The following is a 57001-nucleotide window of genomic DNA, read 5'->3' on the forward strand; positions in this document are numbered from 1 at the left end:
AAGACGGAATATTCATAGCCGCGCCCGAAGAACTGGACGTCGACGCGCTTCGTCGTGTCTTCCTTGAAGATGGCGGCCAGCGTTTCCGGATCGCGGGTGAGCTTCATCGGATAATAATGCGGGCCGAAGGAGAAGCCGTTTTCAGTATCGATCAGATGCAATTTTTGCGGTGGGTGAAAGGTCGCCCGGGCATTTTGCAGGTTCGGATCGTTGATGGCGAAGAAGCCAGGGACCAGGGCAACGATATACATCATCACGGTGACGACGAGTGCCACCATGGCCAGCCGGTGTCGGCGGAAAGCCCACCAGATGAGCTGCCATTGCGATGCGACGGCGGCGCGATCCGGCTGTATATTTGTAACGGTAATGTCGGCCATATCGGCTCCTATTCCAACCGGATGCGGGGATCGACCAGCGCAAGCAGGATATCGCTGATCAGAGAGCCTATCAGCGTCAGCGCGCAGATGAGCAGAACGAAAGCGCCGGCCAGATACATGTCCTGGGCCATCAGCGCCTGCAGCAGCAAGGGTGCTGCCGTCGGCAGGTTGAGAACGATGGCGACGACGACCGAGCCGGAAATGAGGTTGGGCAGCAGCCAGGCAATCGTCGAGATGAACGGATTAAGCGCGATCATCATCGGGTATTTCATCAGCAGCCGGAACTCCGACAGACCTTTTGCCCGTGCTGTCGTCACGTAAGGCTTCGGCAGTTCATCGAGCATGTTGGCGCGCATGACGCGGATAAGGCTCGCTGTCGAGGAGACGGCAAGAATGATGACGGGAAGCCAGAGATGCGAGAAAAGATCGCCCATCTTGGCGAAGCTCCAGGCCGCGTTCTCGTATTCCGGCGAAAACAGGCCGCCGACATCCTGGCCGAACTCAACCGCCGCGACATACATGAGCACCAGCGCCAGCAGGAAGGACGGAACGGCCAGGCCGAAAAAGGTGAAGGCGGTGAAAAAATAGTCGCCGATCGAATATTTGCGCACGGCGGAATAGACGCCGATCGGCAAGGCGATCGCCCAGGTGGCGATCAAGGTCGACAAGGCCAGAACAAGCGTCAGGGCCATGCGCTCCCAGATCAGGTCCGAGACCGGCTGCTGCCACTCGAAGGAAATACCGAAATCGCCGCGCGAAAGGATGCCCCATATCCATTTGAAATATTGGACAAGCATCGGATCGCCGAGCCCGAAACGCTCACGCAATTGCGCGGCCGTGTTCTGATCGACGATCTCGTTGGAGGCTGCCAGCGTTGCGATATAGGTGGTGACATAGTCGCCCGGCGGCAGCTGGATCAAAACGAAAGCGAGAAAGCTGACGGCGAAAAGCGATGGAATCATCCATAGCAAGCGTTTGGCGATGAAGACCAGCATGAGGCGCCTCTTGCACTAACGTTGCCTACCGGCCTTGCCGGCCATCGGGGTCGGCAAGGGGGAAGGCGAACCGAGGAAAGCGCCGTACCGTCGGTACGGCGCTCAATCAAAATCAGCTCGTGAAGGTGAACTGCTGCGGCAGCGCCGGCCCCGGATTGGGCCAGGACCAGCTGTCCGGCTCCTTCTCGGGAACATTGCGCAGATTGTTGCGGATGATGCCGAAGCCGCCGACGGCCAAGCAAAGCCCGACGGTCTCGAACTCCTCCGCCGCGATATCGAAGATCTGCTTCATGATCGCACCGCGCTTGTCGAGGTCGGCCGTCGAACGTGCCTCGTCGAAGAGCTTCATCCGCTTCTTCTGGCTTTGCGGCGGTTCCTCGCCGCGTGCGCCATTGGAGGTGTACCAAAGCGTCCATGGAATGGCGTAACGCGAGCCTTGAGGATGGAAGGCGAAGAAATCGCGCGGATCGAGCATCGGATCGAGGCCGCCGGGGCCAGGCCATACCTGCGCGTCATGGGCATTGTCGTCGCCGCGGGTGTAATAAAGCGCCCGTTCGATCGTGTTGACCTTCATGTCGATGCCGATCTGCGCCCAATGCGTCTTGACCAGTTCGAGCGCGTCGACGAGGTCGGGATAGAGCGTCGGAATGACGTCGATCGAGAAGAACACCTTCTGGCCGTCGGGCCGGAGGCGGAAGCCGTCGCCGCCTTTCTTGTAGCCGGCCTCATCGAGCATCGCGCCCGCCTTGTCGGCGTCGAATTCGGTGAACTGGCGCGCATATTTCTCGTTATACCAGGGATGGGTCGGACGCGGCCCGGCCTGATAGGGTTCGCTCTGCCCGAAATAGACGATGTCGATGAGTTCCGGCCGATTGATGCCGATCGACAAGGCCTGACGGAACGACTTGTCCGCAAACATCTTGCGCATCGCCGGATCTTTGTGGGTGATGTTGAAGTAGATCTGGCACTGCTGCGAGGCCGAAGGCACGAGCGTCAGCAGGCGGTAATCGCCCTTTTCCATGTTCTTCGACAGCGTCGGCTTGTTGGCAAGGACGCTGATATGGCGTTCCTGGATGTCGATCTTACCCGAGATGACATTCAGCATCAGCGATTCGACATCCTGCGAGATGCCGAAATTGATTTCGTCGATATAGGGAAGCTGATTACCCTCGGTGTCGACCTGCCAAAAATAGGGGTTTCGGGTCATGACGACACGCGTCGCACCACCGGCATAGGGCTCCTTGACCACCCATGGATCGAGCGTCGGCTTGTCGACATTGCCCCAGCGTGACGGGATCTCGATGTCGCCGCAGCGGCTGCGGAACAGTTCCGTCCAACTGGTGACGCCGGCCTTCTTCGCATCGGCTTCGATGTTGGGGTTATATTTCGGCAGGAACTGGCTGCAGTAATGCTTCGGAAAGAGCGTCGGATGCTGACCGAGCGGCGTGGCGAGGTTTTCGAGGTAAAGGGCGTTGGCCGCCGCAAAGGTGAACTTCACGGTATAATCGTCGACCTTCTCGACGGTGACCGGCTTGCCGGCGACGGCAAGCTGCGCGGGTGTCGAGCTGTAGAGTTCGGTGTTCTTGACGCAGTCTTCGATCGCAAAAACCACGTCATCGGCCGTAAATGGATGGCCGTCCGACCAGCGTACGCCTTCGATCAGATGGAAGGTGAATTGCGTTGCGTCGTCGCTGACCTCCCAGCGCTCGGCAAGGTTCGGCTCCACGGCGGTAAATTCGAGGTTCCAGCGCACCAGGCTCTGGTTGCCGACCATGCGCAGGATGCCGTTGTGGTCGGACGAACCGCGAAGGCCTCGGCGCAGCGAACCGCCATAGGTGCCGACTTTTTCGAACGGCTTGACGACCATCGGCTTCTTCGGCAGCCGTTCGGCGACCGGCGGCAGTTTTCCGTCCTTCACAAGCTGCGCAAGCGCGGGCGCTTCGCCGCCTGCGGCGGCAGAGACGCGACCGGCGATAGACAAGGCTGCGACGCCCGCCATGCCACCAAGCACAGTGCGGCGGGTAACGCCGCGCGACAGAATTTCATTGGGCATCGAGTTCCTCCCTTTCTAAGCCGGCGCACCTTTTGAACCGGCTGATGCGGCAGGCTCCCGACCTGCCGCCCGCACCCTCCTCGGCGCTGGGACCGAACCATAGACACGTTCCCAAATGATTACAAGAGTTGACAGATAATTACAAATTTTGTAGCGATGCTGCAATGGAACCGGGTTTTCCCGTGCCGACAGCAAGGCAAAAGCGAATAAATGACAGAAATCTGTCAGAAGCTGTACACCTCCACACAGACGTCGGTCGGCAACTGCAAGAGCCCATAGCGTTCTGAGAAAAGGACGATAATGACATTCGCGGTCGATGCCGTTTCGAACAGGGGCGCAACGCGCTTCAGCGATATCATCTACGAGAAGATCGTAGGGATGATCGCCGACGGCAATTTTCCGGTGAACGAACGCCTGCCGTCGGAGACCAAGCTCGCCGCTGATTTCGGCGCGTCGAGACCGGTCGTTCGCGAAGCGCTCGAACGCCTGAGAGCTGACGGCCTGGTCGTTTCGCGCAAGGGCTCGGGCTCGTATGTCAGGCAGAGACCGGATTCGTCGATGCTGAAAATGGTGCCTGTGGGATCACTCGCCGATGTCCAGCGGTTCTTCGAGTTCCGCGCCGGCCTCGAGGCTGAGGCGGCCGAACTTGCCGCGCGAAACTGGCAGCCGGCTGACAAGGAAAGGATTACGGCGGCGCTTCTTTCGATCGAGCAATGTCTGCGCAACGGAGAGCTCGGCGCCGAGGAGGATCAGGTTCTGCATGATGCCATCGCCATGGCGACCGGCAACCAGTTCCACATTACCGTTCGCGAATGGTTCAGGCCGCATTTCGCCATCGGGCATTCCGTCACGCGAAGCCTGAGCCTGAAACGGACGCTGGAGCAGATTCGCAGCGTCCAGGACGAGCATGCGGTGATCGTCGAGGCGATCTTCGCACGGCGGGAAACCGAAGCGCACGATGCGATGAAGAAACACATACTGAACGCCCGCGCCCGCATGTTTCAGGGGGTTGAGCGATAATGGAAGGACGGATGATGAAACGGATCGCTGTGACGGGTGCTGCTGGCCGTGTCGGAACGCTGCTGCGCCCTCACCTTCGCGCGCATTTTGAGCACGTCCGCCTGATCGACTTGCAGGAACCGGCTGAACTGGGCGAAAACGAGACTTTCGTCAGGGCCGATCTTACCAAGCTCGACGAGGCCGGAGTTGCGCTGAAGGATATCGACGGCGTCGTTCATCTCGCCGGCATCGCCAGCGGCATCGACATGAACGCCATTCTGCATGCGAATGTGCTTGGAACCTACAATCTCTATGAAGCAGCGCGGATCAACGAGGTCCAGCGGGTCGTCTATGCTTCCAGCAACCATGCGACTGGCTTTTATCCGCGCGGCGAAGTCATATCGCCGCTCGACCCGATGCGCCCCGACAGCCCCTATGGGCTTTCCAAATGCTGGGGCGAACTGGTGGCGGGACTCTACTACGACACCTCGGGCATTCGCTCCCTTTCCATCCGTATCGGCAATGCCGGTACCTATCCCAATAGCGAGCGATCGGTCGCGATCTGGATCAGTGCGCGCGACCTGGCGCAGCTGGTGCGGATCGGACTCACCCATCCGTTGATCGCCGCGACGGTGGTTTACGGTGTTTCCGATACCGACGAGAAATGGTGGGACAACGATCTGGCGAGGAGGCTCGGCTACCAACCGGAAGACCGGCCGCGCGATCACGCCCGCATCGAACAGGGGGCCGAAGGGCCGGTCGCGCTGGCGTTCCAGGGTGGCGGATTCTGTGAGATCAACCACGACGGCACCATCCGCATGCGTGACGCCGAAGGTTTGGCCAAAAGCCTGGAGGCGGCCGAATGACGGCGCCTCGGATCATCCACCCGCAAGTCCGTTCCGTGATCGAGCAACCGCTGACGGTCGGTGAATCGCCGGTATGGGACGACGACACCGGCACGCTGTGGTTCGTCGACATTCTGGCGCCGGCCGTCGTGCGGCTCTCGGCTTCGGGAAAGATCGACCGCTTCGACATGCCGGCGGCGGTCGGCAGCCTCGGGCTTTGCCGCGATCGAAGGATCGTCGTCGGCCTCCAGACGGGCGTCCATCTCTTCGATCCGGCCTCCCGCGATATCGAATTCCTCTGCGACCCGGTCGGGCGCGAGATGATCGGCCGACTGAATGATGGAAAGATCGGCCCGGACGGACATTTCTGGGTCGGCTCGATCAGCGAAGCCAAGCCGCAGATCGAAGAGGCCGCTCTTTACCGCGTCGGCGCCGATGGCAGCACACGGACGGTTGCAACGGGACTGACGAGCTCCAATGGCCTCGCCTGGTCGCCGGACGGCCGGCAGATGTATCACTCCGACAGCCGCCAATGTTTCCTGCAGGCATTCGACTTCGATCCTGAGACGGGCAGCCTCGGTGAAGGACGTCGCCTGCGCGGCTTCACCGAAGAAGAGGGGCGGCCGGACGGGGCGACGACCGATCGCGATGGATTTTACTGGAGCGCCGGCGTCTCCGCCGGCCGCCTCAACCGGATATCGCGCGAAGGTGAAATCGTCGAGACCTACATTCTGCCGGTCCCGGCACCGACAATGCCGTGTTTTGGGGGGCCGGATCTCAGAACCCTATTCGTCACCAGCCTGTCGACGGACCGTACCGGCCGTTTCGAGGCGGGCACGGTCATCGCCTTCGAGGTGGATGCGGAGGGGCTGCCGCCCTTCCGCTTCGGATGACGATTATCTGGATGGAAAGCTAACGGGGAAAGAAAAATGAGCATCGCGATCATGCGCAAGGCGCTTACCGGCGTGTCGGGCGTTCCCGTCACGGCCTATGACGGTAAAGGCGAAGTCGAACCTCGGGTTACGGCCAAGGTCTATGCGCGGGTGGCGGCAGCGGGCATCCACAACATCGTCGCTGCCGGCAATACCGGCGAATTCTATGCCCTGACGCCGCAGGAAATCCGGATCGTCCACGAGGCGGCGGTCTCGGGCGTCGACGGCCGGGCGCCGGTGACGGCGGCCATCGGCCGGTCGCTGCGCGAGGCGATCGGCATGGCGAGGGATGCGGCGGCGATGGGCGCCTCCGCCGTCATGTCGCATCAGCCGGTCGATCCTTTCGCGGCACCTGCGGCCCAGATCGGTTACTTCTGCAATCTTGCCGACGCGTCCACCCTGCCGCTCGTCGCCTATGTCAGGGCCGAAGGTTTCGGTGTCGAGGATATCGTCCGCCTCGCCAACCACGGCAATATTGCCGGCATCAAATTCGCCACAACCGATCTGATGCTGCTGTCGCGGGCGATCCCCGCGGCCGATCCTAATGGCGCGCTGTTCGTCTGCGGCCTGGCGGAGAGCTGGGCGCCGACATTCACCGCAGCCGGCGCGCGCGGCTTCACTTCGGGCCTCGTCAATGTTGCGCCGCGGCTTTCGCTTGCCGTCCACGCCGCGCTCGAAAAAGGCGATTTTGCCGCGGCACGGGCGATCGTCAACACGCTCGAACCATTCGAGCGGATGCGGACGAAATTCCGCAACGGCGCCAACGTCACCGTCGTGAAAGAGGCCGTCACCTATTCCGGCCTCGATGTCGGCCCCGTACGCGTGCCGGGATTGCCGATGCTCGACCAGCAAGATCGCGAGGAACTTCATCGACTGCTTCGAGGTTGGGAGGCCGAGGGCAGCATTCAAACAGATCCGGAGCGGCAGCAATCTGCGAAGGCGGCCAGCTGAACTCAACACTATTTTCGCAAATAACAGGATTGGGAGGTCTAGAGATGCTGAAACAGCTACTGACAACGATCGCACTTACCGGCGCCCTGATGGGTGCGCAGCCTGCCTTGGCGGCGTCGCCGCCCAATATGCTGGTGATCGGCACCAACCTCACCGGTATCCGGACGCTCGATCCGGCCCAGAACAATGCCCGCACGGTTTCCGAACTGATCTCGAACCTCTACGACAATCTCGTGCAGCTGTCGCCAGATGACCTCAAGACGCTGAAGCCGATGCTTGCGACGAAATGGGAGGTCTCGGCGGACGGCAAGATCATCACGCTCACCTTGCGCGACGACGCCGTCTTCCAGAGCGGCAACAAGGTGACCGCCGAGGATGCCGCCTGGTCGATCCAGCGCGTCATCAAGATGGGTCAGGTCGGCTCGACCGATGTGGCGCTCTGGGGCTTCACGCCCGAAAACGTCGAAAAGCTCGTTCGGGCAAAGGATGACCATACGCTGGAGATCGAGCTGCCGCAGTCGGTGAATACCGACCTGGTGCTCTATTCGCTGGCCGGCTCGTCGATCGGCATCGTCGACAAGAAGACGGTGCTGTCGCATGAGGCGAACGGCGATTTCGGCGGCGCCTGGCTTTCGGCCAACTCCGCCGGCAGCGGTCCGTTCAGCCTGGCTCAGTGGCGGCCGAACGACGTGGCGATCTTCAACGCGCAGCCGAAATATTGGGGCGGCAAGCCGGCCATGGCCCGCGTCGTGGCCCGCCACATCCCTGAATCCGGCAATCTTCGGCTGCAGCTCGAAGCCGGCGACGTCGATGTCGGCCAGTATGTGGCGAGCGGCGATCTGGATGCGCTGTCCACCAACAAGGATATGGTCATCGACAATGTCCCGGGTCTCGGCTTCTACTACATCGCCCTCAACCAGAAAGACCCTGATCTGCAGAAGCCGAAGGTTCGCGAGGCCTTCCAGCACGCCTTCGACTGGAAGGCGATCTCGGGCAACATCATGCGCTACACGGGCTTTCCCTGGCAGTCGATGATCCCGCGCGGCATGATCGGCGCGCCCGATGAGGCTGCCGCCCGCTACGATTACGATCCCGCCAGGGCCAAGCAGCTGCTGGCGGAGGCCGGATATCCCAACGGCCTGAAGAAGGTGCTCAATCCCTCGGGAGCCCCGACCCTGCCCTTCGCAGAAGCGCTGCAGGCGAGTGCGCGCGCCGCCGGTTTCGATCTCGATCTCGTGCCCGGCGAATTCACGCCCGCCTTCCGCGAGCGCAAATTCGAAGTGCTGCTCGGCAATTCCGGCGCCCGCCTGCCCGATCCCTTCGCCGTCGCCACGCAATATGCCTTCAACCCAGACAATAGCGACGAGGCGCGCCTCGGCAGCTATTACCTCTGGCGCACGGGCATGAAGGTGGACGAGCTCAACACGCTCATCGACCAATCGATGCGGGAGCGGGACACGGAAAAGCGCACCGACATCTTCAAGAAGATGGACGGCATCTATTCCGGCATGGCTTCGCCGCTCGTCATCTTCTTCCAGCGAACCGACCCGTATGTCATGCGCGCCAACGTCAAGGGTTATCACGGCCATACGACCTGGTCGACGCGCTGGCATGACGTGACCAAGGAGTAGAGCGCGTGGCAAGCGCCGATCTGACATCGAAGCAGGAGAGCCGTCATTCCAGGGCGGGCGGGTTTGCCGATGCGGCCCCGCACCCCTTGACGAGCCTGCTGCGGCGCCTGGCAGGGCGCGTGGTGGCTGTCGTCACCACGCTGCTCGGCCTGCTTTTCCTAACCTTTTCGATGGGCCGTCTGCTGCCTGCCGATCCGGTACTGGCCATCACCGGGGCGGAGGTCAGCAAGGAGGTCTATGATCGGGTCTATAACGAGTTGGGACTTGGGCAGCCGATCTGGATGCAGTTCTTCTCCTATGTCGGGAAGGTCGCCACAGGCGATCTCGGCACGGCGGCGACGACGGGCCAGCCGATCCTCACCGATCTGATGACGATCTTTCCCGCCACGATCGAGCTTGCGATCATTGCTATGATCATCGGCGCCGTCATCGGCATTCCCTTGGGCGTCACGGCTGCCGTCAGGCGCGGAACGATCATCGATCATATCGCCCGGATCGTCGCGCTTGCCGGCCACTCCATCCCGATCTTCTGGACCGGGCTGATGGCGCTCTTCCTCTTCTATGCCAAGCTCAAGCTCGTCGGCGCATCCGGCCGGATCGACGTCTTCTACGAGGGCCTCGTCACGCCGATGACCGGCTTTCTGCTGATCGACGCGGCGATACAGGGCCAATGGGACGTTTTTCACAACGCGCTCGGCCACATCATCCTGCCGGCGGCGATCCTCGGTTATTACTCCGTCGCCTATATCAGCCGCATGTCGCGAAGCTTCATGCTGGAGCAACTGAGCCAGGAATATATCATCACCGCACGGGCCAAGGGGCTCGGCACCCGCAAGGTCGTCTGGCGCCATGCCTTCCGCAACATCCGCGTGCAGCTCCTGACCATCCTGGCATTAACCTTCGGCGGGCTGCTCGAAGGGGCGGTGCTGATCGAGACGGTTTTCGGCTGGCCGGGGCTCGGCCAATATCTCACCCGCGGGCTGCAGATGAACGACATGAACGTCGTCATGGGCTCGGTGCTGACGATCGGCGCCGTCTTCCTGACCATCAACATCCTGTCGGACGTCCTCTATCGCATTCTTGACCCGAGAACACGGTGACGCCATGACGATCTCCACCGAAGACGCAGACAGCGCCAATGCCGGCGGCCTCCGCAAATGGCTGCTGGCGCCGGAGCCTCAGGGCTGGTTTCAGTCATCGATGCAGCAGATCCATCAGGGTTGGCTGAAATTCAGCCTGCATCCGCTTGGTCTGGCAGGTCTCTTCGTCATCGTGCTGCTGATCGTCGTGGCGACGGCCGCGCCTCTGCTGACGAGCTACGATCCGATCGTGCAGGATATGGCCGGGCGGCTTGCGCCGCCGTCGGCAGCCCACCTACTCGGCACCGACAATTTCGGCCGCGACGTCTTTGCGCGGGTGATCTACGGCGCCCGCACGACGCTCAACATCATCATGCTGGTGACGATTATCGTCGCACCGCTCGGCCTCTTGATCGGCACCGTTTCGGGTTATTTCGGCGGCGTCGTCGATGAAATCCTGATGCGCGTCACCGATATCTTTCTCTCCTTTCCCGGCCTGGTGCTGGCGCTGGGTTTTGCCGCCGCCCTCGGCCCGGGCATCACCAACGCCATCATCGCCATTTCGCTGACGGCCTGGCCGCCGATCGCCCGGCTGGCGCGCGCCGAAACCCTCAGCCTGCGCAAGGCGGATTATATCGCCGCCGTGCGCCTGCAGGGCGCGACATCCCTTGCGATCATCACCCGCCATATCCTGCCGATGTGCATTCCCTCGGTGATCGTCCGCGTCACGCTAAACATGGCCGGCATCATCATCACCGCCGCCGGTCTCGGCTTCCTCGGCCTCGGCGCGCAGCCGCCCTGGCCGGAATGGGGCTCGATGGCCGCCAGCGGCCGCGAGTTCATGCTCGACAGTCCCTGGGTGATCGCCGCGCCCGGTATCGCCATCGCACTGGTCAGCCTCGCCTTCAATCTCGTCGGCGATGCGCTTCGCGACGTGCTCGACCCGAGAGGTTCGGAATGACAGAGCCCCTGATCGATATCCGCAACCTCGAAATTGCCTATGGCGGCGGCCACATGCGGGCGGTGCGCGGCGTGAGTTTCGCGCTCGGGCAGGAAAAACTCGGCATCGTCGGCGAATCCGGATCGGGAAAGTCGACCGTCGGTCGGGCGATCATGAAACTGCTGCCGCCGACCGCGGTGGTCAGCGCCGAGCGCATGGCTTTTCGCGACGTCGACCTGATCAAGGCGGACGAACGAAAGATGATGACGATCCGCGGGCGGCGGATCGGCCTGATCCTGCAGGATCCGAAATATTCGCTCAATCCGGTCATGCGCATCGGCGAACAGATCGCCGAGACCTATCGCTTCCATCATCCCAAGGTCAGCACCAAAAAGACCTACGCCCAAGCGCTCGGCATGCTCGAAGCCGTCCAGATCCGCGATCCCGAGCGCGTCGCCCGCCTTTATCCGCACGAAATATCGGGCGGCATGGGCCAGCGTGTGATGATCGCCATGATGCTCATTGCCGAACCGGAAGTGCTGATCGCCGACGAGCCGACTTCGGCGCTTGACGTCACGGTCAGGCTCGAGATCTTGGCCCTGCTCGACGAACTCGTCGCACGCCGCAATCTCGGCCTGATCTTCATCAGCCACGACCTCAACCTGATCCGGAATTTCTGCGATCGCGTGCTCATCATGTATGCCGGCCGCGTCGTGGAAGTGCTGGAGGCGCGCGATCTCGACAAAGCGAAACATCCCTATACGCAGGGGCTTCTGGCCTCCCTGCCGACGATAGAGAATCCGCCGGCCCGGCTGCCGATCCTGACGCGCGATCCCGCCTGGCTCAATGACCTGGCAGCGGAGGCGCCGCGATGATCCGGATCGACAATCTCACCATCCGTTTCGGACATGGCCAGCGCCCTGTCGTCAGAGACGTCAACCTCACCGTCGAAAGGGGGACGGCATTCGGCCTGGTCGGCGAGTCCGGCTGCGGCAAATCCACGGTTCTCCGGGCGCTCTCCGGCCTCAACGCCAATTATGACGGTCACATCGAACTCCAGGGCGAGGCGCTGCAGCGCCAGCGCAGCCGGCCGTTCTATCGGCGGGTGCAGATGGTGTTTCAGGATCCCTACGGATCGCTCCATCCGCGCAAGACCATCCGCTCACAATTGAAGGAGCCGCTGCGCAACCAGGGGCTCGACACCAATTCGGTCGACGTCAGCGCCGTGCTGAGATCGGTTGGCCTCGATCCGGCGCTAAGCTATAGGTTTCCGCATCAGCTCTCCGGCGGCCAGCGCCAGCGCGTGGCGATCGCCCGCGCCTTGATGCTGGACCCCGACGTCCTGCTGCTGGACGAGCCGACATCGGCGCTCGACGTCTCGGTGCAGGCCGAAATCCTCAATCTCCTGCAGGATCTGCGCAAAGAGCGCGGCCTCACCTATCTGCTCGTCAGCCACGATCTCGCCGTCGTTTCCCATATGTGCAGCCGCGTCGCCATCATGGAGGCGGGCGAGATCGTCGAACAGGTCGATATCGAGGCATTGCGAAGAGGCGCGGTCGAACACCCCTATTCGCAGCGCCTGCTGCGCGCGAGCCGGATGTACGGAAGGGCGTAGCCATCGATCGGCACGCCCCTGCGGCTCCTGGGGTCAGCGCAAGTGGGCGTCGATAGCGGAAACGATCTCCTCCCAATCAGCGGGATGAATTTCGTGGCCGCCACCTTCGAGCCGAACAAGCTTCGCGCCCCGGACGGTTTGTGCCAGCAGTTCGCCGTGTTCAACCGGATAAATCGGGTCGGCCGTTCCGTGGATGACAAGCAGGGGCGCTGCCAGTTCAGCCAATTTTCCTTTCAGCGCCTGGCCGCCCCTCAGCATGAAATGATTGGTGGCGCTGACGAAGTTTTTCGCCCGCCTAACATCCCGTTCAACGAAGTCGCGCGCCTGGCGTTCGTCATAAGGGTGCGCCACCCCGGCAATCATCTGGGTGTCCTTGACAAGGAATTCGATCACCTCGGCATTGTCTGTCCAGTCGACGGTCTCGCCCGTCGCGGCATGCGCCATGTAGGCGGCTGCGGTATGCGGTAGAGCGCTTGTATCAATACCGATCGGTGTGGTGGACATCAGCGTCAGCGTCTTGACGCGTTCGGGATGCGACAGCGCTCCGATCTGGGCGATCGTGCCGCCCAGCGACATGCCGATCAGATTGGCGCTGTCGATGCCGTAGCCATCGAGGATCCTGACGGCGTCCTCAGCCATGTCGTCCATAGTGTAAGGCGGCTCGCCTGGTTCATAGACCGTCGAACGGCCGGTGTCTCGATTGTCGTAACGGATGACATAATATTTCCGAGCGGCGAGCTTTTGGCAGAACTCGTCCGGCCACCACAGCATCGACGCCATCGCGCCCATGATCAACAGGACCGGCGCATGCGCCGGGTCGCCAAATGCCTGGGTGGCGATCTCGACATCGTCGAACTTGATAATGCGTTCAGTCACTTGGAGCATCCTTTATTTGTATCGGGTGAAGCGGCGAAGGTTTGGGTCCTGGTACCAGCAGGCATCCCGATGATGGGACTAAGGCAGGCGTGCCGCATCGGGCATTTTGCGTAGGACACGCTCAAACATACACGGGATGACTACGTCTCCATCTCTGCTAATCTCGAAGTCCACGTATCGGAGGACTTCGTGCAGACATCCCCCAGAAGGTCCCTGTTCTCAGGCCGCTCAGCAGAACTCGACGCGATGGATTCCGCATTCCGGGACGTCTCCGGCGGGCGGCAACGCTCCATTCTTCTCGGCGCGGAAGCAGGCGGCGGCAAGAGCCGGCTGGTAGAAGAATTTGCCTGCCGACTGTCGGGCCGGGCCCTCGTCTTGAAAGGCGGCTGCATCGAGCAGCGGGAATCGGCATTGCCCTATGCGCCGGTAACCGCTTTGCTGCATGAACTGGTTCAGCTGCGCGGCGCGACGGCTGTCAGATCGCTTGTCGGCGCCGAGGGTGCGCGCGAGCTGGCATGGCTTCTTCCTGAATTCGGCGAGACTTCTGAACGATTTGATGCGGGCATCGCAAGAGCGCGGCTGTTCGAGGCACTGAGAAGGTTGTTGGAGGAACTCGCCCAGGAGGTGCCGCTCGTCGTGGTCGTCGAGGACATCCACTGGGCCGACCAGGCCACATGCGATCTGCTTCGTTTCCTCACGGCGCGGCTGAAGACAATTCGGCTGATGCTGATCGTCACCTATCGACCCGAGGAGACCAGCGGCAGCAATGCACTGCGGACGACCATCGCGGACCTCTCGCTTTCCGAGGGTGCCGCGGTTTTGAAGCTACCCCGCCTGAAGCGCGCCGAAGTCGCCGCCCAGCTTGAGGGGCTTCTCGGTCGCCCACCGACACCTGCGATCATCAATGAGGTCCATGCGCGGTGCTGCGGGATCCCGCTTTTCACCGAGGCGCTCATCGATGCGAGCGGAGGTTTGCGTAACGATTTTCCTGGTTCGCTCAACGACTATCTGCTGAAAGCCGTCAGGGAGATGCCGGCGTCAACGGCCGAGCTCCTGAAGGTCATGGCGCTTGGCGGCCCGCATATCACGCATGCGCTTCTTCGCAGCGTGACTGAGAAGTCCGACCTTGAACTGGCAGACGTGCTGCGAGCGGCGATTTTGGCTGGGATCCTCGTGCCGGATGGCGAGGGATATGCATTCCGCCACGCGCTGATCCACGAAGCTGTGCGGGGTGACCTGATCGCCGGCGAAAGGATGGCCATCCATCGCGCCTATGCCGAAGTGCTCGAACGCGGCCCGGTTCCAAGCTACCGGATTTGGCATTCCGTTGCGCTCGCCCGCCACTGGCACGGCGCCGGCCAGGCCGAACCTTGCCTGCGCTGGGCCTGGCAATCTGCCGCTGAGGCCGCTGCCACCTTCGCCTATGCGGATCAGATGGAGATGCTGAAGCTCGTGCTGGCGGCCTGGCCCGACGTCGATCATGCGGCTGATCTGATCGGCGCGGCTCACTGCAGGGTGCTGGAACTCGCTGCCGATGCCGCCTGCTGGGCGGCGGAAGCGGAACAGGGACTGGCCTTTGTCGAACGCGCACTCGCCGAAGTGAATGCCGAGCGCGACGGCGAGCAACTGGCAGCCCTTCTTCTGCAGCGCGCGGTGATGCGTCAGCACACGCTGATCCCAGGCGAAATCGCCGATCTCGAACGAGCGCTTGAGCATGCGACCGATCCCACAAGACTGCGCGCGGACGGACTGGGGCAGTTTTCCCGGGCGCTGATATTGCGGGGTGAATACGATCGCGCCAGGCTCTTGGGCGACGAGCTGCAGCATCTGGCGGAGAGGCTCGATGACGAGGAATACCGCATCGAGGCACTGATCGTCGCGGCATCCGTGGACATGGCCTCGAACAGCTCCCGCATCGATGGCTTTTGGAGCGTGGTCAGGCGCGCCGGGCAAGCCTCGATCGGCCGTGTCGAGGTGCTGGCGGGCGCAGCCCTGCTGCAGGCCCTGCTTGAGACCGGAGGCTACGCGCAGATCATCGAAACCGGACCGGCGATCTTTGCGCGGACCGTCGAGTTCGGCCAGGCGCGGTATATCGGAGCAATCGTGGGCTCGCCCTTGTGTCGCGCCTTGCTCGCCGTCGGCCGCGTTTCCGAAGCCATCGAGACATGCGAACGGATGGCGGCATTGGATCCGCTGCCACTGGGGCTGGTTCATGTTTTCGAATGCCAGGCAGAGATCGCCCTGGTCTTGGGCGATCCGGATCGCCTTGCCGCGGCGGCAAACTCCTTGCGCGCTCTGCCGCCCGGCCCTCAGGTCGCTGGCCGCATAGCGGCCGATCTTTTGAGATTCGATATCGAAAGCCGCGCACTGGCAGGCGACATGGAACAGTCTGCCATTCTGATAAGATCGGCTTCGACCTATTTCGAGACGCAAGGCGGCGTCTCTTGGCCGCTCCTGGCCTCGGCCATACGTGTCGCCGTCGATACGAACCGGAAAGATGTGGCCCAGCAGCTTGCAGGCCTTGCCGCTCGGGCTCCGTGCCGCGACCTGGTGGAGGAAGCCGAGAGGCTCAATCTCTTGGCCGAGATGTCGCGCGCGACGGTTTCCGACCTTGATGCCTGGGAGGCAGTTGCCCAAAGCTGGGCCGATTTGAGCCAGCCCTTTCGGCAGGCATATGCCCTCATGCAGGCCGGGAGTGCTGCGGTTACTGCCGGCAAGCGCGCCAGGGGTGCGGGCCATTTCAGGCAAGGCGCGGATCTTGCCCATTCGATCGGCGCTCGCCTCCTCTGCAATCAGATCGAGACGCTGGCTGCAAAGGCCCGCATCGACCTGTGGGGCGGGAAAGAGGGCAGCCTGCCGAAGGCACCGCTTGGCCTGACGGATCGGGAATTCGAGGTGCTTCGGCTTGTCGCCGCCGGACAAAGCAATCGTCAGATCGCCGATAGTCTGTTCATTTCCGCGAAAACGGCGAGCGTCCACGTTTCCAACATCTTGAGCAAACTCGCCGTCCCTAGCCGCGGTGCCGCAGCCGCCATGGCCCATCGGCTCCGGATGGTTGATCCGGCATAGATGTCAGCTTTAGCACATGCCCGGCTAGACCCTCCTGATATTTGCTCACGGCATTCCATTTTTCATTGCCTAGGCATTTTGCCTGATGTGCATGCGCGGCCTTACGCCGAGCATGGTGATATGGCGCCCTCGAACGGCGCTCGGGTTTCCATCAACCGGAGGTCAAAATGTACGTCTCTTCCACCGCCCTGGCCGACATCCAACGCACGATCGATTCTTATGACGGTTGTGCCGATGAATATAGCCGCATCGTTGATCCCTTTCCCGCGGCCAGCCTGGAGGCGGCCTTGCGTCAGGTCGCCATTGCCGCCGGCCAAGGCGGCCGGGTCCTTGAGATCGGATCGGGGCCCGGGTGGGATGCGGATTTCCTGGAGACGCAGGGCGTTTCGGTGAGGCGAACGGATGCCACGCGGCGGTTTCTCGAGCTGCAGGCGGCGCGCGGCAAGGCAGGCGAGTTCCTCAACGTCATCACAGACGACCTCGGCGGCCCTTACGATGCGGTAATCGCTCTCTGTGTTCTCATCCACGTGCCTCGCGACCAGACCGGCCATGTCCTCGAAAAGATCGCCGCCGCGCTGCGCCCCGGCGGCGTCTTCCTGGTGACGATGCGGGATGGAGACGGCGAGACGAGCGGCGCCTACCATATGACCTATTGGCGCCAGGACGACTTCGCGCTGTGCATCAAGGCGGCCGGCCTGGATCTTGAATGGGGCGCCTACCGCATGGGCCGCAACAACGAAGCCTGGAACACCTTTTATGCACGGCGACCGGGATGACCGGCCGCATTTTCGTGCGGCTAGACGCCGAGACTAGCGCCGGCCGCGCCGGACATTTTATTTCCAGCTCGTGTAATCAGCCGCCGTGCAGCCAAACGGCGCACGATCCTGGCCAAACCGCTTCTTCAACTGCTCGCATCCCCAGGCGTTTACCGGCGCCGGCATGAGATTGTTGATGTCCATGCCAGGCGACTGGAATTGTGTCGGGGAACTGGTGACGTACCAAAGCCAAAAGCCGACCACACCGACGACGATCAGAAGCAGGGTGCCGAAGAAAAGCTGCAGCCGCTTCCGAATCGATACCTTCCTCTTGGGTTCTTCGATCAATACCGGTGCATTCCGATCGCCGTCCTGCTGGTCCACCAGGGGTGCGAGAGCCGCGACGCGCTCGGCCTCGGTAAGCTCAAGCCGCTGCAGACGATCGTCCAGAAGCACCGGCAGGGCCGTATTGCCGTGCCTGACGGCCATTCCAATCGCCTTGCCATTGGCTTCACCGACGATCAGCGGCTCCTGCCCGCTCTTCATGCGCGTGTAAGCCGATCGCCCGGTTTTGTCGGCGGCAATCTTGTCATTGTAGGTGATGGAAAGGATGCCGCGCTTGCGGTCGAATGCGCTGATCTCGACCGGGATAGGGATCAGCCTGGCAGGCCGGCGCAATTGTCCCTTGACCCGCCAGATGCGGATGCCGAGAAAAATCATACCCAGACTCATGCCGCCAAGCAGAACCACAAACGCGGCGAGCGTGATGATCCTGTTCCAGAGCATGTCCAGACCCAGGCTCAACGTCGCGAGTTCCGGATGATCGGCGGAAATCACAAGATCGGTTTCATAGTCGCCGGTATGAAAATCGACGAACATGATCTCGACCTCGGTGTCGTAGTTTCGTCCGCCGTAGCTGTAGACAAGGCGTGCCTCGCAGTCGGTGAAGACTGCCTTGCGGGTCGTGCATTTCCCGTTTTGCACATCGCCGTTCTCGAGCACCAAAGGGTTCTGGCTGATCTGGAAATCACGGATCACACCCGGCGCTTCCCAGATGAACAGAAAGATAGCCAATGCCAGGATAACCGGCGTTGACCAGAAGTAAGCGTTCGGCGTGGAGATGACGTCGCGCGCCAATGAAAGCGGGCGGCTGGGGAGAACAAGCGAAGACAATGGCGCGGACCCCTCAAGTGACAGCGCAGCGCGCCGGTAAAGCTTCAGACAGCGACCGATGAGGACGATAGTTGGCGTCATCCACACCGGCTTGCACAATCCCGTTGTGTGATACCGATCTACAACCTGTTGCAAGCGATCGGCAATCTCCTTCTACACGCGCGGGCGGCAATCCTGCATTGATTCCGTGGATAATGCGGGCGGCGCGAGACATGAATATCAGCGGGGTCTCCGGAGGCTGGATCGACACGAACAAAACAGTCGGATCGTCAGGCGATCGGTTGTCGGGAGCTGGATTGACCCTCGACGAAACTGTTGCCTCTTTGTCTTTAAAGTTGCGTCACCGCCATGAAGGTTGATAGAGGAGCAGCGGCGGTATAGTTTCGCTTTCGCAAATCGACGAATGACACAAGGAATAGTTATCTCATGCCGACAGGTACGGTTAAATTCTTCAATGACGACAAGGGCTTCGGCTTCATCACCCCCGAGGATGGCGGACAGGATGTGTTCGTGCACGTGTCTGCGCTGCAGCGCGGCGGTTCGCTCCGCGAAGGCGACAAGGTCAGCTTCGACGTTGGACAGGATCGCAAGACCGGAAAATCGAAGGCTGAGAACGTCTCAACCCTCTGATCGAAAGTCGAAGATTGCCCAACCCGCTTTGAGCGGGTTGGGCTCGCCGTCACGCCATAGGACGCGACGATAATCGGGGTCGTGTGTGTCGTATCCGGATACGGAACGGCAAGGGTGCCCACGCATGCATGTCAGACATATGCTAGGCTCTCTACGCCTCTGACAAAATGCTCTCGGCCGCTTTCTCGGCAATCATGATCACCGGCGAATTGGTGTTGCCCGAGACGATCGTCGGCATGATCGATGCATCGACGACCCGCAGCTTCGCCAGCCCATGCACCCGCAATTGCTGATTGACAACCGCCATCGTGTCGCTGCCCATCTTGCAGGTGCCGACCGGATGGAAGATCGTTGTGGCGATATCGCCGGCGCGCCGGATCAGTTCCTCGTCACTTTGATATTCCGTTCCCGGCAGTATCTCCTGCGGCCGGTACTTGGCGATGGCGCCGGCCCCCATCAGCCGGCGGGCATGCCGAATCGACTTCGTCGCCACAATCCGGTCGCCGACGGTCGAAAGATAATTCGGGCGGATATCCGGCGCCACGGAGAAGTCCGGGCCACCGATATGCACAGTGCCGCGGCTTTCCGGCCGCAGATTGCAGACGGAGACGGTGACGGCGGGATATTTGTGCAGCGGTTCGCCCAGCCGATCAGTGCTCAAGGGCTGCACATGATATTCGAGATCGGCGGTCGCAACGGCCGGATCGCTCCTGGCAAAGATACCGAGCTGGCTCGGCGCCATGGACAGCGGCCCTGAGCGGCGCAGCATATATTCAAGCCCCATGCCCACCCGGGTGAACAGGTTGTGATAGAGCTGGTTCAGCGTCTTTGCGCCTTCGATGCGGAAAACCGTGCGGATCTGCAGATGATCCTGCAGGTTTTCGCCGACACCGGGAAGCGCATGGGTGACATCAAGCCCGGCGGCGGACAGCACATCCGGTCGGCCAACCCCTGACAGTTCCAGGATCTTTGGCGAATTGATCGCACCGGCAGACAGAATGACCTCGCGGCCGGCGCGCGCCAGATGAGCCTGGCCGTTCCGCCGAAACCGCACGCCGGCCAGCATCCTGCCGTCAAATTCCAGCCGCTCAGTTTCGGCGCCCGTCAGCACCCGCAGATTGGCCCGCTTCATCGCCGGGCGCAGAAAGGCCTTGGTCGTGTTCCAGCGCAGGCCGCCGCGCTGATTGACCTCGAAATAGCCTGAACCTTCATTGTCGCCGTCGTTGAAATCGTCGGTTTTCGGAATGCCGAGTTCCTCAGCCGCATCGCGAAAGGCATCGAGGATCGGCCAGGAAAGCCGTTGCTTTTCCACCCGCCATTCGCCGCCTGCCCCGTGCATCCGCGACTTGCCACGGTAATTGTCCTCGGATCTCAGGAAATAGGGCAGCACGTCGTCCCAGCCCCAGCCGGAATTGCCCGCCTGCCGCCAGCCGTCGTAGTCGGCCGCCTGGCCGCGCATGTAGATCATACCGTTGATCGACGAGCAGCCGCCCAGGACTTTTCCGCGCGGATAGGGTAACGACCGACCGTTCAGTCCGGTTTCCTCAACCGTCTTCATCATCCAGTCGGTGCGGGGATTGCCCATGCAGTAGAGATAGCCGATCGGCACATGCACCCAATGATACCGGTCGCTGCCGCCGGCCTCGAGCAGCAGGACGCGGTTTTTCGGATCGGTCGACAAGCGGTTGGCGAGAACGCATCCCGCCGATCCCGCGCCGACGATGATGTAGTCGTAGCTTCCGGCATCAATGGCCGCATCGTTCACACGCACGTTCACGCCGCCACTCCCGCTGCCGCCGGCGGAGCCGCCGTCAGACGCCGCCAGAGCGGCGCCATCGCCTCGGCGATATCCTGATAGAGAGCGTAGCGGCGCGCATAATGTCCCTCCAGCGAGACATCCGGACGATAATGCCGCTCGGTCGTCACCATGGCCGCAGCTCCAGTGCCGAAGTCGGCGAAGATGCCGACGCCGGTTCCCGCCGCAATCGCCGCCCCCAGCGCACCGGTTTCCTGCGAGCGGGCAACGGTGACGGGAACACCGAGCACATCGGCAAAGATCTGCGGCCAGAACAGGCTGCGAGAGCCGCCGCCGGAGAGCACGGCTTCGTTGAAATCGGCGCCGGCCCTGCGGATCGTCTCGATGTGCTGGCGATGGCCGAAGGCGACGCCTTCGAGAAGCGCGCGCACGAGATGCCCCTTGCTGTGCCAACCCGCAAGTCCGTAGAAGCCGGCGCGCGCGTGGCCATCCTGCTGGGCGCCATAGAGATAGGGGTGATAGAGCGGGTCGTCTGCCGCGGGCGTGATCGCCGCGGCCAGCGCGCAGCAGTCATCGAAGGGTGAAACGCCTGGCCTATGTTCGCCTTCGAAAAACTCCCGCACCAGCCATTCGAGATTGGCAGCCGAGGTGGCGCTGTTTTCCATCGCCATGTAACGGGTGCGATCGAAGGTCGAGGACATGAAGACCGGGTCGGCGAGATCGGGACCGTCGATGACGACCTGGTTGATGCTCCAGCTGCCGGCAATGATCGAGGCGCTGCCGGTGCGCGAAACGCCCGAGCCGAGCGCCGAGGCAACGACGTCGAACAGCCCGCCGACCACCGGCGTACCGGCAGCGAGCCCGGTTTGCGTCGCCACGTCTTCCGTGACCACGCCGGCGATGTCGGCGCTTTCGATGAGCGGCGGCAGGAGGTCCATGCAATCGCCTAGTCCATAGGCCTCCATCAACGCCTTGTCGTAGCGGCGCGCGGCAAGATCGAGCAAACCCGCCCCCGACATGTCGGATACCTCGCTAACGCGGCGGCCGGTCAGGCGGTTGACGATAAAGTCCTTGGAGAAGAACACCGTGCCGATGCGCTTGAACAGATCGGGTCGATGACGCTTGAGCCAGGCAAGCAATGTCGGCGTCTGGGACGGCCACGGACGCTGGCGGGCAATCGGATAGGTTCGGTCGCCGACGCCGGCCTCCCGCCATTCATCGACCAGCCCGGCCGCCCGCGTGTCGAGCGACTGGATGGCGAGCAGCGGAGCGCCGTCGCGATCAAGCGCGTAGAGACCGTTGCCATGCCCGGCGCAGCCGATCGCGGCAATGTCCTCCGGGCGGATCCTTGCCTTTTCGATGCAGGCGCGGATGACCTGCCGTGCGTGCGTCCAGAGTTCGTCCAGCCCCCGCTCGACATGCCCCGGGCTCGGCATGCGGCTGTGCCCCTCTTCGGAAGCACCCGCGATCTCGTTGCCATGCCGGTCGAAAATCACCGCCTTGATGACGGTGTTTCCGGCGTCGAGCCCCAAAAGATGGTCTCCCATGCAGAACCCCTCCGAAGGTTCGAAATCGCAACTCAGCCCTGCCGATAGAGCGCAAAGGCCTGTTCGCCGCTCGCATCCTCGTGCACGATCGCCATCAGCCCTCGCACCACGGCACTCGGATTGGCGTGCTGATAGATGTTGCGCCCATAGACCATGCCCACCGCGCCCTGCCGCATCAAGGCTGCCGATTTGTCGAAGACGGCGCGAAGATCTTCCTTTCCGCCGCCGCGGACGAGAACCGGACACCGCGCCGCTTCCACCACTCTGTGGAAATCCTCGGCATGGGTGGTCGGATCGGCTTTGACGATATCCGCACCCATCTCACGGGCGAGCCGCGTCAACGTGACGATCTTGTCGGCATCGCCATCGACCATGTAGCCGCCCTTTTCGACCGGCTGCATCACCAGCGGCTCGATCATCAGCGGCATGCCATACTTGTCGCAGTCGGCCCGGACGCGGGAAATATTCTCGACGCACTGGCGGAACAGGTCCGGCTCGTCCGGCAGCATGAACAGGTTGACGACGACGCAGGCGGCATCCATCTCGATCGCGCCGATCAACGGCTCGGCCTTGTTCTGCAGCACCGCCCACATGTCGCGGTGGCGGATCCGGTTATAGGGATTGCCCATGTCGATGCGCATGACCAGCGCCGGCTTGTCCTTGCCAGGCAAGTCCTGCAGCAGGTCCGCCTGACCATAATTCATCTGGATCGCATCCGGGCCGGCGGAGACCAGGGCGCCGACGACGGCCTGAATATCCTCCAGCCCGTCGAGGAAGGACGGTTCGTTGCAGACGCCGTGATCGATCGCCACGTCGAGGCAGCGGCCGCCGCCGAACAGCCGGTTCATCCGGACTTTGCTGTTGTCTCGCATTCTGTGCTCCTTGGTTCGTTCCGTGCGCAAAGCATGTCTTCGTCGACGCCGTGGCGTTCGTTGAGAAGGGTGAGAAAACGCTCGCGCTCGCCGGCGCGACGCGCGAGCGTCCAGCGCTTTTCCTGCGTGAGCAGGTCGAGTGCGGCATCCGTCATGTCGAGCGAAAGCTCGCCCGAGACGGCAAGCGTCGTGCGCCGCAAAAGTAGATCGTCAAGATGTTCCACCGCCTCCTCGCGGATCAACAATTGCAATTCGCGCGTGGAGTAGCCGGCATGCGGTAGGGCTGCATCGTGGCCTGCCGCGATGAAAGCGGCCATCGCCTCGGCATCCGTACCATACCGGGCAAACAGCTCAGCCACGCGCCCGCCGGAAAGACCTTTGCCGGCCGCCGTCTGCGCCTGCCAGACGGGTATGTTGGCGGGAAATGCACGCCCGCCGCCAATCGGCCGATCGGTTGTCGCAAGCCGGCGCTTTCTGCCGAGCCTTACCAGCGCCAGGTCGGCCGCCAATTCGCCGAAGGAGCGGAATGTCGTCCACTTGCCGCCGATCATGCACAGCACGGGCGGACCGCCCTCGGACGGCTCCAGCACGGTGCAGAAATGATCGCGCGGGATGCGGCCGGTAAAACTGTCGGTGCTCGCCGGCAGCGGCCGCACGCCGGAAAACTGAAAAACGATCTGCTCCGGCCGGATGCTGATATCAGGCAGGACGAAGGCGAGCGATTGCAGGATATAGTCCCGCTCGTCCGCCTCGCAGCGCACCGTTTCCGGATCATCGACGCGGATATCGGTGGAACCGACCAGAACCTTGCCGAGATAGGGAAACAGGATGCATATCCGCCCGTCCTCGTTCTCGTAATATATCATGTGGTCGGCAAGCGCGTCGCGCAGCGCCGCATTGTCGATGATCAGATGCGAGCCCTTGGTGCCGCCGATCAGCGGTGACGGCCGGTCTTCTTCAGAAAACAGCGTTTGATTGGCGGCGTCGATCCAGCCGCCAGTGGCGTTGATGATCAGCGCCGGTTCGACCGCAACGGACGTGCCGCCTATCTGGTCCTCGACGCGATACTGACCATTTTCTGTTCGCCGCAGTTCAGCATAATTCAGCGCCATCGCCCCGGCCAAAAGACCATCCTGCAGAAGCTCGATGCCCAGCCGCTCCGGATGGCTGACCCAGGCGTCGAAATAGGTGGCGGAACTCTTGATCTCGGGATTGAGCGCCGGCCACTTGGCAAGCGTCGTGCGCCGGCCGCGAAACTGGTGGCGCGGCATCAGCGCGCGCTTGCGCGTCAGGAAGTCATAGATACTAAGACCCACTTTGATGGCGACGGCGCCGCGGCGACTCGGGCGGCGGCTGAGGCCGAGGAAGCGCACGATGCCATTGCCGAGACCGGAAAAGAGATCGAATACCGGCACCGTCGTCGGCAGCGGCGCGACATAATGCGGCGCGTTGCGCAGCAGCCGGTCGCGCTCGACCAGCGACTCCTGCACCAGCTTGAATTCGCCGTTTTCAAGATAGCGCAGCCCGCCATGCACCATGCGCGACAGCGCCGAACTGGCGCCGGAGCAATAGTCGTGCTTTTCCACGAGCAGCACATTCAGCCCCTGCAGCGCCAGTTCCCGAAAGACGCTGATGCCGTTGATGCCGCCGCCGATGATACACACGTCCACCTTCGGGCTCCGATGAAGCCCGTCCAATATTTCTTCACGTTTCATGATGGCGATCCGCTACTTCATGTCAGTCAGTGTCGCCGCGATGGCTGTATCGATAGCGGCACGATCGTCTGCATCGAGCCGGATGCTCCCGGCCCGCGCATTGTCGATCGCCTGTGCCGGATTACGCGCGCCGCAAAGGGCAAAGGTCACGCCGGGCTGGGCCAGCGTCCAGCCAATCACGGTCTGGGCGATGCTGGCGCCATGTTTTTCGGCGACCGGCCGGATGGCGTCGGCCAGCGCCATTGCCTTCCGGCGATTGCCGACCGAAAAGCGCGGATTGTCCTTGCGTTGGTCGTCGCCGGAGAACACCCGGTCAGGACCGATGGTGCCGGACAGCAACCCCAGCGCCAGCGACGAGTAGCTGAGCGTCGCTATGCCGTTCGCCTGGGTCAGCGGCAGAAGCTCCGCCTCGATCTCGCGGTCGATCATGCTGAACCGCTCCTGGATCGCATCGAGACCACCAGCCGCGATGTAGGCATCAAGGTCGTCGCGGCTGACATTGCTTGCCCCGATCGCCCGGATCTTGCCAGCCACGCGCAGATCTTCCAGCGCCCGCATGGTTTCCTCGACCGATGTCGTCGGGTCCTGCCAATGGGTGATGTAGAGGTCGATGTAGTCGGTTTGCAGCCGCCTCAGGCTTTCCTCGACCTCATGCAGGATCGCGTCGCGGCCGAGGTAGCGATGGACCGGCCTGCCGTCCTGATCGAAGAAGTGCCGGCCCTGCTGCGTATGCCAGACAAGGCCGCATTTGGTGGCGATGACAGCCTTGTCGCGGCGACCAGCCAACGCCTTGCCGACGATTTCCTCGGAACGTCCAAGCCCATAGGCCGGTGCCGTGTCAATCAGCGTCACGCCGGCATCGAGCGATGCCTGGATTGCGGCGATCGATTCCGTTTCATCGGTCCCGCCCCACATCCAGCCGCCGATCGCCCAGGTGCCCAGTCCGACCGCCGAGGCGGAGACGCCGGATTTGCCGATCTCGCGTGTCAATTGCTGTGCGCTCATGCCCATTTCCCTTCGCCATTCGCCAGTGCCAGCACCCGCGCACCCGTCGCCTCATCGGTCACCAGCGTATCCAGGTGATTGCCGCGGAGAACGCTGAGGATCGGGCCCGCCTTGTTCGGCCCGCTCGCCACACCGATCTTCGTGGGGATCGAGGCGAATTCCGGCAGCGTCAGCGACACCAGCGAACGGTTGAGGCTGTAATCGCAGACGCGGCCATGATCATCGAGCAGATGCGCCAGCAATTCGCAGGAGGCGCCGGACCGCTCGATCGCGGCGCGGTCGGTGCTCGAGGAGGGATGCAGGTCGTAATAGCTGGAATCGTCCGACAGGATCGAACCGATGCCGACCACGGCCACCTTCGCCTCCCGCGCCCGTTTGAAAACGTCTGCGACGGAACGCATGTTGATCAGCATCGCCCGCTGCTCGGCATCGTCGGCAAAGAGCGGTGCGTGGATCTGGTAGGAACGCCCGCCAAGCCGGTCGGCCATCAGGGTCGAGACGTGGTTGACGTCGGTATAGTGCTTGCCCTGCACGCAGCCGGTTGCCGGAATGACCTCGACATCAAAACGGCGCAGCGGCTGCAGGCCGGCAACGACGGCACTCACGCCTTTGCCGCCGGTGATGCAGATCGTATCGCCGTCGACGATCTCTTCCAGCAGCAAGCGCGCGGTCGCCTCGCCGACCGCTTGCAGCGCCGTCTGCGGATTGTCGGAGACCGTCGGCACCACCACGGCGCGGCCGATGCCGCCAAGCGCCCGCAGCTGTTCCTCCATATCGACCAAAGGCTCGACCGGCGACTTGATCTTGATCTCGACCAGGCCGAGCTGGCGGCCGCGTTTGATCAGCCGGTTGACGGTGGCATGCGAAATGCCGAGCTGATCGGCAATCTGCGCCTGCGTCAGTCCTTCGAGGAAATGCAGGACCAGCGCCTGGTGCATCTGCCGGGCGATGACGATTTCTTCGCGCGGCGCGTTTGCGGGTTTGAGTTTGGCTATCGGCATATTAGGCAGCCTTCCGCTTGTGCAGGAAATGATCGATCGAGACGGCGGCAAGCAGAATGCAGCCTTTGATCATGTCTTGCCAATAGACGGACACGTTGAGCAAGATCAACGAGCTCGTGACGACCGAGAGCAGGGCAATGCCGAGAATGGCCCCCAGGATCGTGCCGGAGCCGCCGTTCAACGACGCGCCGCCGATCACCGCGGCTGCGATGATGTTGAGCTCCATGCCGACGCCGAAAGTCGGGGTCGCGGCACCGAAGCGGGACATGTAGATCACCCCGGCAACGCCCGACAGCGTGGCGCAGAGCACCGTCACCCAGAACTTCACCTGGTTGGTCTTGATGCCGGAATAGAGCGCCGCCTTCTCGTTGCTGCCGGTGTAGAACACCTTGCGGAAGGCGGTTGCCCGGCGCAACAGGAAATCGAACAGCACGACGACGGCAACGAAGATCAGGATCACATAGGGGATGCCGGAGAACGTGCCCTGCCCGACCGCCTTGAACGAGGGCGGCAAGGTGAACAGCGACAGCGGCGTACCCTTGGTGATGATCAGGCAGATGCCGCGCACGATCACCATCGCCGCAAGCGAGGTGATGAAGTGATTGAGCCCGACGACCGTGACGAAGAAGCCCATGACGCAGCCGATCAGGCCGCTGGCAAGGATCCCGATCAGCGATGCGCTCCACGGATCGAGCCCCAGCAGGAACAGCGAGCCCGAGAGCACCATCGAGAAGCAGACGACCGAGCCGACCGACAGGTCGATGCCGCCGACGATCAGGAGGATGGTCATGCCGACGACGACGATCCCTTCGACCGAGAACGACATCAGCATCGCCCGGAAATTGCCGAGCGTCAGAAAATGCGGCGAGGCAAAACTCATGACGATGCAGAGCCCCAGGATGATTGCGATCAGTCCCGCCTCTCGCATCGTCCCCAACCGTTTCCAGCCGGGCGTGCGTGCCTGATGTGCCCCTGCCAATGTGGCGTCCGCCATGGCCCTGTCTCCTACCCCTGCGTTTTCTTTAAGCGGCATGCTCGGATGCCCTTGCCTGACCGCCGATCCCCGACGCGAGCCGCATGATCGCTTCCTCAGTCATCGTCTCGCCGTCGACCTCGCCTGCCACCCTGCCCTCATGGATCACCAGCACCCGGTCGCACAGGCCGAGAAGCTCCGGCAGTTCCGACGAGATGACGACAATGCCGATGCCGGAGCGCGCGAGATCGCGCAGCAGCCGGTGGATTTCCGATTTGGCGCCGACATCGATACCGCGGGTCGGCTCGTCCATCAGGATGACCTTGGGGTTGACCGCCAACTGCTTGGCGATCGCCACCTTCTGCTGGTTTCCACCCGATAGCGACGAGACCGGCATCTCGATGCCGCCCATCCGCACGCCGAGCCGCCGGACCAGGTCGCAGGCGCGATCCGCCTCGGCCCTCGAATTCAGCAGCCCCAGCGGTCCGGTCAGCGATTTCAAATCGAGAACCGCAATGTTCCGGGCGATGGAAAGATCGAGGAATATGCCGGAGCCTTTGCGGTCTTCCGACAGGTAGACGACGCCTGCCTGCGCGGCCTGCGCATAGGAGCGCGTCCGCAGCCGATGTCCATGCAACTGCACCTCGCCGGCGATCACCGGCCGCAATCCGCAAATACCTTCGGCGATCTCGGTACGGCCGGAGCCGATTAGCCCGCCGACGCCGAGTATTTCGCCCCTGCGCAGGTCGAAGCTCACATCCGTGAAGCGGCTGCCGTCGCCGAGATCGCGGACACTCAGAATGATCTCGCCGGTCCGCTCCGCCGACGCCTGCTTTTCCGGATAGAGCTGGGTGATCTCCCGTCCGACCATGCGGCGTACCACATCATCCGGCGTCAACTCCGCCACCTTCTCCGTCGAGACATAGCGGCCATCGCGAAACACGGTGACCCTGTCGCACAGGCTGAAGATTTCGGCCATGCGGTGGCTGATATAGATAATCGAAATACCCTGCGCCTTGAGGTCGCGGATGATGCCGAACAGCACCTGCGTCTCCGATTCCGTCAGCGCAGCCGTCGGCTCGTCGAAGATCAGGACCCGGCAATCGAGCGTCAGCGCCTTGGCGATCTCGACGAGCTGCTGGCTTGATATCGACAGGTCGCCGACTTTACGGCGGACGTCGATCGGCGCCAGACGGTTCATCACGACCTGCGCCTCCCGCTCCAGCTTGCGGTAATTCATCAAAGGCGAGCGGCGGCGGTTCGTGGCGGCCATGAACATGTTCTCGGCCACCGTCGCATCGGGGCAGAGCGCGATTTCCTGATGCACGAGGCCGAGCCCGAGCGACTGCGCCACGGCCGGCGACGTTACTTTTACCGGCGCGCCGTCGACGAAAACCTCCCCCTCGGTCGGCTGCAGCACGCCGGCAATGATGTTCATCAGCGTCGATTTGCCCGCGCCGTTTTCGCCGCAAAGCGCATGAACCTCGCCTTTCTCAAGGCTGAAACTCACCTGCGTCAGGGCCTTCACCGCACCGAAGTGCTTGCTGACATTGCGGATTTCCAGAACCGGCACCGACGCCATCATTGTCTCCTCCTCACTTCCGCGGTGGCTGTCCGGAACGTTGCCCGGACAGCCGACCAAAAGGCCTACTCGTCGATGCCCTTGGTGCCCCGCCGCTTCAGGTATTTGTCCCAGTAGAAGTCGTCGGCATTGTCAGCCGTGACGATCGACAGGCCGTTGTCGACGAACGGAATGCTCATCGGATTGAAGCTGGCACGCTTGGCGTCGTTCATCGGGTCGATAAGTTCGGGATGCTTGGCCAGCCACAGGAGCATGAAGCCCATGTAACCCTGCATGCCCTGGTTCGGGTTGATCGAGCCGAACACTTCGCCCGCCTTGATCATGTCGAGGATGTTGGCGTTGACGTCGGCGCACATCACCAGGATCTTGCCGCCGCTTTCCTTATTGGCCTGCGACGCGCCGATTGCCGAGTTCGCTTCCGGCATGAAGACGGCGCCAAGGTTCGGATGGGCCTGCACCAGGCTCATCAGGCCCTGATAGGCCTTGTTCGGGTCCTGGTTGGACGCAGCGCGACCGACCAGCTTCATATCGGGATATTTTTCGTCCATGCGGGCGATGAAAGCGGCGATACGCTTGTCGTGGTTGTCCTGGCCCGGATTTTCCAGAACGGCATATTCGCCCTTGCCGCCCATCTTTTCGGCAATCGCATCGGCCGCATACGTGCCTTCGCGGGTATTGTCCGACGTGATGAACGAGATGCGCTTGGAGAGCGGCGCATCGGCGGCGAAGGTGACGACCGCCGTGCCCTGGCCGATCGCCCGGTTGATCGGCTCGATGAACGGGTCGGAGTTCATCGGATGAACGAGGATACCGGCCGGGTTCTGGGCCAGCGCCTGGTCGAAAGTGGCGATCTGCTTGTTGACGTCATATTCCGGGGTGCCGGTATAGGCTGTCTCGCAACCGAGCTGCTGACCGGCCTGCTTGAACATCTCATAGACCGGGAACCAATATTCGACGCCCGACACCATGACGTTCATGACGTATTTTTCGCCCGGCATGCAGCGGAACGGATTTTCCGCGCCCGCGCTGGCTGCGCCGGCAAATAACGTCGATGCGAGGACCGCCAATGCGGTCGTGCTTAAAAATCTGCGCAAGTTTCCTCCTCGAGGCCGAAGCCCCTCCCAAATATCCGGCGGCGCCTGAGCGGCTGCCGATGATCCATTGAAGACCGGAGTTCCTCCTCGAAGTCCGGTATGAGCAGGTAATCCGAAAGGCAAAGATATGTCAATATAATTCATATGTTGAAATATATTTCAACATCGCCAGCAGAGGCCGCTATGGGCTCAATTGCTTCCTAACGGAGGAGGCCGGCTTCCTCGGCCGCGGCTTTGAAAGCCAGTGCGGCCGCGGCTGAATCGGCTCGCCCGTCAACGGCCTCCGTGCAGATTTTCTTTGCGACGGCGAAGGATGCCGCTTTCTCACGCGGCCAACACGTCATCAGATATGCAAGCGCGTCCCTGCTGTTGCGGATACTCTTAGGGTGGTCGCCATCCCCGATGACCTCAACGGGCTGGTCCCAAAAATCGTGGCGCATCGACATCTCCTCAGCTCTCGGCTATCGGCTGAACGTCATCTGCGCGGGGTCGTTCCAGCGTGAGTCCTAATCAGATCGGGTGAACGGCCTTTTGCGCGCCGCATGGCGTGGGCTGTCTTCGGCCACTGGATTGTGATCCTCCTTGGCTCTACAGCAAGGGACGTATTCCAAGCCCATCCCATTAAGGTGCATTCATCCATGACAAAGAAAGTTTATCTCGCCGGTCCCGAAGTCTTCCTGCCAAACGCCCGTGAAATGCTCGACAGGAAAGCTGCGCTTGCCCGCGAGGCCGGGCTTCACCCGCTCTCGCCAGGCGATCTGGAAATCCCGCAGACGAATTCGAAGCGGGAGCGGGCGGCGGCGATAAACGCGGTGGACGAGAAGATGATGATGGAGGCTGACGCCATCATTGCCAATCTCACGCCGTTTCGCGGTATTGCAGCCGATACCGGGACGGCCTTCGAACTCGGCTTTATGTGCGCAAGCGGCAAGCCTGTCTTCGCCTACACGAATGTGGCGAGGGATCACAGCGGACGCGTCAGCGATCTTTATGGCGGGGCCGTCGCCTATGATGCCGAAGGACGGCTGCGGGACCCGAACGGGATTGCGATCGAGGATTTCGGCCTGGCCGACAATCTCATGCTGCACGCCGGGATCGAACGGCGCGGCGGCGTTCTCATTGTCGGAGACGCGCCGCGGGACGGGCTCTATACGGACCTTGCGGCGTTCAAGAGGTGTCTTGCCGTCGCCGTTGAGAAGCTGCGCTGAATTCCCGAACCTGGTGATCAGCGGCTTGCAACTGCGCCGAATAGGGCTCGGCACAGTTTCGTTGGGAGCCGCAGCCCGCCGTCAGACCAGACCCGGCACGACGAACACCAACCAGGCAACGATCGGGCCGATGATAGCGATCAAGGCGCTGTAGATCAGCAACTGCCGCAGCACCTGCTCTCGCCTGTCATCCGGCGCGTTGGCGACGACAAGGGCGCCATTGGTGGAAAACGGGCTGGTATCGACGATCGTGGTCGAGATTGCGATCGCCGCAACCACGCCGACGGCGCTGATGTGCCCTTGCAACAGGAATGGAACGGCGAGAGGGATAATCGCGCCGAGCAGCGCGGTCGAGGATGCAAAGGCCGAGACGATCGCACCCGTAAAGCAAAGCAGAAGCGCCACCAGCAGCGGCATGCCCAGACTGGATATGCCGTGCGCCACGTAGTCGACCGTCCCGGCCTTTTCCATTACGCCGACATAGGTAATGATGCCGGCAATCAACAGCACGGTCGACCAACTGACCTTGTCGATCGCCGCTTTCTGAGCCTTCGGCGACAGCAGCGCCAGGGCGACGGCCACCGTCATTGCGACGAGGCCGACATTGAACTTGAAAACCAGGGCGCCGACGCCAAGCGCCGTCAAGCCGATCAAGGTGGTAATTCTCTGATTGTCGAGGCGCAGCTTCGTCGCCGTATCGGCCGCCGTGCCATAGGCATGCTCCCTGATCGGTTTTGCCGGCGTGCCGCCGTGACCTCTGATCGACGCCGATACGCCCTCGGGATGCAGTTCGGGCAAGGGGCCGATTGGTGCGGCTTCCTGCGTCTTCACTCTGGCGCCGCCGAAAACCCAAAAGACCAGCACGGCTATCGCCAGGTTGAAGAAGAAGCTGGAGAGAAACAACGACGTCGGCGCGAAAGGCAGGCCGGCCTTCTCGACGATCTGGTTGGTGATGCCGCCATAGATGCTGATCGGCGAAAAGCCGCCCGCCTGCGCTCCGTGGATGACCATCAGGCCCATCATGACGGGGTGAATGCGATACTGCACGGCAAAGCTCAACGCGACGGGCGCGAGAATGGCGACCGCCGCCGGGCCAAGCGCGCCGAAACCGGTAATCACGGCGGCGACGAGGAACATCACCCAAGGAATCAAGGCGATCCGCCCGCGCACCAGGCGGACGGCGCATTCGACTAGCCAGTCGATCGTGCCGTTGATCTGCGCTATGGCGAAGAGGTAGGTGACGGCGACCAGCGTCAGAAACAGGTCGCTCGGAAAGCCGGCGAAAATATCGTTGGTTTTCATCCCGATGACCATGGAGCCGAGCACGAAGGCGCCGGCAAAGGCCAGTGCGCCCATGTTGATCGGCTGGATCGTCGCAACGACAAACATCGCGACCAGCAGTCCGATGGATAGCAATTCAATACCCATGATTCCCCTCCCTCCGACGCTTCCGGCGCCGCAGTTGCTGTTTTCAAGATTGATCCGGAATGCGGGCACCCTCCTCCCAGAGGGTCGTGGTCGCCTTACGGCCTGGTGTAAAGATCGGCGTATTGCTGCCGCAGGATATTTTTTTGAACCTTGCCCATCGTGTTGCGCGGCAAGTCCTCGGCAAAGATGATGCGCTTGGGCTGCTTGTAGCGGGCAAGACGGTCCTGGAGGGCGTTGACGATCGTCTTTTCGTCCAGGACGGCGCCGGGCTTGCGCACGACGATGGCGGTCACGCCTTCTCCGAAATCGGGATGCGGCACGCCGATCACAGCACTCTCGACCACACCCTCGATCTGGTCTATCTCGCCTTCGACCTCTTTCGGATAGATGTTGTATCCACCCGAAATCACCAGATCCTTGCCACGGCCGACGATGTGGACATAGCCTTCCCGGTCGATCTTGCCGAGATCGCCGCTGATGAAGAAACCGTCGGCGGTGAATTCGGCCGCGGTTTTTTCCGGCATGCGCCAATAACCCTTGAAGACGTTCGGCCCCTTGATCTCGATCATGCCGGTTTCTTCAGCCGGCAGCGCCTGCCCCGTCGCGGGATCGGTGACGCGCACCGTCACACCAGGCAGCGGAAAGCCGACCGTTCCGGCGATCCGTTTGCCCTCATAGGGGTTCGACGTGTTCATATTGGTTTCCGTCATGCCGTAGCGCTCGAGAATCGCGTGGCCGGTCCGCGCCTGGAACTCGGTATGTGTTTCTGCAAGCAGCGCAGCCGAACCGGAAATGAAGAGACGGATGCCTGCGACCGCCTCTCTGTCGAGGCGCGGGCTTTGCAGGAGACGCACATAGAAGGTCGGTACCCCCATCAGCATCGTTGCCTGCGGCATCAGGGGCAGCACCACATCCGGGTCGAACTTCGACAGCAGGAACATCGAGGCGCCGGCGAGCAGCGTGACATTCGTGGCGACAAACAGCCCATGCGTGTGAAAGATCGGCAAGGCATGGATTAGCCGATCCTCGGCGCTGACGCGCCAATAATCTCGCAGGGTCAGGGCATTCGACAGCAGGTTCCCATGGGTGAGCATCGCCCCCTTGGAACGGCCCGTCGTTCCCGACGTGTAGAGGATCGCCGCCAGATCATCGGCGGAGCGCGAAGCATCGACAAAGTCGGCCGGTTCATCGCGCGCAAGATCGAGCAACGAGCCACTGCCGTCGGCGTCGAGCGTTTCGACGATCGCGCCGTGCGCCTTCGCCATCGTCTCCACGCCCGCCCGGGCAGCCGAGGCAACAACCACCAAACGCGGCTCGGCGTCGCCGATAAAGTAGTCGAGCTCGGCCAGCGTATAGGCCGTGTTGAGCGGCAGGTAGACCGCGCCGCTGCGAAGGCAGGCGAGATAGAGGATCAATGCCTCGGCACTTTTCTCCACTTGCACCGCCACGCGATCGCCCGGGCGAATGCCGAGCGCATCCATGGCGCTGGCGATGCGGCCGGAAAGAGCGAATGCGTTATTGTAGGTCCATGTGCGCGTGCTATCGATCCGGATAAACGGTGCGTCACCGGGCGCGGAGGCCCGCATCGCGTCGAAAAGATGGTTGCTCACTTTCGCCCTCCTCCAAGCGTTGAATTCATGATCTGTGCGAATGGCCGCGAGCCTTGCTGGCCATGGCCGCCGCTGCGGCTTTCGTCGTTCTGGTTGGCCAGGTTTTTGACGGCCGGCGAGGCAATCACTTCGCCGCGCTGCGCCAGAGCCTCGTGGTTGGCCACGATGTCGTCGAGCTTATAGAGATAATTGACCATCAGACCGTGCGCCTGCTGCATCGCCTTGGCCGAGCGGTCGCCCAGAAAATTCAGTCTTTCGAGCCGGGCGCCATTACCGAGATGGAAGCGGGCGACGGGATCGACGGGCCGCCCCTCCAGCGTCCGTTCGATCAGGAAATAACGTGTCGCAAGCGGCAGCAGCACCCGCTCCACTTCGGTTGCCGTATTTTCGTTGTCAGGCCAATTCGGATCGTCCAGCAGCATCAGCGTTTTGCGGACGGCGTCCGGCAGCGGCCGGTCGGCGGTCGAAGCACGCGCCTTGGCAAGCCAGCGGGCAAAGCCTGGAACGGGCGACAGCGTAACGAAATTCTTCAGGCCGGGCAGGTCTCTGCGCAGGTCATCCACGACCTGCTTGATCAGGAAGTTGCCGAACGAGATTCCGCGCAAACCATCCTGGCAGTTGGAGATCGAGTAGAAGACCGCCGTCGTCGCTTCGTCGGCATTGATCTGCTCCCTGCCCTCGTCGAGAACATCGCCGATCGCGCCGGGCACCGATCGTGTGAGCGCCACCTCGACGAAGACGAGCGGCTCGTCGGCTAGCCGGGGGTGGAAGAAGGCAAAGCATCGCCGGTCGGACGGCGCCAAACGGCGGCGCAGCTCCTCCCAGCCGGCGATCTCGTGCACCGCCTCGTATTTGATGATCTTTTCAAGAATGGAAGCCGGCGTCGACCAGTCGATCGGCCGCAGCGTCAGAAAGCCACGATTGAACCAGGAACCGAACAGATGCGTGAAGTCGGCGTCAAGGGCGCGATACCCTTCGGACTGGTCTTTGGAAGCAAGCAGTTGCTGACGCATCCGGACGAGCTTGGCGGTGCCGTTCGGCGCGTGATTCAACCGTCGCAGCAGCTCCTGTCGCCGTGGCTCGGCGGCCTGATGGAGAGCAATGATCGCGGCAGAGCTTTTGTCAGTGCCGTAATTTTCAATCGCCTGGTCGAGCTTGGCCGTGTCGGGCCCGAACTTTTCATGAAGCATATGGAGGAATGCCTGCGCGCCGTCGCTGTCGAGCGCCTCCCAGCGATCGAGGATCTCGGCCGCAAGGGCCATGCCCGAGGCTTCGCCCCGGCTCGATAGCAGCATTTCACAGAGTGTCTGGAGATCGGCCTTGGCTGCGGCCTGCGTGGCGCGTGAACCGGAAAACAGAAGCTGGCGTCCGCGATCGGTGATGCTCTGCAGCATATCGGTGAAGAAGGAAGCTTCGGACATGCCATTTCTCCTCTCTGCCGGGTGGCCGGCCGCGTCACGTGCACCTCGCAGCTTCTTCCCATCGCCGCGTTTCACCGGTAGTATGTAAACTGTCATTTTTCGTACACGAAGTCAATCATCGTGTATACAAGAATGGCCATCGCGTATGAAGGAAACGAACCGAATGTCCGAAAATGCCGGCCGATGGCTGCGGGATGAGATTGAAAACGCAATTCTTTCCAACGAGTTCTCCCCTGGTGAGCGGCTCGACGAAATGGTGCTTGCGACACGGTTCGGGGTCTCCCGCACACCGGTGCGCGAAGCGCTGATGCAACTCGATGCGATCGGCCTCATCGAAATTCGGCCGCGCAGAGGTGCTGTTGTCATCGATCCGGGACCGCACCGCGTCTATGAGATGTTCGAAGTTATGGCCGAGCTGGAGGGCTTGGCCGGCTCTCTCGCCGCACGGCGGTTGGACAACACCTCCCGGGACGCGATCGCCGCCGCCCACAGCCGCTGCCAACAATCAGCCGGCGCCGGCGACAGCGATGCCTATTATTATGACAATGAGGAATTTCATAAGGCCATCTATGCAGCCGGCCGAAGCGAATTCCTCGAGGAGCAATGTGTGCAATTGCACCGGCGGCTGCGACCCTACCGCCGCCTGCAGCTGCGCGTGCGAAACCGCCTGTCGACATCCTTCTCGGAACATAGCGCTATCGTCGATGCGATCTTTGCCGGCGATGGCGACGAAGCCCGCCGTCTGCTGCGGACGCATGTCGGCATTCAGGGTGAGAGATTCAGTGATCTTGTCGCGAGTATGGCGAACAGATGATCGCTGTTGGAAACCCGCCCGGCAGACTGATCAATGTTCAGCGGTCGCGTCCCACAGGCTGAGATGAATCGCATCACACAAACGATCGCTGCGGCTCTTGAGAATGCTATGTCGGGAATGCCCAGGGATTCACGAGTGCCACTCCCATGCCCTCGAAATCCTTGATATTGCGCGTGACCAGCGTCATGCGGCGGGTGAAGGCTGTCGCCGCAATATAGGCGTCGTTGATCGGTTTGGGATTGGGCACATGCCACTGGGCGGCCTGAACGGCCGCAGCCTCGTCCAAAGGCAGGACACGGCCGGAGAAGGCTGCGAGAACGGAATTTTCCAGCCAGTTGCGCAGCACCTTCCCGGCGGCTGCATCATTATGCTCGACCAGCCGAACGCCAATCTCCAGTTCGTGCAGGACGACGGAGGAAATGAACGTCTCGGCCGGATCGACGGTTTCGTTCCAGACCACCACATTGGGGTCGGCCTTGCCGCTCGCGACCTTGCGCAGTTCCGACACGACATTGGTATCGAGCAACAGCATCACGACAGATCGACCGGTCGGGCATGCTCGGTGCGCGGCGGGAGCGGCAAGTCAACGTCTTCCGCTCCCGGCGCTGCCAGCATGTCACCGAGGGTCCGCATTTTACCGGTAAGCCGCTTGTATTCGTCGAACGACAAGAGAACATGCGCGGGCCGCCCCCTGTCGGTGATGATCACAGGCCCGTCCTTGGTGGCGCGCTTGGCGCGGCCAAGATCCTGGTTGAGTTCTCGGCCTGAAAGCGTGGTGACGGTCATGGCGAGCCTCCAACGTTTGTGGTTACGTAACCACATTTAATCCGCACTCGCCGGAATTACAAGATGCGGTTGCCGCTTCGCCCTTGATCGCAAGCCCCAACCTACAATCGTCAAGCACCGCAATCAGATGAACTCTGCGGCGTCTCGCCTTCAAAGGCGCCACAGATTGTCCTCGCCGCCGAATTTAAGTGCAACAGCTTCGAGCCGACCATTGACATCGGTGGTATTAAGGCCGAAGCCGCACTCGGCGACGCAATGCGCGGCTATTTTTTCTCGAGGATTCGACAGATGAAGACCAAGGCGGCGACAGCCAATGCCGGAAACCTGATCATGACCGGTGTCCTGCTGATGCTGCTCGGCGATCTGCTCTTTGCGCTGAACGATGCGATGGGCAAGTGGCTGGTCGCAAGCTTTGCCGTCGGCCAGGTGCTGGTGATCCGCTCGGTCGGCGCTTTCATCGTGCTCGGCCCGATGATCCTCCGGCAAGGGCCGATGGCCTTGTTCCGCGTCGAGCAGAAAGGCCTCCAATTCATACGGGTCATCATGGCGACCTGCGATGTCGCGCTGTTTTATGCTGCCGTCGCCTATCTGCCACTCGCAGATGTCATGACCTTCTATATGGCCGGGCCGATCTACATTGCGGCGCTCTCGCATTTCTTTCTCGGCGAAAAAATCGGCTGGCGGCGTTGGCTGGCTGTTGTGGTCGGCTTTGCAGGCGTCGTCATCGCGCTGCGCCCGTCGACGGCGATGCTGTCGCTTCCATCGCTCTTCGGTCTTGCGGGCAGCCTTGCCTTTGCGCTGTCGCTTGTCATGAGCCGCTATCTGCGCTCGACCAGCGACACGACGCTGGTGACATGGCAGACCGTGGCGGCACTGGTCACCGGCATCGTGCTCAGCATCGGCCATTGGCAGCCGGGAACGATTGTCGACTGGTCCGGCATGCTGCTGCTCGGCATCGTTGCCACCTGCGCGCATTTGCTCATCACCCGCTCGCTGAAGCTTGCACCGGCGTCGCTGCTGGCGCCGCTGCAATATACGCTGTTGCTCTGGGCGATCATCCTTGGCTACCTCTTCTTCAATGATGTTCCCGACACGCAGATCATCATCGGTGCGGCAATCATCGTCGTTGCGGGGCTGTTCATCTTCCATCGCAAGAATCTGAAAGAGACGGTTCCGACTGAAGCCGTTCCGCCCGACGGCCATTGAGACGCCAGCGCTGCTTATCCTGAGCTTCACATAAGACGTTCCAACCCTTGGAATTGCTGTGTATTTCCATCCGTAAGCCGGGCGGGAATAAAACCTTTTGCCTTCCAGCGCGGAAGCAGCGGCAATGATCACATGGGCGAAATTTCCGCCAGCAACCTTTTCGCCTTCACCATGCACATCCCAGAGTTACCCTGCACAGTTTCCGCGGAACAATCTGGACGCTTGCACGCTACCCCGGAACATTCAAACACGGGAGATCACCATGGCGTCCATGACCCTCGAAGACCTATCCTCGCAACTGAAGAAGATCGATTTCTGCATGCTGTCTACGACCGCAGGCTCCGGCCGCATCTCGGCCCGGCCGATGAGCAATAATGGCGACGTCGAATATGACGGAGATTCCTGGTTCTTTTCATATGAAGACAGCAGGAAAATCACCGAGATCGAAGGCGTCGACACCGTCTCGCTGACGTTCACGGCGCCACCCAGCCTCCTCGGCAAGCCGGGGATTTTCATCGCTGTCGAGGGCCTCGCCTCTCTGGTCCGGGACAAGGCGGCATTCGAAGAACATTGGGTCCCCGATTTCAAGCGGTGGTTTCCAGAAGGAGTGGACACTCCAGGGATCGTCCTCATCAAGGTTTCAGCGTCCTCCATCCGATACTGGGATGGCGAGGAAAACGGTGCGATCGCCCTGCCTGGCTCCGCGAATTAAGGTAATGCAAAGCCGCTCTGCTCCCTTGCATGTTTCGATGAAGTACGCCTCCCCGCCGGGAGCACGCGGCTGCCGGGCATTCGTCGGCGGTTGAATTCTAGCTTTCATCCGCCGGCGGCGGCTCCCAGCCGAAGACGCTGCGGCCGCCGAAATCGGCGGATTGGCGAAATTCGCCGGCGATGATCTCCTTGAGGTCGGGACCGGTGACGTAGCGTTCCATCTGCCTGGATTGGTCGTCCAGGCGCTTGAGCGCCTGCAGTTCCTCCTCACGTCCGAGCCTGCCCTTCTGCACCGCCGATTTCATCACACCGATGGTCTCGTCATAGACCTTGAGCGGCACCGGGAAGGGATGGCGGTCCTTGCCGCCATGGGCGATGGAAAAGCGCGCCGGATCGGAAAAACGGCAGGGTGCGCCGTGGACGACCTCGGCCACCATGGCCAGTGCCTCCACCGTGCGGGCACCGACACCGGGAACCAGCAGCAGTTCCTCGAAATCCGCCGGCCCGCGGTCGGCTGCGGCGGCGAGATTTCCATGCAGGCGGCGCATGTTGACGTCGCTCTCGCGCACGTCGTGATGGGCCGGCATGATCAGGTGCGGCAGCATCGGCTGCGCGGCCGGCTCGGGCGCCGGCTGCTCGACACGCCGTAGCGCGGCGGCCTCGCGGACGATCCGGTCGGGACCGAGCGTCGCCAGCAGATCGAGCTGGCCGCGCCGCGAGCGCTCGGCGCGCCTGTCGGCCAGATTGACGATCGTGCCCTGGCTCCGGCCCTCGATTGCCGCATGCGGCGAGTCGACAAAACTCTCCAGCCCTTCCGACAGCCAGTGATAGCGCCGGGCCTGCCGCCTGTCGCCGTTCATGCCTTGCTGCACGACGACCCAATGGCCGTCGTCGGCGACGATGAAGCCGTGCAGATAAAGATCGAACCCATCCTGAAGCGCGGCGCTGTCGACCTTGGCAATGAGACGGCTGGTCGTCGCCAGCCCTTCGCCATCGAGGCCGACGCGCTCGCCGATCGACACGAGTTCCTGCGGGGTTTTGCGCGAATGCGCACCGCGGCCACCGCAGACATGCAGGCCGAGCTCGCCGGCGCGCGGTTTCAGCCCACGCTTCAGCGCGCCGAGAACGCTGGTGGTGATGCCGGAGGAATGCCAATCCATGCCCATCACCGCGCCGAACGACTGAAACCAGAAAGGGTGGGCGAGTCTGCGCAGGAATTCGTCGCGGCCGTAATGATGCACGATCGCTTCGGTGATCAGGGCTCCCAGCCGCGTCATCCGGTCACCGAGCCAATGCGGCACACGTCCCCCGTGAAGGGGAAGATCGGCGCTGCCTGCACGTTGTGACATGTCGTTTCCTTGCGCGTCTATCGCCGGGCGAAGTCAGTCCGGCCGCCTCTTCCAGTACCGTAGGGAACCCAAAAATATTCCAGGCGTTTGGTTTCCCAGTTAGAAGCCGAGGCAATCATGACCGCATTCGAGACTGTCTTCAATGACCCGAGCCTGACCCAGGCAAAATCACAGCGGCCGGACGGCCACGAAAAACCGAATACCAGCGCTTTGCGCCTCGACGGCAGCGCCGAGAAGGCGGCCTTCCTGATCAACGGCAACAGATATTTCGCCGAAGTGTCGCGGACTCTGCGGCAGGCTCGGCGCACGATCTGGATCGTCGGCTGGGACTTCAATCCCGACATCCCGTTGGAGCCGGAAAAATCCGACGAGACTTTGGCAGACCTGTTGCATGAGCTCACAGCAGCCAATCCCGAGCTCGAAATACGCATCCTCATCTGGGCGCTGGGGCCGGTCTATTCTGAAAAATCGCTGCAGGTGCTTCGCAAGAAGAACTTCCCGAGGAATGCCAGGATCGACCTGCGCTTCGATCTTCAAGGTGCCGTTCGCGGTTGCCACCATCAGAAACTCGTCTGCATCGACGACGCCGTCGGCTTCATCGGCGGCATCGACCTGACGTCACGGCGATGGGATACAAAGCGCCATCGTGCCAGGGACAGGCTCCGGCGTGACCCCGAGGGCGTTTCCTACGATCCGCTGCATGACGTGCAGGCAATGGTCACCGGTGACGCCGCCAGGCTGATCGGCGATATCGCCAGGCGGCGCTGGGAAGACGCGACCGGCGAACAGCACCTGCCGCTTGCCGAGCGCGCGCCCTTTTCCTGGCCGGACGATCTTGCCGTTTCGCTGCGGGACATCCCGGTGAGCTTCGCGCTGACGGAGCCGTCGACAACCGCGCGCGCCGGTATCTGCGAAGGGATCGCCTCGACAATGGACATCATCTCCCGAGCACGCCGCCTGCTCTATATCGAGGCGCAATATCTCGCCTCCTTCCGTGTCGCCGATGCCATTGCCGCGCGGCTGCAGGAGGAGGACGGCCCCGAGGTCGTCATCATCTGCACGCGCAGCTCTCACGGGCTGATCGAAAAGCTTGTCATGGGCGGCAATCGCGACCGCGTCATCCGCGTTCTCAAACGGGCCGATCGCGGAAACCGGCTGCGGGTTTATTTCCCCGTCGTGCCCGGGCCGGCAGTGCCCGGGCCGACAGTGCCCGGGCCGACAGCGCCGACTACGGTCGACGAGGTCGAGGTGCTGATCCACTCCAAATTGATGATCGCCGACGACGACTTGGTCCGCATCGGCTCCTCCAATCTCAACAACCGCTCCGAAGGCCTTGATTCCGAATGCGATATACTGTTTCACGCCGCAACAGACGAACACCGCCGCGCGATCGCGGAGCTCCGTAATCGTCTGCTGGCGGAATATCTCGGAACCGGCACCGAAACCTTTGCGGCGGCTTACGCGCAAAGCGGCTCGGTGATCGATGCGATCGACGCGCAGAATGATGGCGCTCGGGGTCTGAGAGAATTCGCCGTCGAGCTTTCCGGCAGTATCTCACCGATCAGAGGCACCGGCTTCTTCGACCCGGCCCGCCCTTTCCTGCCCCTACACCGACTGGGCCTCGGCGCCCTCATCCGCCTGCTCATCCGCCCCGCGTGATCTTCGGAAGACGATCTCGGTGACGATGAGAAGCGTCGTGCCAAGCGCCAGCGGAATGAAGAAGTAGGCGCAGCGGAACGCGATCAATGCGCCGATCGACGCCTGCTTCGGCACGGCATAGGAGACGGTCGCCTCGAGCACACCCAGGCCGCCCGGAACATGGGTTGCGAGAATTGCCGAATTGGCCAACACATAGGCCGTCACCGACCGGAAAAAGGCAACGTCGCCGAAGGCCGAGAGCATTTGGTGCAGGCAGGCGGAGACGAGCATGAAGTTGAGCGTGCCGATCCCGACCTGCGCGACCGCAATCCTAAATCGCGGCAACTGAAACGACCAGCGCCAGAGCCGCAACTTGCCGCGGATGAAAAATGCCAGCCCCGCATAGACGACCGGCACGACGAGTGCCAGCAAGCCGAAGATGCGTACACTGGCGGGATCAAGCCGCAGCAGGCGCCCGGCATCACCAGGGTTGACGATCAGCGCAAGACCGCCGAGCGTGATCAGCCCGAGCCCGACCGTCACACCGCAGAACAGGATGATTTTCGCCACGTCCTCGGTCGTCAGCCCCCAGCGCGAATAAAAACGATAGCGGAAGGCGCCGCTGCTCAATCCGGCAAATCCGATATTATGGCCGAGCGACAGGCTGATGAACGAAGCCAACGCAATTTTGGGATAAGGCAAGGATTTGCCGAGCGAGCGGATCGCCAGCAGATCGAAACAGCCAAGGCACAGATAGGACGCCGCAGCAAAGAGCAGCGCTGTGCAGAAGCTTGAAAGCGGTATGCTGCGGACGGATTGGACGATCTGATCAAGGCTGTATTGTTGGAAGATACGATAGAGAAGAAAGACCGCAAGACAAAGGGCGGCAACGAGCAGTCCATTCCAGATCATGCTTTTCAAACTCATCGATTGTCCTCAGGGGTGCGAGCGTGATGGGCCGATAATCCGGAACGATCAAACGAGTTTTGTGTTCCCCCGGGAACCACATCCATATCCCCAGGGGACGAGCTTCAGCGGGCCGATGCCGGAAAAATCAATCAAACTCCTGACCTATAACGTCCACAGCTGTATCGGCGGCGACCGCAAGCTCGATCCGGGGCGCATCGCTTCGGTCATCGCCGAGGCGGAGGCCGACATCGTCGCTCTCCAGGAGGTCGATGTCCTCAGGCGCAGGACCGGCGGCATCGACCAGGCCCATACGATTGCCTCGCTTCTCAAGATGCAGGCGCATTTTCACCCGGCGCTGTCGGTGGCCGAAGAGCAGTATGGCGATGCGATCATCACCGCCTTGCCGACCGGCGCGGTCAAGGCCGGCCCGCTTCCATCCCTCGGCGAGCAGCGCGGCGCCCTTTCCGTCGAGATTCTGGTCGGCGGCAGAAAACTGCTGGTCGTCAACACCCATCTCGGTCTTCGCGGCCGCGAGCGCATGCGGCAGATGACGACATTGCTGAACGCGGGCTGGCTACGCGGCAGTACGGACGAGCCTCTTCCCACGATCCTCTGCGGCGACTTCAACGCCATTCCGTCATCGGCGACGTATCGACTTGCCACGCGGTCACTGAAGGACGCTCAACTTGCAGGCAAGGACCGGCCGAAAGCGACTTTTCCGTCCCGCTACCCGCTGATGCGTATCGACCACGTCTTCGTCAGCGACGATCTCGTCGTCAAGAAAGCGGCCGTGCTGCAAAACCGGCTGACGAAGATCGCTTCGGATCACCTCCCTCTTCTTGCAGAGATCGGCTTCGCTTGAACGCTGGCGTCACGCGCGACTGCCTTGGCGTTGTTATCCACCGAAAAACGACATGCATCAGCGCTTGCAGCGACATTGAAACGAATATTTCACGATTAACATGATATGGAATATTCATTCCGTCAGGACATTATGTGTCCGGGCGGTGATTGGATGTTCAGTCGGATCGAGCGGATCGGGACCTTCACTCTCGAAATCGACTGCTCTCTTGGAGGAAGAGGAGGGGTTGATGTTGGCTAGGCTGTTGTCACGTGTGCGCATTCAGACGCAGGTGATGGTGTTCATCGCGCCGTTCGTCCTGAGCATCATGGCCGTCGGCGCCATGGGCTTTTATGCATCGAGCCTGCTTCAGGGGCGGATGGATATTTCCAACTCCGTCCTGCAGTCCTTGAGCGGCTTTCGCAATCTATCTGCCGCGATGGCCGAATTCCTCGCCAATGCGACGCAGGAAAACAGAGACGCCGTCACCGCCAAGCTTACCGATCAGCGCGCTCTTCTGAAATCCGGCCTCGACAGGCTCGCCGCGGATCGCAGCGGCGAGCAGGAGTTGGAACAGGCGCTCTCTTCCATCGACGGAATTTCGACACGCATGGACTCGCTGTGGCAGCTTCAAGAAAGCCGGACGGCACTCCTTGCCGACCTCCAGAAAGCGCAGAGCGTCGTCGTGTCGTCCCAGACGGATATCGTCGAGGGCTCCAAGGTTCTCCAGCGCGCGGCCGACCTGCAGGAAGACGAGTCTCGCAACACGCTAGCCGACGCAGGGCGCATTTCGGATTTCGCGTCCTTCACCCAATCGCTGAACCACAAGGCCGAGGCCGGCGGCCCGATCGGTGGCGCGGATCTCGACGAACTCGCCCGGCAACAGCGCATCGTCGGAATGGCGCTTGGCGGCGAGGCGCCGGACGCCAAAAAAGCGATCGACGATACCATCGCGGCCCTGAAGCCGCTTGTCGAAGCTTCCGGCCAGGCCGAGGAGCGCGTCGCCGGCCTTCGGGATGCGACGGCCCAGATCATCGGCAGGCTGCCCGAATTGCAGGTCGTCGCCACGCGGCGGTTGAAGGCCGTGACGGATAAGGCGGCCGAAACGGCCAAGACGGTCGAGCGTGCCAAGACCAGCCAGAGAGACGGTCAGAAGCTGACGACCTCGGCATATGTGATCCAGATCGTCCTGGCGAAGCTGACGCTCGCCCCGACGGACGCCAATCTCCAGCGGCTTTCGCAGGAAATCACCGCTGTCAGAAAAGGGCTGGATATGTTGATTTCGAATGCCGGCGGCGTTGCACAATTCGATAATCTCAAACCGAAGCTTCTGCCGGCACTTGATAAGATGCAGAAGGCCGCGACCGATCTCGTCCGCATCAGTGCGCAGCGCCAGGACGAATTCCGCGCCGCCGCTGCCGACGTCGACCGGATGTGGTCGCAGCTGACGGCTTTCGCCGAAATGCAGCGGCAGAACGCTGCCGAAGAGCGCACCGATGCCAATTCCATGTCTTTGGGAACGACGATCCTCGGCGTGGTGATCGCAATCCTTGCCGGCGTCGGGCTGACCGTCACGCTCAAGGGCCCGATCAACCAGATCACCTCGGCCATGCGGCGGCTTGCAGACGGCAAGCTTGAAACCTCGATCGTCGGCGAGACCCGGGCCGATGAAATCGGCGATATGGCCCGCGCGCTCGGCGTCTTCAAGAACAATGCCATCGCCAAGGTCGAGATCGAGGAGCGCAGCGAGATCGAGCGGGCGAAGGCCGAGGAAGAAAGGCATCGCAACGACGAGGAAAAACGTGCCGTCGAACAGCAGATCGATTTCGCGGTGACGGCCTTGGCCGAAGGGCTCGGGCGCCTGGCGCGGGGCGATATTTCACAGACGATCGCGTCGCCCTTCTTCGGCCGGCTGGAGCAGCTTCGCAACGATTTCAATGCGTCGCTGCTTCGCCTGCAGGAAACGATCGATCAGATCCGCACCAACACCCGGATGATCGAAGGAAATGCCGGCCAGATGGATCTGTCGGCGAGCAACCTTGCAAAGCGCACCGAACAGCAGGCCGTCGCGCTTGAGGAAATCGCCGCGGCTATCGAAGAGATCACCACCACGGTTCGTTCGTCCGCGGCTTGCGCCGACGATGCCCGTCAGATCATCACCGACACCAAACAGACGGCCGATTCCTCATCCGAGGTCGTGGCCAGCGCCATCGAGGCGATGGGCAAGATCGAGGCGGCGTCGGACGAGATCGTGCAGATCATCGGCGTCATCGATGAGATCGCATTCCAGACGAACCTGCTCGCGCTCAATGCCGGCATCGAAGCGGCCCGCGCCGGCGAGGCTGGAAAAGGCTTTGCGGTCGTGGCTCAGGAGGTCCGCGATCTCGCCCAGCGCTCCGCCGAGGCCGGGCAAAGGATCAAACAGCTGATCGGGCGCTCGCGGGCGGAGATTACCAACGGGGCGCGGGTCGTGCGCGAAACCAGCGACGTCCTCGAAAGCATTTCCGCGAAAGTGGTCACCGCCTCCCAGCAGATGGACGTCATCGCCCGGTCGAGCCGGGAGCAATACAACGCGCTGCACGAAGTCAATTCCTCCGTCAACCGGATGGATCAGATGACGCAACAGAACGCGGCCATGGTCGAGGAAACAAGCGCGGCGACGAAGGAACTTGCCGACGAGACGAAGACGCTCCTGCAGCTGATCGACCAATTCCAATTGGATGAAACAGGGACGCGTCGCGTGAACGCAGCGTAGGGGCCCGCGCTGCTTCGTAGCCGCTTGGCCTCTGATGGGCGGGCGCTTAGTGGCGACTGTAGAGCGGCGGCATAACCTCTTCATCCGAGAGCTCGGGGTAGAGCCGCCGGCGTGTACGATCGAGCGCTTCCGCCTCCTTGCGCTTCCGTTCCAGGAGCACGGCCGTGACGTCTTTATAGGGAGCGCCGTCCTTCAAGGCGACGCGGACGATTCCGCCCTGCGAGAGGAAGTCGCAGAACGATCGCACCGAGCGAAGACGCGTGGTAATCTCGATGTAGCGGTCGTCATGTCCAGGCATGCTCGCCTCCTTAAAACGTAAAATGTCACGAACACTTCGGCAAGAAGATGACGCTGGTGTCATGACGGCCCCAGACTCTATCGGCCATATGCGGAAGCCGGTTCCCAATGCGCAAACAGGTGCAGATTTCGCTTGGAGCTTTGGGCGTCATCCTCTGGCGAATTTCCGGTTCATGGCAGCAGCGACCAAGGGCAGCGCCGTGGTCGCGACGGTCCCGAGAGGCAGCCGCCTGATACCCCGGGTGACGACGAATGCCGCAGCCATCGCGCCGGCGAGCTTCAGCCACGGCTGATTGCCGAGCTGGGCATGGGCACTGGCATCGGCCCATCGGACGTTTTCAGTGACGACGGCCGCAGTCTGGTCTTTGATCACATGAAGGCGGGCCCGGAGGTTTTCGAGCTCCTCCCTCAGCTCCCGCAACCGGCTTTCCAGAACATGCTCCTGCGAGACCACGAACGGTTCCTCGATATAGGCTTCGACCGGAATAGAAGCGTCCCGGCCAAGCGTGGCAAGGTAGGCCTCGTACTCGGCCTCGCTCGCGAACCCCTCACGCCGGATCAGCTCCGGATTGATGTTCGTCTCCTCTCCGTTCGCCATCCGTGCGCCGACATCGTCGTGCCTCTGTTCCTCGCCGACAATGGCGGGCTCGTCCTTAAACATGATACGTCTCCCGTTGTTTCCTCGGCAGAACGCTCGATGGCTCTATTTGATCCATCACGGCTGCGATGTGCTGAAACGCTCCGGCCGAAACTCCGCCAGCAGCGGATGACGGCGCCCGGTGGCGATCTCGTCGGCCAGCAGTTCTCCGGCGATCAGGCCGAGGGTGGCGCCACTATGGCTGAAAGCGACGAAATAACCCCAGATCGACGGTAGCTCGCCGAAAACCGGTTCGCCATCGCCCGGAATGGGCTTCGGGCCGACCCCATAATCGTCGATCTCGAGCGTCGGGTTGCCTTCGAGAACCTTTGACGCCTCGCGCAGCAGCCCGTCCAGCGTCGATTGTCTGACCTCATAACTGCCGTCCGGCTTCACTCCGACCTCTTCCTCGGACCAGGCAGAATCGAGCGCGAGACCGCCGTTGGGCATGGGCCGGATGGCGACGCGGGGGGTGTTGAGCACGGCCTTCAGCGAATGGCGGATCGGCTTGGTCCTGACGAGAAGGGCGACCGGCGTTGCATCGTCGATATGCTGGCCGGCTTCGGCAACGATTGCCGGAACGTCGGCGCCCGCGGCAAGCAGCACAGACTCCGCATCCCACCGCCTGCCGCCCGCCGTGCTTACGCCGCAGACGCGGGCGCCGTCGACGTCAATCGTCGCGCGGCCGGCATCCGTCACAACCTCGCCGCCGAGCGAACGGAATTCCTCCGCCAGAAAGCCGATCAACGAGGGAAGATCGACCCAGCCTTCGCCGGGATTGAAGATCGCGCCCTGCGGCGTCACCGCTCCGGCGTCGACGCCGGACGTCGCGCCGGCAATGTTTTCCTGGTCCAGCCATTGCGCGTGATAGCCGAGGTCGCATTCATGCTTGAAGACTTCGGCGATCTCGTTGCCGGCGTCATCGGCATCCCAGGTCAGGCCGCCGTCGAAGCGGAGCCAGGACGCATCCGGATACCGGGCAGCCAGCGTGCGATAACGGTCGATGCCCGCGAGGCGCAGCCGGTGATAGGCATCGGAGCGTTTCCGGGCCGAATTGAGCCAGGCGAGCGAACGGCCGGAGGCGCCATTGGCCAGCGGCCCGTCGTTGACGAGCACGGTGGCAATCCCGAGGCGAGCGAGATGGACAGCCGTCGAGACGCCGAAAATGCCGCCACCGATGACGGCGACCTTCGAAGGTTTTGGGGAAGCATTCATATCGATACCTTGTTTCCTGCACTGTCGAACGAATTCCATGCGTCCGTCGTCAGAACCGGCGGCGCATGCCTCACGTCAGGGGCTAGAGAACCTCCGCAAGGAAGCGCTTCAGCCGCTCGCTTTTGGGATTGTCGAAGATCTGCTGCGGACAGCCGGCCTCGACGATGCGGCCCTCATCCATGAAGACCACCTGATCGGCCACCTTCCGCGCAAATCCCATTTCATGCGTCACGACGGCCATGGTCATGCCCTGGCGGCCGAGGGCCGCCATCAGGTCGAGAACACCCTTGACCAATTCGGGATCGAGCGCACTCGTCACCTCATCGAACAGGATCAACTCCGGATCCATGGCGAGAGCACGCGCGATGGCGACGCGCTGCTGCTGCCCGCCCGATAGCCCTGCCGGGCGATGATCCCTGCGCTCGGCAAGGCCGACCTCGGCCAACCGCGCCTCGGCGATGCGGCGCGCCTCCTGCCGCGGCATCTTCTTGATCTTCGTCAGGGAAAGCATGACGTTCTCAAGCGCTGTGTGATCGGGAAACAGGTTGAAGTGCTGGAACACCATCCCCACCCGCCGGCGCAACCGTTCCGGTTTCATGCCCAGAATGCTGTCGCCATCGAGCAGGATGTCGCCGCCTTTCGGTTCCACCAGCCTATTCATGCAGCGCAGCAGCGTCGATTTTCCCGAGCCGGAGGGGCCGATGATGCAGGTGACGGTCCCGGCGGCGATGTCGAGATCGACACCCTTCAGCACGTCGAGGTCGCCATAGGCCATGCTCAGATCCCGGATGTTCAGGGCGCCGCCCTTGAAGCGCGGTTCCGTTTCCTCGGCGGATTTGGCCGCGGGCGGTGGACCGGCAGCGGCCTGCAACTCGCTGACCTCAACCAGACCGCTCGCCACACCCGCGCCTCGGCCTTGTTTTCCCAGCCGCAGTCTCGCATCGATGTAGTTGACCAGATGGGTGAGCGGCACGGTGATGACGAGATAGAAGAGGCCCGCCAGCAACAAGGGTGACAGATTGCCGGTGACGACGGCCTGATCCTGTCCGACGCGAAAGATCTCCCGCTCGGAGGCCAGCAATCCGAGGAAATAGACGAGGCTGGAATCCTTGACGTTTCCGATGAACTGGTTGACCAGCGCCGGCAGGACGCGCCGGATGCCTTGGGGGATGACGATCAGGCGCATGCCCTGCCCGTAGCTCATGCTGAGCGCCCGGCAGGCTTCCATCTGGCCGCGCTCGACGCTTTGGATGCCCGACCGGAAAATCTCGCCAATATAGGCCCCGGCGATCAGGCTGAGCGCCAGGATGCCGAGCGGGAATGGCGACGGACCGAAGATCTCCCGTCCGATCCGGGCAAAACCCTGACCGATGATCAGGATCGTGACGATCGCCGGCAGCCCGCGGAAGATATCGGTGTAGATCCGCGCCGGCAGCCGCAGCCAGCGAGACTGCGAGATGCCCATTACGGCGAGAGCCATACCAATGACGACGCCGAGCACGGTCGAGGCGGCGGCCAGGATCAGCGTATTCTTCAGGCCGACGCTGATCATGCTTGGCAGCACTTCCGCCATGGCCTCCCAATCCAGGAAGCTGCGGCGCAGATTTTCAAGCCAGTTCATCGAGATCCCCATCGAGGCCCTGCCGGGCATGACGCCGTCCGCCGCAGCGGACGGCTGGCGGGCTTACTTCTTGGGAAGATACTGGTCCGGCATCGGCGAGCCCGGGAACCATTTCTCGTAGAGGGTCTTCCAGGTGCCATCCTGCATCGCGTCGTGAAGGGCGCCGTTCAGCGCCGTGCGGAAGGCGTCATTTCCCTTGCGGATCACGAAACCCGCCGGCGCATCGAAGGACGGGATGTTGACCGCAACCTTCAGAGCGGGATAGCGCTCGCCATATTGTTTGGCAGCCTCGTAGTCGAGAAAATGCGCATCGACCGTGCCGTTGTTGAGGGCGGCGACGGCCGAATTGTTGTCGGGGAATTTGACCAGATCGGTCTCACCGAAATTCTTGGCCGCATAGACTTCCTGCAAGGTTCCCTGCACGACGCCGAGGCGCTTGCCCTTGAGACCGTCGGCATCCTTGATGCCGGCATCCGGGGTCAGGACCGAGAGGTAACCGGCAAGATAGCCGTCGGAAAAGTCGACGGTCTTCTTGCGAGCTTCGGTGGTCCCGATCGCCGCAACGGCAACATCGAACCGTTCGTTTGCCACCGACGGCAGCAGTGCCGAAAATTCCTGGCCCGTAAACGTCACCTTGTCTTTGGGAAAGCCGAGGCGGGAGACAACGTTGAGAAACAGCTCGATATCGAAACCGGTGAACTGGCCATCCGCCGTCGCAAACGTGTAGGGCTTGGAATCGCCCATCGTGCCGACGCTGATCACCCCGGCCTCTATGAGCTTATAGGGATTGTCGGCAGCAACCGCAGCGCCTGCCCCCATCGCAAGAAGGCACGTCAGAATGCCGGCGCGCAATGGCGCAAGGGTGGCCGCAAATGATTGAAAAGGCTTCATCGTCGTTCTCCGCTCTGAAAGGAATGCTCTTGTCGGCATATCGTTTCGCCCCCGCCCCACCGCGCATCAACGGCAGAGATTGTGGACTGGATACCGGTCTCCGCTATAAAGAGACCGGTCTCATGACATATTTGATATCGGTCAATTGACCGGTCGTCAACAACTCTTGTAGTGCTCGATTCATGGAAGATTCCGCTCACCCGAAACGGTCCGTCACGGTCGCCGACGTCGCCAAGGCCGCCAAGGTCTCGAAGGCGACGGCCGCGCGCGTGCTCGGCGGCTATGGCGTGGTCAGCGACACGATCAAGCATCAGGTGATGGCGGCGGCGGCAGCACTCGAATACCGCCCGAACGAGCTCGCCCGAAGCATGAGCACCGGACGATCCGGCATCATCGGCGTCGTTGTCGGCGATATCGAGAACGCTTTCTTCAGCCTGGCGGTACGCGGCATCAGCGATGCGGCCCGCCTTGCGGGCTTCAACGTCATCATCGCCAATTCGGGCGAACATCTCGATGCGGAAAGATCGGCTGTCGACCTGCTGATCGGCAAGCGCGTGGATGGCCTGATCGTCACGCCGGCCCGCTGCGACCGCCTCGATCACCTGCAGCACGTCCGGCGCGCCGGCGTGCCGCTGGTGCTGTTCGACCGGGCTATCCCGGAACTCGATGTCGACGCCGTGACCGGCGACGACCGGGAGGCGGCCCTCAGCGCGACCCGATATATGATCGGCCAAGGACATCGCCGCCTCGCCTATGTCTCCGCCATGGACGCCGACAAAGACGGGCTTACCGATATCGCACTTATCTCGAATTCCGCCGTGCGCGAACGCGTCGAAGGCTTCGTCTTCGCCCTGACCGAGGCGGGTTTGTCGAACCCTCTCCATTCCGTCAGGCTCGGCGCCACGGACCAGCATCAGACGGATGCGGTGATCAAACGCCTGCTCTCGGAGATATCGCCGCCAACGGCGCTGTTGGCATCCGACAGCCTGGTCGGCTTGCGCATTTTCAAGTCGCTGCAATCGCTCGGCCTGTCGATCCCACAGGATGTCTCGATGATTTCCTTTCTGGACGCCGACTGGACCAGCGTCACCGTCCCACCGATCACCATCGTCGACCAGCGCGTCTACGACCTGGGCAAACTCGCCGGCGAACGGCTCGTCGCCCGCATCGAACGCACCCCTCTCGCCGTGGAACGTCTACGCGTCGCCACCAGCCTCGTCGTGCGCGGCTCCGTTGCGATGATCGGCCGGTGAGATCCTGTCTAAGGCCGACATGCTCTAATCATAAAGCTCGCCATGACCGATCTGCTCTTGCCGAGCAGAAGTATCGCTGATGATGGGGTCGTCGGCCGGATCGGGATCTTTCTTATTGGCATCGCTTAGAAACTGCGCGGCTTCGAGCAGCGCCGCGGTGATCTCTTCGGTTGCCCATCCGGCTTCATTGGCGGCCGCAATCACATCTTGCAACGCGTCGCGCGCGGCATCGGTCGCCTCTTTGAAGCGTTGCACAGGCGCTTCGGTTTTCGGCGGTGGAAAGGTCATCGTCATTCCCTCCGTTAGGTCTGGCTATTGGAGAAAAACGCAGCCCGCGGGAAATGGATGCACGATTATCCCGATTTCGGTGACGATCTTCAGCCTCAGATGACCGTCTGAAGCAGAAACGGAGAGCGCTCCAGCGGACGCTGCGCAAGGATCCTCAACATCGCCGGGCCTTGTATGCCGGTCGTCGTCGTAGAGCGGCCGTCGTGATAGACCACCGTCATGACGCGGCTGAGGCTGTCGTACCTGATCTGCGCGATCGTGCGTGTGTGGACCGGAAAGATGAATTCATGGGGCTGAGACTTTCGCCTGGAGCGCTTCGAGGTCATCGTGATGCTCCGTCAACATAGTGGCAGCACTCACCCCGCCGTTCCCAGCTCAGGATACGCGTGATAGTCGACAACACATCCCTCATCGAGTGCCTCCAATGCGCTCAGAAATCGACCAACCGACCGAACGGGTCGGTTCCGGCAATCGAACCGGCGACCTCCAGGTCGGAGACTTGGCCTCACACTACAGATGCCGATCAAGCATATATTGTTTCCACGGTCGCGTGACATCGGCGTGACATGCAGATCACGGCTCGAAAACCTGCCCGGAACGGGCTTGGCGAAGTGTCCGTTCTCGCGGACAACCGCCAGCCCATCAATGCAATGTTCTCTGTATCCCATGGGCGCAGGCGGCCTGCGGCCAGCATTCGACGCTGCGCGCGAGCGACCGAATGGCTTCATCCACGACGAAAACCGCATCCCCGAGCCGTTCGATCTCGTAATGGAGTTCGGAGAACTCGACTTCATCGAGCCCCTCACCGTCGAGCAGCCGCCTGCTGGCCTCGATCAGACGCTCCGTGCGCTCGACAATATCAAGAGCACTTCGTATGATGATGTCGAGCATGCAGTTGCCCTCGCTTGAATAACCAAGTTTCGGGCATAATCGGAATGCTGACAATCCCGAAATCTTGTCAGATGCGCGCGCGGATCGTGTCGTAGAAATCCCTGACCTCGCGCAGCGCCGATTGATGGCGGCGCGGTAGAGAGGCCCGGCGGCCGCCGAAGGCGAAGGCAGCCGCGACGACGGCAACGAGAAGAAGCGTCGAGGCCGGATAGAGCTTCACGACCGCTTCCGTCCGACGCATCGCTTTCCCGGCACCGCCCTTTACCGATCGGACGCCATCGAGGATCTGCTGCTGCAGCGAGTCGATTTGCTGTCGCAGCGCGCTCAACTCCTCACGCAAGTCCTGATCAGCCTGTCGGGGAACGCCGACGGAGGCCGTGTTGATATCGATGACGGCTTTCGGCACAGGCTCGCCGATCTTGGCTCCCTTGGTGTCGAGGGTGGCCGTCTCATTGCTCTTGCGTCGCGGCATGATCAATTCTCCTTCCCAAACCCCAAATCACCCTGTTTTAGTCGTCATCGAGCGAGAAGACCGGTCGATAGTGGCGCTCCGCAATCAGCAAGCTGCGATCAGGTCGGATAATGTAAATTTCCTCGACCTGGCGTCCCCATTGATCGGTAAAGCTGTGCGGGAAAGAAGACCCTATGGGCGATTTCGTCAACTTCGTGCGAGGCTGACCATTATAGGTGATGCTGCCGGGAATAGGGGCCAGTCCAGCCGACGTGTAATATCCTTCGCCGGTCGTGCAGCCCGTCAGAATAACAGCAAAGACCAGCCCAAATCCCGTGCTCCGCTTCATAGCACCTCCAGCCGTTCCGTTCCTTGGACTTCACTCGCCCCATCACTCGCCAATGTAACAGGAGACGGCAGACATTGTTCCAGAATCAGCTGGAGACGTCGGAATAACTGCCCCTTAGCGGGGCGTGGTCCGTACAAAGTCAGCCCTACCCCCTCAGGCCGACGACGTCAGGAATCGGCAAACCCAGCATCTCGGCGTGTTTGCAGAGCTTCCCCCAAGGCACCTCGCCGACCGGCACGCCTTCCTCCAACGCCGAGCGGCGCTTTCGGGCTGCGCTGTCGCCCGGCATGCGGACAGGGCCGTTGTTCCAGGGCGCAGAAGGGTTGCTGCGGCATGCGGAGGCGAGAAAATCTGCCTGCGCGGTAAAGGCATCCAGCCCGGCGAAAAAGGCGGGGTCGATGACCTGAAGAAAGGCGCTTTGCGAAAACACACCGGGCGGGGCGTTCGCCCGTCCCTTGCCGGAAAGCCCCTGCCCCAGCAACTCGACGATCAGCCCGAGCCCAAAGCCCTTATGTCCCTTCAGCCGGCCACCGAGCGGCATCATCGTCCCGCCGCGCTCGGTCACCTCGCGTGGATCATCGGTCGGCTCGCCTGCGGCGGTGAAAGCCCAGGCCTCGGGGAATTTTTCGCCAGCCTTCGCCAAGTTTTGGGTCATCGTCGTGGTGGTGATAGAAGCCGAGACGTCGATCAGGATCGGATCTCCGGATGTCGGGAAGCCGGCCGCCATCGGGTTCGGCGTCAGAAGCGGTTTGGTGCCGCCATAGGGCGCGACGCGGCTTGCCGCGGGATGCGACACCGACAGTTGCACGATCAGCCCCTGCTCGGTAACCTGCCGCATGAAGGCGGACAGAGCGCAGGTATGATGGCAGTTTCGGATTGCCGCGGTGACGACGCCATGATCGCGAACACGTTCGCAGGCCTGATCGATCGCCTTGGTCAAGAGCCATGCGCCGGGCAAGGATTTGCCGTCCCAGACAAAGGCCGCGCCGCGGTCATTAACCACCTCATAGCTGCCGGACTTCGCCAGCGAACCATCTTCCAATGCTTCGACATACCAGTCCAGAAGGCTGACGCCATGCGTTTCATGGCCGATCATGTCGCCTTCCACCAGAACGGCGGCCGTTATTTCGGCCTTGTCGGCCTCCATCCCGGCGCCGGTCAATATCTGCTCGGCGAATTGGGTCAGGGCAATGCGGTCAATCAGCGGCATAGGCATCCATCCGTCATGTCATGGAAGGCGCGGGCCATTCAGGAAAGGGGCCCGCGCTTCAATCGGCAAACCAGCTTACTTGAAGCGGATCTGCGACAGCTGCAGTTCGGAATTCGTCGCGATCGTCGGCTTGAAGTCGAGACGCGGCGAAACGCGGGTGAAGCCGACCATATGAAACATCGGGATATCGGCGATGATGTCGGTGTTCACCTTGGCGAAAAGCTCCTTCCAAAGTTTCGTGCGCTCGTCGCCGGTGGCTGAGGTCGCCTTGGCGATGAGGGCGTCAACCGCGGGATCCCGAACCATGGAGTGAGAGCCGTCGGTCGCGTATTTCACGAAGGCGGTGAAGACGGGATCGCCGGTCGCATTGTCGTGCTGCGACTGGGTCAATGTCGGACCGGAATCGGCGACGAAGGGTGCAACGAAATAGCCGTTCCACACAGAAACGTCGTACATGTCGAGCTTGACGTTCAAACCGACGTCCTGAAGCATGGCCATCATCGCTTCCATCGCTTCGGTGGCGTTAGGATATTGCCCATTGCGACCGATGATGCGGATCTGTTGATCGACCGGGACGCCGTCGGCTTTCGCTGCCTTGACCAATTCCTTTGCTTTTTCGGGATCATAAGGCCAGGCGGGGATATCGGCATTGTAGCCGATCGTCGTGGGGACGACGAGCTGCGTGGCGATCTTCGCCTGTTCGGGAAACAGCGTTCCGAGCATGGCCTGACGATCGATAGCGAGGTTCATCGCTTCG

The 57001-nt window shown here is 62.0% G+C and carries 54 protein-coding genes (2 of these 54 running past the window's edge); 20 read left to right on the plus strand and 34 right to left on the minus strand.

Annotated elements, in window-relative coordinates; genetic code table 11:
- The 3 genes from ATY75_RS00280 to ATY75_RS00290 form a co-directional block, all read right to left on the minus strand.
- A protein-coding gene (locus ATY75_RS00280) for an ABC transporter permease (protein WP_049731084.1) crosses the window boundary here: on the minus strand, positions 1-377 show its 5' end (the start). Its footprint begins 745 nt before the window's first position; the window shows 377 of its 1122 coding nt (coding positions 1-377); its start codon is at positions 375-377; its stop codon lies beyond the left edge, outside the window.
- Positions 378-385: 8 nt separating this feature from the next.
- Positions 386-1372 carry an ABC transporter permease gene (locus tag ATY75_RS00285; RefSeq protein WP_049731083.1) on the minus strand — a complete coding sequence of 329 codons (987 nt, stop codon included), beginning with the start codon at positions 1370-1372 and terminating at the stop codon, positions 386-388.
- 112 nt (positions 1373-1484) lie between these two features.
- Complete coding sequence (locus ATY75_RS00290; RefSeq protein WP_088935984.1) at positions 1485-3425, minus strand: ABC transporter substrate-binding protein; 1941 nt, start codon at positions 3423-3425, stop codon at positions 1485-1487.
- A 300-nt stretch (positions 3426-3725) separates the two neighbouring features.
- On the opposite strand from ATY75_RS00290, the gene ATY75_RS00295 reads away from it, so the two are divergent.
- The 9 genes from ATY75_RS00295 to ATY75_RS00335 are packed head-to-tail and all read left to right on the plus strand — an operon-like array spanning position 3726 to position 12417.
- Entirely contained in the window at positions 3726-4445 is a 720-nt protein-coding gene (locus tag ATY75_RS00295) for a FadR/GntR family transcriptional regulator (protein WP_017967398.1), read from the plus strand.
- 14 nt (positions 4446-4459) lie between these two features.
- Positions 4460-5290 carry an NAD(P)-dependent oxidoreductase gene (locus tag ATY75_RS00300; RefSeq protein ID WP_064844990.1) on the plus strand — a complete coding sequence of 277 codons (831 nt, stop codon included), beginning with the start codon at positions 4460-4462 and terminating at the stop codon, positions 5288-5290.
- Positions 5287-6162, plus strand: a complete 876-nt coding sequence (locus ATY75_RS00305) for an SMP-30/gluconolactonase/LRE family protein (protein ID WP_088935985.1) — start codon at positions 5287-5289, stop codon at positions 6160-6162. The genes ATY75_RS00300 and ATY75_RS00305 overlap by 4 nt, the downstream gene beginning before the upstream one ends.
- Positions 6163-6198: 36 nt before the next feature.
- Positions 6199-7152, plus strand: coding sequence for a dihydrodipicolinate synthase family protein (locus tag ATY75_RS00310; protein WP_088935986.1), 954 nt, complete (start codon positions 6199-6201; stop codon positions 7150-7152).
- A 44-nt stretch (positions 7153-7196) separates the two neighbouring features.
- Positions 7197-8783, plus strand: a complete 1587-nt coding sequence (locus ATY75_RS00315; RefSeq protein WP_088935987.1) for an ABC transporter substrate-binding protein — start codon at positions 7197-7199, stop codon at positions 8781-8783.
- A 5-nt stretch (positions 8784-8788) separates the two neighbouring features.
- A complete protein-coding gene (locus tag ATY75_RS00320) occupies positions 8789-9883 on the plus strand; it encodes an ABC transporter permease (protein ID WP_088935988.1) in 1095 nt (364 codons plus the stop codon).
- A 4-nt stretch (positions 9884-9887) separates the two neighbouring features.
- Positions 9888-10823 (plus strand): ABC transporter permease, encoded by a 936-nt coding sequence (locus tag ATY75_RS00325; RefSeq protein WP_088935989.1) that lies wholly within the window; start codon positions 9888-9890, stop codon positions 10821-10823.
- Positions 10820-11677, plus strand: coding sequence for an ABC transporter ATP-binding protein (locus ATY75_RS00330; RefSeq protein WP_088935990.1), 858 nt, complete (start codon positions 10820-10822; stop codon positions 11675-11677). Before ATY75_RS00325 ends, ATY75_RS00330 begins: the two co-directional genes overlap by 4 nt.
- The gene (locus ATY75_RS00335) at positions 11674-12417 is read left to right on the plus strand and encodes an ABC transporter ATP-binding protein (RefSeq protein WP_088935991.1); all 744 of its coding nucleotides are present in this window, start codon (positions 11674-11676) and stop codon (positions 12415-12417) included. The genes ATY75_RS00330 and ATY75_RS00335 overlap by 4 nt, the downstream gene beginning before the upstream one ends.
- Positions 12418-12450: 33 nt before the next feature.
- On the opposite strand, the gene ATY75_RS00340 is transcribed toward ATY75_RS00335, so the two are convergent.
- Positions 12451-13293, minus strand: coding sequence for an alpha/beta hydrolase (locus tag ATY75_RS00340; protein WP_088936232.1), 843 nt, complete (start codon positions 13291-13293; stop codon positions 12451-12453).
- Positions 13294-13482: 189 nt separating this feature from the next.
- Between ATY75_RS00340 and ATY75_RS00345 the strand changes: the two genes are divergently transcribed.
- Both ATY75_RS00345 and ATY75_RS00350 read left to right on the plus strand, forming a co-directional pair.
- Positions 13483-16362 carry an AAA family ATPase gene (locus tag ATY75_RS00345; RefSeq protein WP_088935992.1) on the plus strand — a complete coding sequence of 960 codons (2880 nt, stop codon included), beginning with the start codon at positions 13483-13485 and terminating at the stop codon, positions 16360-16362.
- A 167-nt stretch (positions 16363-16529) separates the two neighbouring features.
- The gene (locus ATY75_RS00350) at positions 16530-17138 is read left to right on the plus strand and encodes a methyltransferase domain-containing protein (RefSeq protein WP_088935993.1); all 609 of its coding nucleotides are present in this window, start codon (positions 16530-16532) and stop codon (positions 17136-17138) included.
- Positions 17139-17195: 57 nt separating this feature from the next.
- Here ATY75_RS00350 and ATY75_RS00355 read toward each other — a convergent pair whose 3' ends face one another.
- On the minus strand, positions 17196-18290 hold the full coding sequence (locus ATY75_RS00355; RefSeq protein ID WP_088935994.1) for a hypothetical protein: 1095 nt from the start codon (positions 18288-18290) through the stop codon (positions 17196-17198).
- A 426-nt stretch (positions 18291-18716) separates the two neighbouring features.
- Here ATY75_RS00355 and ATY75_RS00360 point away from each other — a divergent pair, with 426 nt between their 5' ends.
- Positions 18717-18920 (plus strand): cold-shock protein, encoded by a 204-nt coding sequence (locus ATY75_RS00360; RefSeq protein WP_003572688.1) that lies wholly within the window; start codon positions 18717-18719, stop codon positions 18918-18920.
- Between the two features lie 151 nt (positions 18921-19071).
- Here ATY75_RS00360 and ATY75_RS00365 read toward each other — a convergent pair whose 3' ends face one another.
- The 10 genes from ATY75_RS00365 to ATY75_RS00410 form a co-directional block, all read right to left on the minus strand.
- Positions 19072-20697, minus strand: coding sequence for a GMC family oxidoreductase (locus ATY75_RS00365; RefSeq protein ID WP_088935995.1), 1626 nt, complete (start codon positions 20695-20697; stop codon positions 19072-19074).
- A complete protein-coding gene (locus tag ATY75_RS00370; RefSeq protein WP_088935996.1) occupies positions 20694-22223 on the minus strand; it encodes an FGGY-family carbohydrate kinase in 1530 nt (509 codons plus the stop codon). Before ATY75_RS00370 ends, ATY75_RS00365 begins: the two co-directional genes overlap by 4 nt.
- A gap of 32 nt (positions 22224-22255) precedes the next feature.
- Positions 22256-23071 carry a class I fructose-bisphosphate aldolase gene (locus ATY75_RS00375; protein WP_190241296.1) on the minus strand — a complete coding sequence of 272 codons (816 nt, stop codon included), beginning with the start codon at positions 23069-23071 and terminating at the stop codon, positions 22256-22258.
- On the minus strand, positions 23068-24810 hold the full coding sequence (locus ATY75_RS00380) for a glycerol-3-phosphate dehydrogenase/oxidase (RefSeq protein ID WP_088935998.1): 1743 nt from the start codon (positions 24808-24810) through the stop codon (positions 23068-23070). The genes ATY75_RS00375 and ATY75_RS00380 overlap by 4 nt, the downstream gene beginning before the upstream one ends.
- 12 nt (positions 24811-24822) lie before the next feature.
- Entirely contained in the window at positions 24823-25815 is a 993-nt protein-coding gene (locus tag ATY75_RS00385) for an aldo/keto reductase (protein WP_088935999.1), read from the minus strand.
- Positions 25812-26816, minus strand: a complete 1005-nt coding sequence (locus ATY75_RS00390) for a sugar-binding transcriptional regulator (protein ID WP_088936000.1) — start codon at positions 26814-26816, stop codon at positions 25812-25814. The genes ATY75_RS00385 and ATY75_RS00390 overlap by 4 nt, the downstream gene beginning before the upstream one ends.
- A 1-nt stretch (position 26817) precedes the next feature.
- The gene (locus ATY75_RS00395) at positions 26818-27810 is read right to left on the minus strand and encodes an ABC transporter permease (RefSeq protein WP_088936001.1); all 993 of its coding nucleotides are present in this window, start codon (positions 27808-27810) and stop codon (positions 26818-26820) included.
- Between the two features lie 28 nt (positions 27811-27838).
- On the minus strand, positions 27839-29371 hold the full coding sequence (locus ATY75_RS00400) for a sugar ABC transporter ATP-binding protein (protein WP_088936233.1): 1533 nt from the start codon (positions 29369-29371) through the stop codon (positions 27839-27841).
- A 65-nt stretch (positions 29372-29436) separates the two neighbouring features.
- Positions 29437-30465, minus strand: coding sequence for a substrate-binding domain-containing protein (locus ATY75_RS00405; RefSeq protein WP_088936002.1), 1029 nt, complete (start codon positions 30463-30465; stop codon positions 29437-29439).
- Positions 30466-30665: 200 nt separating this feature from the next.
- Complete coding sequence (locus ATY75_RS00410; RefSeq protein ID WP_064844219.1) at positions 30666-30905, minus strand: DUF982 domain-containing protein; 240 nt, start codon at positions 30903-30905, stop codon at positions 30666-30668.
- A 198-nt stretch (positions 30906-31103) separates the two neighbouring features.
- Between ATY75_RS00410 and ATY75_RS00415 the strand changes: the two genes are divergently transcribed.
- Positions 31104-31673: a nucleoside 2-deoxyribosyltransferase gene (locus tag ATY75_RS00415; RefSeq protein WP_064844222.1), complete on the plus strand. Its 570-nt coding sequence runs from the start codon at positions 31104-31106 to the stop codon at positions 31671-31673.
- Positions 31674-31754: 81 nt separating this feature from the next.
- Here ATY75_RS00415 and ATY75_RS00420 read toward each other — a convergent pair whose 3' ends face one another.
- From ATY75_RS00420 to ATY75_RS00430, 3 genes are all read right to left on the minus strand, one after another.
- Entirely contained in the window at positions 31755-33101 is a 1347-nt protein-coding gene (locus ATY75_RS00420) for an SLC13 family permease (protein WP_088936003.1), read from the minus strand.
- Positions 33102-33196: 95 nt separating this feature from the next.
- Positions 33197-34711, minus strand: a complete 1515-nt coding sequence (locus tag ATY75_RS00425; protein ID WP_088936004.1) for a malonyl-CoA synthase — start codon at positions 34709-34711, stop codon at positions 33197-33199.
- Entirely contained in the window at positions 34708-36132 is a 1425-nt protein-coding gene (locus ATY75_RS00430) for a malonyl-CoA decarboxylase (protein ID WP_088936005.1), read from the minus strand. The genes ATY75_RS00425 and ATY75_RS00430 overlap by 4 nt, the downstream gene beginning before the upstream one ends.
- Before the next feature lie 163 nt (positions 36133-36295).
- Between ATY75_RS00430 and ATY75_RS00435 the strand changes: the two genes are divergently transcribed.
- Positions 36296-36946, plus strand: a complete 651-nt coding sequence (locus tag ATY75_RS00435) for a GntR family transcriptional regulator (RefSeq protein WP_064844230.1) — start codon at positions 36296-36298, stop codon at positions 36944-36946.
- Positions 36947-37052: 106 nt separating this feature from the next.
- Here ATY75_RS00435 and ATY75_RS00440 read toward each other — a convergent pair whose 3' ends face one another.
- Both ATY75_RS00440 and ATY75_RS00445 read right to left on the minus strand, forming a co-directional pair.
- A complete protein-coding gene (locus ATY75_RS00440) occupies positions 37053-37478 on the minus strand; it encodes a type II toxin-antitoxin system VapC family toxin (protein ID WP_088936006.1) in 426 nt (141 codons plus the stop codon).
- Positions 37478-37732 carry a type II toxin-antitoxin system Phd/YefM family antitoxin gene (locus ATY75_RS00445; RefSeq protein WP_064844234.1) on the minus strand — a complete coding sequence of 85 codons (255 nt, stop codon included), beginning with the start codon at positions 37730-37732 and terminating at the stop codon, positions 37478-37480. Before ATY75_RS00445 ends, ATY75_RS00440 begins: the two co-directional genes overlap by 1 nt.
- Positions 37733-38020: 288 nt before the next feature.
- Here ATY75_RS00445 and ATY75_RS00450 point away from each other — a divergent pair, with 288 nt between their 5' ends.
- Both ATY75_RS00450 and ATY75_RS00455 read left to right on the plus strand, forming a co-directional pair.
- Complete coding sequence (locus tag ATY75_RS00450; protein ID WP_088936234.1) at positions 38021-38938, plus strand: DMT family transporter; 918 nt, start codon at positions 38021-38023, stop codon at positions 38936-38938.
- Between the two features lie 262 nt (positions 38939-39200).
- Positions 39201-39650: a pyridoxamine 5'-phosphate oxidase family protein gene (locus tag ATY75_RS00455; RefSeq protein ID WP_088936007.1), complete on the plus strand. Its 450-nt coding sequence runs from the start codon at positions 39201-39203 to the stop codon at positions 39648-39650.
- Between the two features lie 97 nt (positions 39651-39747).
- Here ATY75_RS00455 and ATY75_RS00460 read toward each other — a convergent pair whose 3' ends face one another.
- Positions 39748-40998 carry a DUF763 domain-containing protein gene (locus ATY75_RS00460; protein WP_088936008.1) on the minus strand — a complete coding sequence of 417 codons (1251 nt, stop codon included), beginning with the start codon at positions 40996-40998 and terminating at the stop codon, positions 39748-39750.
- 117 nt (positions 40999-41115) lie between these two features.
- Here ATY75_RS00460 and ATY75_RS00465 point away from each other — a divergent pair, with 117 nt between their 5' ends.
- On the plus strand, positions 41116-42657 hold the full coding sequence (locus ATY75_RS00465) for a phospholipase (protein ID WP_088936009.1): 1542 nt from the start codon (positions 41116-41118) through the stop codon (positions 42655-42657).
- Here the strand turns inward: ATY75_RS00465 and ATY75_RS00470 are convergent.
- On the minus strand, positions 42604-43563 hold the full coding sequence (locus ATY75_RS00470; protein ID WP_064844242.1) for a lysylphosphatidylglycerol synthase domain-containing protein: 960 nt from the start codon (positions 43561-43563) through the stop codon (positions 42604-42606). The two genes, ATY75_RS00465 and ATY75_RS00470, sit on opposite strands and share 54 nt — an antisense overlap.
- A 115-nt stretch (positions 43564-43678) precedes the next feature.
- Between ATY75_RS00470 and ATY75_RS00475 the strand changes: the two genes are divergently transcribed.
- Positions 43679-44407 carry an endonuclease/exonuclease/phosphatase family protein gene (locus tag ATY75_RS00475; protein WP_088936010.1) on the plus strand — a complete coding sequence of 243 codons (729 nt, stop codon included), beginning with the start codon at positions 43679-43681 and terminating at the stop codon, positions 44405-44407.
- A 229-nt stretch (positions 44408-44636) separates the two neighbouring features.
- The gene (locus ATY75_RS00480) at positions 44637-47141 is read left to right on the plus strand and encodes a methyl-accepting chemotaxis protein (protein WP_088936011.1); all 2505 of its coding nucleotides are present in this window, start codon (positions 44637-44639) and stop codon (positions 47139-47141) included.
- A 46-nt stretch (positions 47142-47187) separates the two neighbouring features.
- On the opposite strand, the gene ATY75_RS00485 is transcribed toward ATY75_RS00480, so the two are convergent.
- From ATY75_RS00485 to ATY75_RS00505, 5 genes are all read right to left on the minus strand, one after another.
- Positions 47188-47439, minus strand: coding sequence for a hypothetical protein (locus ATY75_RS00485; RefSeq protein ID WP_088936012.1), 252 nt, complete (start codon positions 47437-47439; stop codon positions 47188-47190).
- Between the two features lie 147 nt (positions 47440-47586).
- On the minus strand, positions 47587-48099 hold the full coding sequence (locus tag ATY75_RS00490; RefSeq protein ID WP_088936013.1) for a hypothetical protein: 513 nt from the start codon (positions 48097-48099) through the stop codon (positions 47587-47589).
- 54 nt (positions 48100-48153) lie between these two features.
- On the minus strand, positions 48154-49290 hold the full coding sequence (locus ATY75_RS00495; protein ID WP_088936014.1) for an FAD-binding oxidoreductase: 1137 nt from the start codon (positions 49288-49290) through the stop codon (positions 48154-48156).
- A gap of 82 nt (positions 49291-49372) precedes the next feature.
- A complete protein-coding gene (locus ATY75_RS35420; RefSeq protein WP_088936235.1) occupies positions 49373-50911 on the minus strand; it encodes an amino acid ABC transporter permease/ATP-binding protein in 1539 nt (512 codons plus the stop codon).
- A gap of 63 nt (positions 50912-50974) precedes the next feature.
- Positions 50975-51802, minus strand: coding sequence for an ABC transporter substrate-binding protein (locus ATY75_RS00505; RefSeq protein WP_088936015.1), 828 nt, complete (start codon positions 51800-51802; stop codon positions 50975-50977).
- Positions 51803-51984: 182 nt separating this feature from the next.
- On the opposite strand from ATY75_RS00505, the gene ATY75_RS00510 reads away from it, so the two are divergent.
- Positions 51985-53055, plus strand: a complete 1071-nt coding sequence (locus tag ATY75_RS00510; RefSeq protein ID WP_088936016.1) for a LacI family DNA-binding transcriptional regulator — start codon at positions 51985-51987, stop codon at positions 53053-53055.
- Positions 53056-53079: 24 nt separating this feature from the next.
- Here the strand turns inward: ATY75_RS00510 and ATY75_RS00515 are convergent, their stop codons facing one another.
- From ATY75_RS00515 to ATY75_RS00545, 7 genes are all read right to left on the minus strand, one after another.
- Entirely contained in the window at positions 53080-53343 is a 264-nt protein-coding gene (locus ATY75_RS00515) for a hypothetical protein (RefSeq protein ID WP_088936236.1), read from the minus strand.
- 95 nt (positions 53344-53438) lie between these two features.
- Positions 53439-53669 carry a hypothetical protein gene (locus tag ATY75_RS00520; protein ID WP_064844260.1) on the minus strand — a complete coding sequence of 77 codons (231 nt, stop codon included), beginning with the start codon at positions 53667-53669 and terminating at the stop codon, positions 53439-53441.
- Between the two features lie 316 nt (positions 53670-53985).
- A complete protein-coding gene (locus tag ATY75_RS00525) occupies positions 53986-54234 on the minus strand; it encodes a hypothetical protein (RefSeq protein WP_088936017.1) in 249 nt (82 codons plus the stop codon).
- Positions 54235-54301: 67 nt separating this feature from the next.
- A complete protein-coding gene (locus tag ATY75_RS00530; RefSeq protein WP_088936018.1) occupies positions 54302-54706 on the minus strand; it encodes a hypothetical protein in 405 nt (134 codons plus the stop codon).
- A gap of 37 nt (positions 54707-54743) precedes the next feature.
- Positions 54744-55034, minus strand: a complete 291-nt coding sequence (locus ATY75_RS00535) for a hypothetical protein (RefSeq protein WP_088936019.1) — start codon at positions 55032-55034, stop codon at positions 54744-54746.
- 145 nt (positions 55035-55179) lie between these two features.
- Positions 55180-56250: an Ldh family oxidoreductase gene (locus ATY75_RS00540; protein ID WP_190241292.1), complete on the minus strand. Its 1071-nt coding sequence runs from the start codon at positions 56248-56250 to the stop codon at positions 55180-55182.
- Between the two features lie 69 nt (positions 56251-56319).
- Positions 56320-57001, minus strand: the final stretch of a protein-coding gene (locus tag ATY75_RS00545) for an ABC transporter substrate-binding protein (protein WP_088936021.1). The gene runs 839 nt beyond the window's last position; 682 of the gene's 1521 nt are visible here — the last part of the coding sequence; its start codon lies beyond the right edge, outside the window — the gene reads right to left on this strand; it ends in the stop codon at positions 56320-56322.

The sequence above is a fragment of the Rhizobium sp. N122 genome (assembly GCF_002211295.1).
Taxonomy (GTDB): Bacteria; Pseudomonadota; Alphaproteobacteria; order Rhizobiales; family Rhizobiaceae; genus Rhizobium.

What these genes read in the sequence shown, in the direction of transcription:
- ATY75_RS00285 (WP_049731083.1), bottom strand. Translation starts at nt 1,372, where the DNA reads ATGCTGGTCTTCATCGCCAAACGCTTGCTATGGATGATTCCATCGCTT.
- ATY75_RS00290 (WP_088935984.1), bottom strand. Translation starts at nt 3,425, where the DNA reads ATGCCCAATGAAATTCTGTCGCGCGGCGTTACCCGCCGCACTGTGCTT.
- ATY75_RS00295 (WP_017967398.1), top strand. Translation starts at nt 3,726, where the DNA reads ATGACATTCGCGGTCGATGCCGTTTCGAACAGGGGCGCAACGCGCTTC.
- ATY75_RS00300 (WP_064844990.1), top strand. Translation starts at nt 4,460, where the DNA reads ATGAAACGGATCGCTGTGACGGGTGCTGCTGGCCGTGTCGGAACGCTG.
- ATY75_RS00305 (WP_088935985.1), top strand. Translation starts at nt 5,287, where the DNA reads ATGACGGCGCCTCGGATCATCCACCCGCAAGTCCGTTCCGTGATCGAG.
- ATY75_RS00310 (WP_088935986.1), top strand. Translation starts at nt 6,199, where the DNA reads ATGAGCATCGCGATCATGCGCAAGGCGCTTACCGGCGTGTCGGGCGTT.
- ATY75_RS00315 (WP_088935987.1), top strand. Translation starts at nt 7,197, where the DNA reads ATGCTGAAACAGCTACTGACAACGATCGCACTTACCGGCGCCCTGATG.
- ATY75_RS00325 (WP_088935989.1), top strand. Translation starts at nt 9,888, where the DNA reads ATGACGATCTCCACCGAAGACGCAGACAGCGCCAATGCCGGCGGCCTC.
- ATY75_RS00330 (WP_088935990.1), top strand. Translation starts at nt 10,820, where the DNA reads ATGACAGAGCCCCTGATCGATATCCGCAACCTCGAAATTGCCTATGGC.
- ATY75_RS00335 (WP_088935991.1), top strand. Translation starts at nt 11,674, where the DNA reads ATGATCCGGATCGACAATCTCACCATCCGTTTCGGACATGGCCAGCGC.
- ATY75_RS00350 (WP_088935993.1), top strand. Translation starts at nt 16,530, where the DNA reads ATGTACGTCTCTTCCACCGCCCTGGCCGACATCCAACGCACGATCGAT.
- ATY75_RS00360 (WP_003572688.1), top strand. Translation starts at nt 18,717, where the DNA reads ATGCCGACAGGTACGGTTAAATTCTTCAATGACGACAAGGGCTTCGGC.
- ATY75_RS00370 (WP_088935996.1), bottom strand. Translation starts at nt 22,223, where the DNA reads ATGGGAGACCATCTTTTGGGGCTCGACGCCGGAAACACCGTCATCAAG.
- ATY75_RS00375 (WP_190241296.1), bottom strand. Translation starts at nt 23,071, where the DNA reads ATGAACCGGCTGTTCGGCGGCGGCCGCTGCCTCGACGTGGCGATCGAT.
- ATY75_RS00380 (WP_088935998.1), bottom strand. Translation starts at nt 24,810, where the DNA reads ATGAAACGTGAAGAAATATTGGACGGGCTTCATCGGAGCCCGAAGGTG.
- ATY75_RS00385 (WP_088935999.1), bottom strand. Translation starts at nt 25,815, where the DNA reads ATGAGCGCACAGCAATTGACACGCGAGATCGGCAAATCCGGCGTCTCC.
- ATY75_RS00390 (WP_088936000.1), bottom strand. Translation starts at nt 26,816, where the DNA reads ATGCCGATAGCCAAACTCAAACCCGCAAACGCGCCGCGCGAAGAAATC.
- ATY75_RS00395 (WP_088936001.1), bottom strand. Translation starts at nt 27,810, where the DNA reads ATGGCGGACGCCACATTGGCAGGGGCACATCAGGCACGCACGCCCGGC.
- ATY75_RS00400 (WP_088936233.1), bottom strand. Translation starts at nt 29,371, where the DNA reads ATGGCGTCGGTGCCGGTTCTGGAAATCCGCAATGTCAGCAAGCACTTC.
- ATY75_RS00410 (WP_064844219.1), bottom strand. Translation starts at nt 30,905, where the DNA reads ATGCGCCACGATTTTTGGGACCAGCCCGTTGAGGTCATCGGGGATGGC.
- ATY75_RS00415 (WP_064844222.1), top strand. Translation starts at nt 31,104, where the DNA reads ATGACAAAGAAAGTTTATCTCGCCGGTCCCGAAGTCTTCCTGCCAAAC.
- ATY75_RS00420 (WP_088936003.1), bottom strand. Translation starts at nt 33,101, where the DNA reads ATGGGTATTGAATTGCTATCCATCGGACTGCTGGTCGCGATGTTTGTC.
- ATY75_RS00430 (WP_088936005.1), bottom strand. Translation starts at nt 36,132, where the DNA reads ATGTCCGAAGCTTCCTTCTTCACCGATATGCTGCAGAGCATCACCGAT.
- ATY75_RS00435 (WP_064844230.1), top strand. Translation starts at nt 36,296, where the DNA reads ATGTCCGAAAATGCCGGCCGATGGCTGCGGGATGAGATTGAAAACGCA.
- ATY75_RS00440 (WP_088936006.1), bottom strand. Translation starts at nt 37,478, where the DNA reads ATGCTGTTGCTCGATACCAATGTCGTGTCGGAACTGCGCAAGGTCGCG.
- ATY75_RS00445 (WP_064844234.1), bottom strand. Translation starts at nt 37,732, where the DNA reads ATGACCGTCACCACGCTTTCAGGCCGAGAACTCAACCAGGATCTTGGC.
- ATY75_RS00450 (WP_088936234.1), top strand. Translation starts at nt 38,021, where the DNA reads ATGAAGACCAAGGCGGCGACAGCCAATGCCGGAAACCTGATCATGACC.
- ATY75_RS00455 (WP_088936007.1), top strand. Translation starts at nt 39,201, where the DNA reads ATGGCGTCCATGACCCTCGAAGACCTATCCTCGCAACTGAAGAAGATC.
- ATY75_RS00460 (WP_088936008.1), bottom strand. Translation starts at nt 40,998, where the DNA reads ATGTCACAACGTGCAGGCAGCGCCGATCTTCCCCTTCACGGGGGACGT.
- ATY75_RS00465 (WP_088936009.1), top strand. Translation starts at nt 41,116, where the DNA reads ATGACCGCATTCGAGACTGTCTTCAATGACCCGAGCCTGACCCAGGCA.
- ATY75_RS00470 (WP_064844242.1), bottom strand. Translation starts at nt 43,563, where the DNA reads ATGAGTTTGAAAAGCATGATCTGGAATGGACTGCTCGTTGCCGCCCTT.
- ATY75_RS00475 (WP_088936010.1), top strand. Translation starts at nt 43,679, where the DNA reads ATGCCGGAAAAATCAATCAAACTCCTGACCTATAACGTCCACAGCTGT.
- ATY75_RS00480 (WP_088936011.1), top strand. Translation starts at nt 44,637, where the DNA reads ATGTTGGCTAGGCTGTTGTCACGTGTGCGCATTCAGACGCAGGTGATG.
- ATY75_RS00485 (WP_088936012.1), bottom strand. Translation starts at nt 47,439, where the DNA reads ATGCCTGGACATGACGACCGCTACATCGAGATTACCACGCGTCTTCGC.
- ATY75_RS00490 (WP_088936013.1), bottom strand. Translation starts at nt 48,099, where the DNA reads ATGTTTAAGGACGAGCCCGCCATTGTCGGCGAGGAACAGAGGCACGAC.
- ATY75_RS00495 (WP_088936014.1), bottom strand. Translation starts at nt 49,290, where the DNA reads ATGAATGCTTCCCCAAAACCTTCGAAGGTCGCCGTCATCGGTGGCGGC.
- ATY75_RS35420 (WP_088936235.1), bottom strand. Translation starts at nt 50,911, where the DNA reads ATGAACTGGCTTGAAAATCTGCGCCGCAGCTTCCTGGATTGGGAGGCC.
- ATY75_RS00505 (WP_088936015.1), bottom strand. Translation starts at nt 51,802, where the DNA reads ATGAAGCCTTTTCAATCATTTGCGGCCACCCTTGCGCCATTGCGCGCC.
- ATY75_RS00510 (WP_088936016.1), top strand. Translation starts at nt 51,985, where the DNA reads ATGGAAGATTCCGCTCACCCGAAACGGTCCGTCACGGTCGCCGACGTC.
- ATY75_RS00515 (WP_088936236.1), bottom strand. Translation starts at nt 53,343, where the DNA reads ATGACCTTTCCACCGCCGAAAACCGAAGCGCCTGTGCAACGCTTCAAA.
- ATY75_RS00520 (WP_064844260.1), bottom strand. Translation starts at nt 53,669, where the DNA reads ATGACCTCGAAGCGCTCCAGGCGAAAGTCTCAGCCCCATGAATTCATC.
- ATY75_RS00525 (WP_088936017.1), bottom strand. Translation starts at nt 54,234, where the DNA reads ATGCTCGACATCATCATACGAAGTGCTCTTGATATTGTCGAGCGCACG.
- ATY75_RS00530 (WP_088936018.1), bottom strand. Translation starts at nt 54,706, where the DNA reads ATGCCGCGACGCAAGAGCAATGAGACGGCCACCCTCGACACCAAGGGA.
- ATY75_RS00535 (WP_088936019.1), bottom strand. Translation starts at nt 55,034, where the DNA reads ATGAAGCGGAGCACGGGATTTGGGCTGGTCTTTGCTGTTATTCTGACG.
- ATY75_RS00540 (WP_190241292.1), bottom strand. Translation starts at nt 56,250, where the DNA reads ATGCCTATGCCGCTGATTGACCGCATTGCCCTGACCCAATTCGCCGAG.